Raw genomic sequence first — 44,192 nt, 5'->3', positions numbered from 1 at the left:
TCTAAATCTTGCGGAAAACTTTGAAAACACGGCCTAGCGTGGCCTATGGCCAAGGACTTTTATCCATACTTTCACTTATCATTAATCTATCAATATTAAATTCTCCCGGGTTTATTTTCATCTGACTGCTGTTCGCGTAGCGTGAGCTTTTAGCTCACCGCTGACCCCTGACTGCTTACCTAACTAATTACTAGGTTTTACAGCTTGTCTTTTGAAAATTTACCTGACCTAATATAAAATACCATGGGCAATTTAGCAAAGTCCATGGTAGAAACAACAATTGTCGATCGGATGAGCAAGACCTTATTAACTTACCTACCCAAAGAAATCCTACTAACCCCTCAGCAGTTAGCAGTATTTTCAGCACTTAGAACTATTTTAAAATTAGCATCAGCCAGTTTGCTAACTATCAGCTTACTTGGTAGTGGTTGTGGAATGGCTAGCCAAGACGATCTAGATTCTGAACAGACCCATGCTCAGCTCCATGGTCATAAAACCGAAACCAGTAATGAGCATAATAAAGAGATGGAGCATAATCACCATAATCACAAGGTCGGCAGCAGTAGTAACCATGGTGAAGGTATGGGTCATCATCATGGCACAATGGAAATTCCTTCTGGTCAACCTGTTCCAGATGTTGACATAGTGGTGTATCCAGATCCGATGACGGGATGGAATTTAGAAATAAAGGTTTCTAACTTCCAATTTTCTCCCAAGAATGCTAGCAAAGCCCATCAACCAGGAGAAGGACATGCCCATCTATTCATCAATGGCCAAAAAATTACCAGGATTTACAGCAATTGGTACTATATTGGCAAGCTTGAACCTGGTAGAAATGAAATCACGGTTACCTTAAATTCCAACAATCATCAGGATTTAGTTCATAATGGTGACATGATTTCAGATACTGAAATTATCGAGGTTATGTCGAATTAGAGGTTATTCCGTACTGGTTATGCTAGATCAAAAGTCTGGCACAGGGAGCAGGGAGCAGAGAGCATGGAAGGGGTAACACAAGATAAAAGAGGGATGCGTCGCTTCTGAGTAGTGTTTTCTTCCACTACTTTCCTCGATTCTTGTGATACCAGAAGCTACAAAACCTGAATTTACCGACAACTGCAGCGAAGTGTATGGTTTTGTGGCTATGTGTTGTGGCTATTTGTTGTGGCTACGAGAGTGGCTCGGAGTCCACGCCTATCGTAAGCATCCCTTATTGCTGCTACCTTCCGGTCCTGACAAGGTTTGGGCGTTGCGATCGCGTCGATCCGAACCACATATTATAATAGCATGAATTTTTCAAAATGGGAAGGAAGATCAATCCTCTTGATCTATTTCGCGAATATGCCCACCCCGTAATAGCATGAAGAGCTTACACAGTGGGGCATACCCACTTTAACCATAAATTTTCCACTGCCGCGAGGGGTAACTTGAACAATCGGATATTGACCATAGTCAGTATCATAGTCAACGGTTTGGCCATTGTTATCATACAGACCTAGGTCAATATCGAGACAAGCATCATCACAAAAACTTACTAAGGTATAAGATTTACCAGCTTCTAGATCCAGGGTAAATGCATAGACTTGGTTTCGGGAAAGTCTATTGACTACCGGTCGATGAGTTGGCATGTAATCCCGGTCTCTTAAATACTGTGCTGCTGCGATTAATTTATTTTCAACTTGCCCCTGACGAGGAGAGCTAGCCAAACCAGGACTGGGTGTGAATAATAAGCTACTAGCTAGGAGAGCTAGTCCATTCCGAACTATCTTAGTATTAATCATATACAATAGCAATAAGCGTTTGAATTAATGTTGACTATAGAGTGATTTTTAGTTATTCCAATTCTTAGCAATGCCTGCAAACAATAAATCTTACCTTTTGGTAATTGATAATAGGTTGCTTATGTTATGATTATCGAAGACTAATGTATGGGATAACGTATACGAATGTCTAACTTATGTATGATTACACTCAACGATGACCAATCTGGCAGGTAATTTAGGATTAGGTATGAGGTAAGCATTCAGCTATCAGCTATCAGCTATCAGCTATCAGCTGAATGCTTACCGATAAGTAGGATTAAACTGACGATACTTGCCAAAAAAAATACTCCGCTGGTGAGCGAAGTAAGTAAGGTTAAATGAGAAATTATCAGCTTTGCTGAACTAAGGAATGATATTAACTATAGTTGGGTAATTAGTAAATGGTTAAGTACCAATTAACCATTACTATCCATTACTATTATCCATGACCGATTAGCCTAAATCATGCCATTGATCAGCAATGTCAAATCCTTAGGTACACAATATTAAAGCTTGGTGCCGCACTCAGGACAAAAATTGTTACTTGCTACATTCTTGGCACCACAGTTACTGCAATAGATTAGCTCTGTAGCATTCTTGAGTAATGGTTTTTCTGGTAAACCGATCATTTGGGCATTACTCTTACCAGGGGCTACCATTGGGTAACAATTCTCGTCTTTGGTTACATGAACATCTAACAACACAGGACCATCGTAGGCTAGCATTTGTGCGATCGCATCCTGTAGTTGATCCCGACTAGTAACTATCATGCCCTTAACCCCGTAAGCCTGAGCCAGTTGCACAAAATCCGGCATCCCGACTTCCATATTTGAAGAGGAATAACGCTGCCCAAAGAACGCTTGTTGCCACTGACGCACCATTCCCTGCCAACCGTTGTTAATAATCACGGTCTTAACATTGATGCCATATTGGGCGAGGGTACCCAGTTCCTGAATATTCATCTGGATACTCGCATCACCAGCAATACAAATCACTTGCTGATCGGGTAATGCTACCTGGACTCCCATGGCTGCTGGCATGCCATAGCCCATAGTTCCCAATCCGCCACTGGAAATCCACTGGCGCGGTCCATTATTAAGAAATTGCGCTGCCCACATCTGATGTTGACCGACATCCGTGGTATAGTAAGCTTTAGGTGCTTGACGCCCTACCTCTACAATCACTTCTTGGGGAGATAAACTATCGGGGTATTGAGGCACCTGCAAGGGATAGTCCTCACGCCAACGGTTAATCCGTGCTAGCCACTCCTGGGTTTGATTAGGTTCTGCTGAGATATTCATTTCCTGGTAACGGCGCAACATATATTGCAAAACCCGGCGCACATCCCCTACAATCGGTACTTGTGGAGAGCGGTTTTTACCCACCTCAGCGGGATCAATGTCGATGTGAATCACTTGAGCATGACAGGCAAACTGATCCAGTTTCCCGGTCACCCGGTCATCAAACCGCGTCCCTACAGCAATCAGTAAGTCACACTCACTAACGGCAAAGTTAGCATAGGCAGTGCCATGCATCCCCAGCATTTTTACCGATAGGGGATGGGATTCATCAAATGCTCCCTTACCCATCAACGTGGTCGTTACCGGAATTTGGAAGATTTCTGCCAGTTGGCGCAGTTCATCATGGGCACCAGCAGCAATGGTTCCGCCACCAACGTAAAGCAGTGGTCGTCGTGCTTGCCGAATTAAATTTAGGGCTTGGTTAATTTGGCGGGGATTGCCCTTTACTGTTGGACGATAGCCCACCAACTTGAGTTGATTAGCTTCCACAGGTACGTAGTCACATTCCTCTAAACCCACGTCTTTGGGTACGTCAATCAGGACTGGTCCAGGACGTCCGGTGCTAGCGATGTGGAAAGCTTCGGCAACAATCCGCGCCATATCAGCAGGGTCACGCACCACATAAGAGTGTTTGACAACGGGCAAAGTAATCCCAAAGATATCGGTTTCCTGGAAGGCATCAGAACCAATGGCAGGACGGGCGACTTGACCGGTTACACAAATTAGAGGAATTGAGTCCATGTGAGCGGTAGCTATACCGGTAACTAGGTTAGTGGCTCCCGGACCAGATGTGGCAAAACACACACCGACTTTGCCAGTAGCACGGGCATAACCATCAGCAGCGTGGGATGCTCCTTGCTCGTGTCGGACTAGGATGTGCTGTATTTTACCAGCATCTTCCCAGTGATAGAGTTCGTCATATATCGGTAGAATTGCTCCACCGGGATAGCCGAAGATATGGGTCACACCGTGACGGTGGAGACTATCCATTAGAGCAAATGCTCCTGTGCGGCGAGTGGGGGTAGTTGATGAAGCTGGGGTTGTTGAGATTACTTGGGATTGCACGCTTATCACCTCTAGTGGTAGATCGGTTCCTTAGGTGGGCTTGACCTTGGCGAATTTAATTCGCCAAGGTCAAGCCCACCTATGCTGTTAAGGGTGTTAGATTGCTGATAATAGCTGAGCAGAATTTTAGAATAACTGTTAATTTTACTACAGTATGGGTTTTGTGTTTCAGTTTACACTCAATATATGGAACTGTCCAGACAACTTGGCAGGATTTTTCCGTTGAGCACTCTCGGTCTAGTTATCAGCTAGAAGCATCAAATAGATAAATCAGTCTACGATTGTATGCCAGTGGTAACTCTAACTAGTTATGCTTTAGGAAAAATTTATAATTTAATTTATCCTATTATTTTTTTAGTGCTAAATAAGTAAGGACTAATTTTAATGGTGAATAAAGTCCCCAATTAAACCAGTAGGATTTTAGATAGTTTTGCAAAATCTAATTATTTTTCGCACCTCAGGCTAGGGCTAAGTTATCGAGTTCAGTTTTTACATCTCGACTTAGACGTTGGATATGTTCGATCGAAAAAGATTGGGGGCCAAAGCGAGCTTGGCTCCGACAATATTCACAACATTCTTGAGCTCGTGATTCAACTGCTTGTCTATGTTTTGCTTTAATTGATTTATCAGACATTACCAGGGAGATGAATATCCAAATCTGCCATGAGGGTGCTTAAGGATATTTGACGTAAACGAGCTAATTCTGCCATGGCTTCGACACGTTTAGCTTCGATAGTTTCCACTTGATCACTTAAAGCCAAAAGTTCTTTATACTGCTCAGCTGTCAGCGTCTCCATTTTTCGTTTTTGAATCAGTTCATCGTAGCGGTTTTGAATGTCTGCTGGTACACCTTGATTAATAGTAATTAGCAACCTAGCCTGATCTGAAGAAAGGCTGGGGGCTTTGCGTTGTGCCTGAAGGGATATGATGTATGCTCCAACTTTCTCCAGTTCAGATAAACTCAGTTGTTCAACAGCTCTAAGTAACTGGTCGTAGGATAGCTGAGCTTCGACTTTAAGATTTTCCATTGGTTGTTAGTCGATTTGAATGCTTATTTAATTATAAAAAAAAAGGAGCGAAGCCTTGGGATAAAGCTAAACACTCCAAGGTAGATTTGTTGTTTAAATGTTTCGCGATAATTAGGATAAAAAACCCTTTGATAATCTAGTCCTTGATTAGGGTAGGAAAGTTGATCGACGCGCGACCTAAGGGTTCAAACGACCCTTAGGTAAACTAAAAAACTTAATCAGCAGTGACTGGTAATTGGTTGAACTCTCTACGTTTTGAAAAGCGTAGATTCTAAGCGGATGTCACTTTGCGGGTTGAAACCACGCTGAGTCCTTTGGACTCGCTTCGCGAACGTGACGCTTCACGATAGGATCTAGACAATGAGTCTAATCTATATCGTTGTGGCAGGTTCAAATCTGCTCTACCGACCTCGGCTAGGGATCTCCCTAGCTGTGTCGCTACTTTTCTTAAAATATTGCAAGCTCCGTTGCAATCTGCGTTAATCAATTCACCTTTTGCAGACCGATAAAGTCCACGCTTCACTCTCTTTCCGCTTGCTGCCCACCCCAAGCCCGAAGGGCACGCTTCGCGAACAGGTTTTGCGCCGAGCACAGGTAGGAAATCACGATCTAAAAAGCTAGCTTTACTGGTGTAACTTTCTTCAGTCTCAAGGAATTTGATACCATACTCAATACATAACTGTTCTATTCGAATTTTTAATTTAGCAGTAGGTATCTGAACAAACTGTTGATTGTTCTTTTTTCCAATATTGATGCTGTCTTTATTGCGCTTGTTCCAACCAAATACAACTGTACTAACGTCATTACTTAAGCACCAGTTAACTATAAATCTAGCAGCTTTATTAACGTTGTCTCGCATTTGTCTGTTGCGTTTCTCGGTCAAATAAGCTAGAGTCTCATCCCAGTAATCCTTGCTCTTCCCTTTTTTAATCGCAGCGACACGTTTGTTGTACCATTGATTTTGAGATTTGACCTTCCTTCCATCCAAGATAAATGATTTGCCTGTAGTAGACACACAGGTTAACCAATTATTCAAACCGGGGTCAATACCTAACACTTCGTCTGTTGATTGAACCTGTTCAGAAGCTGGTCGTTCATAGACAAACTCTAGATACAAACACCCATTCCTTGGAACAAAGCGGTACTCTTTTATTGACTTGAAATCAAGATTAGAAGGCATAGGGAGGATGAAATGGTCTATCCCAAACCAAGCTTTAACCTGTTTTCCTAATGTGAATTTGAGATGGCCTTTTATTAGCTTTACCCACCGAGCAGGATAACTAACTACAGCCAAACCCCCCTTCTTTCGGTAACTAGGAACTCTAGGCTTGATCGCTAGTTGACCTTTCTTGTATAACTTGCTTAAGGCTTTATAAGACTTAAAAGACTCAATAACTCCGTGCAGCGTTTGTTGCGCACAAGCTGACCTCATTGCCTTAAAATGAACATTTGTCTTCATTATCTTATCCAAATCGGCATTTGTAAGGTATTTACCGGCTTTGAACAATATTTGACGACAATAATAGATTCCGCAATTGGTTAGCTTGTTAGCTTCTGAGCAGATAAATTATATTATCGCTCTATTTTCAGCTGTCGTAGTTATAAAATGTTGTTGGCAACCATACATTTGCATCGACCTTTTTGCTATGTTTATTTAAAAAAATACTACCGTAATTAAAATGTCAAGCAAATGCCAGAAAAACCAAAAAGAAGAGTCGGCAGACCAAGCATATATAACGAAAGTAAAAAAACTTACAGTGTGAAGGTAACCAAGCTAGCCTGGGACAACCTAAAAGAACTGGCAAAATCTGCTGGGTTAAGTCTCTCTGAATATGTCGAATATCTAGGGAGAAACGGAAAGCTACCTTGAACACGAGCGCCGGGATTTATCCCGGCTCGCTCCACGCCCACCTAATGAATTAGGTGGCTAACTCTCGCTTGATATTTCTCTGTTTTTCCAGAAAGCAAGGCTTTGGTTGTTGATTCTCCTGCTTGTTGCAATTGTCGTCCTAGCTGTACGTTCAATAACGTTAGGGCTAGGGACTGACCAATGATGGCCAAGAAAACACTGCCATTAGCATAGGGCAAAATACCCCAATGAAATACCGAAAATAGCCATAAAGCAGCAGGAGTCTCATAGGGAGTCATCGACCCAATTGCAAACAGGATGGGGGGTAAGAGAATCAATCCTCCTACTGCTATTACTGCACCAGCAGCTCGCTTCTGTGTTTTCATCAACAGCATTAACTGAGCAACTGTGGCGTAAATCATGATCAGACTGCTATTGAGCAACAGTGCGAAAAGGGCAGGTATCTTGTACTCATTGGCAGGCCAAAGTAATATCCACGTCAGCAACATCGCAGATGCGATCGCACAATTTATTGCCACTGCTACCACAGCTGGACTTTTGTCACCCCAGATTAAGTCAGCTATCACCCCTCCTTTTTTGCGGAAAGTCCGATCCTGATGTCGGTAACGGGCCCAATCTTGTAAGGTTTGTCGATGGGGACTCAAGGCAGCAATCAGAGCTAAAAACAGCACCAGGTTGAAGACCAGCAGCATCTGTGAATTCTCTTCCAAGCCATGGGTATAACCACGCCAGTTTTTGACTTGAGGGTTGAGGGCAAATCCTAAAATCACTGCTTGCAAGCTAGCGGTCAGCCAGTAACTCTGTTGCTTGTTAATCAGGGTAGCTTTAGGGTTATGGAAACAACGATTTAGCCCTTGCCCAAGCCAGTAGGTCCCAACACCGTAGTTGAGGACAATAAAACCAGCCATAGTCCAGAAACTGGCACCGATATGGATACCAAACCAGCGCAAATCTTGGAAACTACGGTGATAAGTAGAAATCCTACTCCCATCAAAGGAATTAGAATCAATCAGGTACGGTAAGACAATGGTAGGATTAAACAACGTTAGCCAATCGGCTGGGTAATGGCTGACACCACTGTCATGAATCACCATGGTCGTGATCCACACAAAGATGAGTACAGCACCAGAACCTAACCAAGCTTGGAAACCTCCTAGAGATCTACTAACTAAGCCAAATAGTAGCGCCATACTATAGCAAAATAGGCAACTGGTACCGAGAACGGTGTAAAATCCTAAAAGCTCAAGCAAATGGATTTTACCAGCAATAGCTGCCCAAAAATGCAATGGTAGGGCAAAAGCAACTGCTAGATAAAGCAATGCTGGTACCCCCAGTAGTTTGCCACCTAGGATGCTCCGGCTTGACTGAGGTGTCAGGCGCAGAAAGTTGAGGGTGCCACGACTTTCTTCTTTGGAGAGGTCACTGATTAGCATATAGGTGCCAACCACCAACAAGCTGAAGATACCGATAAGACTCAGCCAGACAAATACATCTTGCCACCACAGAGACCAGTTAATCTCAAAACCTCCCAAGCCATTTGGTAGGCAAGTAAGGTTGGAATAGTCTTTGACACCAGTGCAATATCGGTTATAAATGGTACGATCACCATCAGCTACTGGTAGCTGACTTCCAAAACCGATCAGCATCACTAACTGACCAACCAAGGATATTGCCACTGTAATCAGGACATTGCGCTGTTTGAAACTCCCTTTGAGTTCTCGAAACACCTGGGGATTCAATTCCCCAAGTTGGTTAACTAAATTATTAAGTGCCATATCGCTATTAGTCTCCTTGTAGTCTCCTTGTTCAGAAACTTGTGCAACAAGATTTAACCTGCTCAAACCTGCACTTAGGTGCGCTTTCCAATGGCCGGGGAACCCGGCCTTGGGTCGCACCTCTAGTTATCATGCAGCTATGATCGAGCTATGATGCTTGCTGATGACCTAATTTAAGGAAAATTGTTTCTAAGTCTTCTTGAGAGCACTGGAATTCTGTCAAGGGAATCCCAGCCTTAACCAGCGATCGCAATAGCTGTGCACAATCCTCTTGACCTCCTGAAAAATGAATCCGCATCCGACCTGGTTCTGGTAATATCTCCCAGTCTTCTACAAGGGGATTATTTTTCAATTCCCCTTTAAGTACATCCAGCTGACCTAGGCTTGACAACAGAATTTGCTGGCGACCAAGACGCTGGTAAAACTCATCTAGGGGTGCGCTTTCTAGCAGATACCCTAGTTCCATGATGCCTACTGAGCTACACAGTTGGGCTAAATCACTCAAGACATGGGAGGAAATTAGAATGGTCATCCCCGCTTCTTGGAGAACCTTAATAATTTCCCGAAACTTCATTCTAGCAATGGGGTCAAGACCAGAGACTGGCTCATCCAGCAGCAGTAAAATCGGTTCATGAATAATAGTTCGAGCCAGGCTAAGGCGCTGTTTCATCCCCCGGGAGAGGGTAGAAATCAAACTATTACGCTTGTTGGTTAATTCAATCAGTTCCAGAACATCGTATAAGCGTTGTCGGCGTTTTGAGCCTCTTAATTTATATAGACGTGCGAAGTAGTCTAGGTAGTCCCAAACCGTCAAATCTTCATAGAGGGGAAAATCATCAGGTAGATAGCCTAAACGCTGTTTTAGCCTAGGATTGCTTTGATCTCTTAGCAAACGCTGACCATTGATGTAAATCTCACCAGTGGTAGGTTCTTCCGCTGCAGCTAACATCCGGATCAGGGTGGTTTTTCCAGCACCATTCGGTCCAATTAAGCCGTAAACTTCACCGCTTTCCACTTGCAAATCCACCTCATGCACAGCCACATGCCGGTCGAATTGCTTGGTTAGTCCACGGGTATCAATAGCCAGTTCTTTTACCATCAGAGTCTGGTTTTAGTTATTTCAATTACCTAAGACTAAGGTCTGTCTGGGCCAATAAAGGACAATACCAAAGCCTTCTATTGGTGGGCGTTCCCTAGCCCTGTGAAAAAGCGCGGGGTCGCACCGCAAGGGTAAATTCAGATGTTGGTTTTTTTTCCAGCCTAGCGCTTTATTCTTGATCTATCGGTTTAGATCTATCGGTTTCGATCTATCAGTTGACCTAGGGCGCTTGAGCTTGCCTAGATTTATTGGAATTATTGATCAATTATTTGAGTTATTGATTTGTATCAGTTATCCCTAGCTTAGGGATTCCTTCCGGACTTTTCTTTTGTGGCGAAGTCTGAGTCTATCAGTTACATCGGTGACATCCCTTAACCTATCCCTTGCCAACTCTGCTGATCAAAAAATTACCCTCATACACCGGCCAGATGCTATAGTATCGAGCGATGCAGCGCGGTCTTGGGGGTTTCCCCCATGAGCGACTGCATCAAGACAACGCTATAACTTATACCCACGACACCTCATACTTAAGCATCGACCAAAATACTATGACTTACTCCTACCGCATTACCCTGCTACCTGGTGACGGGATTGGCCCAGAAATCATGGCAGTAGCTGTAGATGTATTGAACCTCGTTGGCAAGCGATTCGATATTAATTTTAAATTTACCGAGGCCCTAATCGGTGGCGTAGCTATTGATGCTACTAATGAACCCCTACCTACTGATACACTAGAACTATGTCGCAATAGTGATGCGGTTTTACTCGCTGCCATTGGGGGTTACAAGTGGGATAATCTCCCCCGCCACCAACGACCAGAAACCGGATTGTTGGGATTAAGAGCAGGGTTAGGATTGTTTGCTAATCTCCGACCAGCGACAATATTCCCCCAACTGATTGATGCCTCGACCTTGAAACGAAATGTGGTTGAAGGGGTAGATATTATGGTGGTTAGAGAACTGACTGGTGGGATCTACTTTGGACAACCTAAAGGAATTTTTTCTCAGGAAACTGGGGAAAAACGGGGAGTCAATACTATGGCTTACACCGAAGCCGAAATTGACCGCATTGCTAGAGTAGGGTTTGAAACGGCTAAAAAACGTGGTGGTAAACTTTGTTCGGTGGATAAAGCTAATGTGTTGGATGTGTCCCAGTTGTGGCGCGATCGCATTACAACCCTAGCAGCAGAATATCCCGATGTGGAACTGTCTCACCTATACGTGGATAATGCTGCTATGCAATTGGTCAGAGCTCCCAAACAATTTGATACCATTGTTACCGGTAATATGTTCGGGGATATTTTATCGGATGCTGCTGCTATGCTTACCGGTAGTATCGGCATGTTACCCTCTGCCAGTTTAAGTGAATCTAGCCCTGGAGTCTTTGAACCTGTTCATGGCTCGGCTCCAGATATTGCCGGTCAAGATAAAGCTAATCCCTTAGCGATGGTACTCAGTGCTGCGATGATGTTACGTTACGGCTTGAACCAGCCCCAAGCAGCAGATTCCATTGAACAAGCAGTTGTAAAGGTTTTAGATAAAGGCGATCGCACAGGAGATATCATCTCAGAAGGCATGAATCTCTTAGGTTGTCGTGCTATGGGAGATTCTCTAATTCAGTGCCTAGAACAATCTTGATCTTATCCCTTGATATTATCCCTTGATTTGATCGGGTAAACCTGCTGTTACTTATAATAACTCAGGAAAATCTGTTGGTTTCCCCTGGTTAATCAGTGCCCTTTTGCGGAAATACCCCCTTGCTGTTAGGGCGTGATTGGATTACAGTCAAACTGAAATAATAGGGTAAAAAGTGTGGTGTATACATCACAACAAAGACAAGAAAACTACCAAACTCGGCTTGAGCTACCGAAGCTGATAGATCCTACGGTTTTGAGAGCAGCTAAGCACATCTACCGGGTTTACTACGAAGTTCATCCATACCAAGATGAACAGCCATCTGGTGTAGCCATTGACAGATATACCCTCAGAGGAAAGTTAATCTTTAGTGATAAACCTATCCTTCTACCAACTGAATGCTTTGTGCCTTTGAGTCAACTAGAAGGGGACTTTTATTAATAAATATTAAGTAAATCGGTCATTGGACTTAGTTTTATGGTAGTAACCGATAGAAATTAGCAAGTAGTGATACAGGATATGGTTGGAGTATCCGCTGCCTTGACAACGTTGATAGTTTGCGCAATAGTTTTCGCTAGTGGTGTATCTATTGGCAGTTTCCTCAATGTAGTCGTTTATCGACTACCTGCTGGTTTATCCATCCTTTGGCCCCCTTCGCGCTGTCCCAATTGTCTGCATAAGCTGGGAAAGCGAGAAAATGTTCCGGTAATGGGCTGGCTGTGGTTAAAAGGACGTTGCCGTCACTGTAGTACCAAGATTTCCAGCCGCTATCCCCTAGTAGAGGCCATAACAGGTTTACTGTTTTTACTAGTTTTCTGGATGTATGGTTGGGGTTGGCAAACCCTAGGATATTGGGCGTTTTTGAGCTGGCTGTTGACTCTGGCTCTGATTGATATCGATACTATGACCCTACCGAATTCCCTAACTCAGTCTGGATTAGTGGCTGGTTTAGTATTTCAAGGAACTACTGGTTTTTTGCAGGGGTCTCAACCCATAGCAATAATTCCTCAATTAATGACTGGGGTGGTAGGTGCAGTGCTAGGGATTTGGTTGTTTGACCTGATTGCCTTTGGGGGTTCGATTGCCTTTGGTCAATCTGCTATGGGGGGAGGAGATGCTAAACTAGCGGCGATGATGGGAGCTTGGTTAGGCTGGAAGTATTTGCTCTTGGCTAGTTTCATCGCTTGTGGTGTAGGTGCTTTTGCTGGTGGCGCAGCCATTGCCCTCGGTTGGATCAATCGCAAACAGCCCATGCCCTTTGGTCCTTTTCTAGGGTTGGGAGCAGGATTGACTCTACTGTGGGGTAAATTAATAGTGTCCACTTACCTAGAACTATTTTTCCCATTGAGCTAAAAGTTATATTAGGTTTCCTTGACCCATTAAGAATTAAATTCGCGCGATTGTCGCGCCTCCAAGGGCGAGTAAATCGCCCTTGGGTGGCACCTTTCGGCAAAGCAGACGCGGGGCGCGTTCGGGTCGCACCTGTTGAATAATGTTCCCTCACTCTCTAAATTTAGAGGTTGAAACCGATAAACTCAGACTTAGTATATAATAGGAAACCTATAAAAATTAACCTAGTCTAAAATTTTAGCTAATTGTCTACTAATCACAATAAGTATAACTAAGTATAACCTATAAATAAAACTACTATAGATGAAATAGCAATAACAAATTCAACGGCTCTGAAAACTATACTATTGGTGCTATTGGTATTGGCCTGTGTCTTGGATAACAATCAGAACTACCAATCTTCGCTGGGAAGCCGAGCTGATGCAGCAGGTGCTAGCTGCTCATGATATCCCAAGTCGGATTCTTGATATTGGGATCATGTCTTATTTAGGTGCAGGTAGTCCTGCGGCTTTACAAGTTCGCTCACCAGATCAATGGACAGCCTTACTGTTGTTGAGTTCCCCAGAGGAAGAGCAGGCAGGACAATCATAAAGATAAAATTATAGCTAAAAAAATTTAGATAATACGTTAACAGGATAATAAATTTTTATGTCTCTATTGGATTGGTTTGCAAATAGAAAACCTAAACCAAGCCCTAAACAACCTCAAGAACGGGAGATTGCTGATGGGCTATGGAAAAAGTGTGAAGCTTGCGGAGTGCTATCCTACGCCAGAGACCTGCAAGCTAATCAAATGGTTTGCACTGAATGTGAGCATCATATGCGAGTCCCTAGTGACGAGCGGATCCGCCAGCTGATTGACCCTCAGACCTGGATCTCACTGGATGAACACCTACATCCGACGGATCCCCTGAAGTTTTGCGATCGCAAAGCCTATAGTGATCGTTTGCGAGACAGCCAAGAAAAAACCAAGCTCACAGATGCGGTACAAACTGGCACCGGTAAGCTAGAGAATTTGCCTATTGCTTTGGGAGTGATGGACTTCCGGTTCATGGGCGGTAGTATGGGTTCGGTAGTTGGGGAAAAACTGACTCGTTTGATAGAAGAAGCAACCAAGCGACAGCTACCGGTTGTAATTGTTTGTGCATCTGGTGGAGCCAGAATGCAGGAAGGGATGTTAAGCCTGATGCAAATGGCCAAAATCTCTGGTGCCTTGGAACGCCATCGTCAAGCCAGACTACTCTACATTCCAGTTCTTACTCATCCTACCACTGGTGGGGTAACTGCCAGTTTTGCGATGTTAGGAGATATTATCATAGCGGAACCGAAGGCATTAATTGGATTTGCTGGACGACGAGTGATTGAGCAGACCCTAAGGGAAAAGCTACCCGATAATTTCCAGACCTCTGAATATCTGCTAGACCACGGCTTCGTTGATGCCATTGTACCTCGCACCCAGTTGAAAAAAACCCTAGCCCAACTGATTCGCCTCCATCAACCCCAGGCTACTATACCGGTAGCGGTTTCCTTGCCAGAAGTAGTAGGGACTTCGGAGCTGGGAGTAGGGAGTAGGGAGTAGGGAGTAGGGAGTCGGGAGTAGGGAGTCGGGAGTAGGGAATCGGGAGTCGGGAGTGTGGGAAGGGTGGGAGGTGTGGGGAGATGGGGAGATGGGGAGATGGGGAGATGGGGAGTTACATGGTTTCATAAATATTCCCTCTTGCCTTTTGCCTCTTGCCTCTTGCCTCTTGCCTCTTGCCTTTTGCCTCTTGCCTCTTGCCTCTTGCCTCTTGCCCCCACAATTCCCACACTTCCCAAACTGTTCCTTAGTTACTATTGCGCTTAATTATTATGGGCTTTGCAGACCTTTCAATTGTGGAAATTGCCGCCGAGTATGACCTTCGAGTAGAAGAGGTATTCGATCTATGCCAGCAGTTGGGCATTGCTTACAAAAATCAAGACACCCATCTGCCTCTAGAAGATGCCAAGGCTATTATACTAAAAATTTTGTCTGAAACAAAGGGTAATCAGTAATACCTGAGTTCGATAGCCGTGATTGGTTGACTCGGATCCCCCTCAGCGAGAGAATGTGCAGGGAATCAGTTAATGCTGTTTTGAAAAACTAATCCCATATGAGCCACATTTTTAGAGGAGAATCAACAATGAAGCGATTTATATTGCTGATCACGGCAACCCTATTCTTTGCCTTTCATATTGCAGTGGGCAGTTCAGCAGCCCTCGATCTGCTTGAAAAGGACCGCACCGTACCTTTAAATGAAGCAGGTGACATGGTGGTTCTGAGTAACGAAGAGGTCACTGAGGGCTTACGCTTGTTTAACGATAAGTGTTCTCAATGTCACAAAGGAGGTTACAGTAAAACTGACCCTAACGTTACTCTTGCTGCTGAAGACTTAAAGTACGCAACGCCACCCCGTGATAACCTGGAGGCTTTAGTAGACTACCTCAAGCATCCTACCTCCTACGACGGGGAAATTGATATTTCTATATTTCATCCAAGCACTGATAGTGCTGATATTTTTCGGTATATGAGGAATGTCACCACAGATGAACTCGTTGATATTGCTGGTTATATTCTCTATGAGGTCAACACTAAAAGCGAAACGTGGGGTTGTGGTAAGGTCTGTAACTAATTACGTTTGTTTGTAGAGAGGTTAAGAAGCACGAAGCGAAACGCTTTATGCTTAATTTAAGCAGCAAGGGCAGAGGCTTCTTCTGTTGGCAGTTAGGGGTTAGGGGTTAGGGGTTAGGGGTTAACCAAAATCAATAACCCTAGCTTCTTTAACTAGACCTGATTCGCTAATAGAAGAAGCGTCTGTCCTGTTGCTCAATCAGTACATATCACGTTAAATACTCAATAATACTCAATGCTCCGTAGATTATTAGACTTCTGTGAGAAGTCGGGAACAGGGAACAGGGAACAGCGATGCAGCGCGGTCTTGGGGAGGCAGCGCGGTCTTGGGGGTTCCCCCCATGAGCGACTGCCGTGGGTTTCCCCCACTCGCTATTGCATCAAGACGGGAACACTGGAGAACAATTCAGGGGAACAGTATCAAAACACTACTTTCGCAAGAGGTCTATTAGTATCAATCCGTTATTTGCTAGTGGTTCTGGTGTTCTGCCTAGGGACATGGACGGTTAGTTCACCAGCCCACGCTGCGGTTAACGACTACGTCAGGCACTACCTAGATGTGGCAGAACCTGTACCGATTGCTGTAGATGGCAAGGGAGAGACTAAGCTGTTTGACGGCGAAGACTTGTCCGTTGGTATAAAATTGTTTTCCCAAAATTGCCAGAGATGTCATGTGGGAGGAGCTAATCTCATTGATCCCACTGTTTCTCTATCTCTGGAGAAGCTAGCTGGGGCAAAACCACCTCGGGATAATCTCAATGGTTTAGTTGCTTTTATGAGGCAACCGATGACCTATGATGGTGAAGACGAAAGCTTCTGGTGCCGTGAAGTTCCAGAGAGTTGGCTATCACAGGAAAAAATCGAGAAGTTAGCGGCATTTGTGATCAGAGCTGCACAGAAAGGACCAGGATGGGGAACTGAGGATTTATTTTAAGTTAGGAAATTGGGAATCGGGAATCGGGAATCGGAACCCACCCCTAAAACTTAGTTAGTAATCACCTGCTCGAATCTCTTCATTAGCTGATTCTTGGGCTTTATTCATAGCACTTTCTAAGGATTGCTCACCCAGTAAGGCACTCAGAAATTGATTATCGAAATGGGTTTGAATGGTTGGCAAGGTTTCCCCAGCCTGCCAAATGGTTGCATAGGCGGCTCCTTTAATAAAAGGAGCATAGAGGGGATTTTTTTGATAGCCTAGTTCCGATAACACAGATAGCCGAGAAGGTAGTACTAGTCCGGCTTTTCCCCAAGCTTTCATTCCTTCTTTGCCGGTTAGATAGGAAATTAGTTGCCAAGCTGCTTCTTTATGTTGAGCTTGCTTGTTCATCACATAAGCAACGGTATAAGCCATTGTTCCTTTTTTACTACCTAAGGAGGGAACTTCAGCGGTGGCGAATTTAATTTTAGGAAATGTGTCTTTGAGATAAGGAATCGCCCAGCTACCTTCGATGACCATTGCGGTTTTACCCTGACCAAACATTTCGCTACCAGAACTAGCCCCAACGTCTGAAGGTAAGGCAGCAGACTGGTAGTTTCGGTATAGGTCAATGACAGTTTTAAGACTTTTAAAACTTTCAGGAGTGGCAAAGGTAGCGTAGCCGTTTTTGTCAACTAAGTTAGCTCCAAAAGCTTTAATGAAAAAATAGAGACGAGCCAGCTCCTGATTAATTCCCAAACCATAGCGTTCATTTCTGCCATCGCGATTCTTATCAACGGTGAGTTTTTGGGAATAATCCCGTAATTCTTCCCAAGTTTGGGGTGGTTGAGTTAAATTAGCTTGTTTGAATAATTGCTTATTGTAAAAAAGGGCAAGGGTGGAAAAATCTTTAGGCAATCCGTAGATTATTCCATTATATTGGAATGCTTTAAACAGAGAGGGTTCAAAGTCAGCTACATCAAAATTATCAGTGCGCTTAATGTAGTCATCCAAAGGCTCCAAAACATCATGAATCATTAGTAATGGGGCTTCATAGGCATCTAAATAAAAGATATCTGGAGCTGCATCACCAATTAATCGGGTTTTGATCACATCCATGTATTGACCAGTGATGACTTCAAGCTTAACCTTTACCTTGGGATGTTTAGCTTCAAATTCTTTTAGTACTTGCTCTAGTAATTGTTTTTCAGTAGGGCTGCTTTGCCAACCACCGAGAGTGACGGTGGTTACTCCATCTAGGTTACTGCTGCCACAGGCTATAATGCAGAGAATTATCAGCGGTAAGATTACCCATTTTGACAGGATTTTAGTCATTTGTTTAGGGTTGACGGGTAAATTTAAATTGATATAACCTACTAATTCTACTAGAGTGCAATACCGATTATGAGCAGACTGTCTGACCAATTCAAAAATCCTAAAACACTGATTAAGGTAACTGGTTGGCTACTGTTGCTACTGACTGGGCAAACAGTGATGGTGGATCTGAGGCCAGCTACTGCCCAAACTTCATCAGAACCGAGATTTTTTGGGGAGCCTCTACCAACTATGACCCCATCTTCTCTACCATCGGTTAACACTCCCCCTTTATTTTTGCCGACCGCCTCACCCAACCGGTCAAGCAATACTCTTAATCCACCTGAGTTAAAGGTCAACGACACTAATCGATCCATAACGAATAGATCAATACCCATCGCTAATCTCTATCGGGTTGATGTGGTGGGTGATAGTTATTTGTTGTTATCCCAAGTACAAGAAATTGAACCACAAGCGTTTGTGCGCGAGGGAGAGGGTGTGATTCAAGTAGGTACATTTATGGATCGCTACAATGCTCAGTCCCGTCTCCGGGCTTTGGAAGCTTTGGGAATTCCAGCCCGAATCACAACCATTGCACAACAAGCATTTGATGGTGGTGCTACAAACCTGAGCAACATACCAACTTTTTCATCCGATGGCTCGATCACCTATGGCTCCCGTTTGGTGTATCCAGAAACAGGATTAAATTTGGCGAACCGTCGTTCTGTGAGTTCTGGTTCTAATCCAGGGGATTCAGGAGAATCCAGGGGTAGGAGCTATTTTGTTGCTATTCCTGGAAATGCTCAGAGGTTACCAGAGATGGTAACGGAATTGGTTAAAATTGGGATTGCCCAGGATTTAGTCAGCCAACGAGATGCTCCAAGAGGTAAACATGTTGCTGTTGGTCCGTTTAAAAAGCGGGGGGAGGCAGAACGTTGGAGTAATCGTTTGCGCTCTGCTGGTTGGGATGCACGGGTGTATTTTGGTCGGTAGGGGCAGAATGTAGAATGCAGAATTAAGAATTAAGAATTAAGAAGGCAGAATTAAGAATTGATGCAGTCTCAGAATCGGCGAGAACTAATTGAACAAGTGGTGGTAACTGCTGAGCAGATGCGTGAGATTGAAGGGCGCATCTTTGAGGCGGGGATGCCTGTAGCAGCTTTGATGGAAAAGGTGGCAGGATTGATTACTCGCTCTATTCAAGGTCTTTATCCCTGTGCTGAGAATAGGCGAGTGGGTGTGTTAGTTGGTCCTGGTCATAATGGGGGCGATGGGTTAGTTGTTGCTCGTGAACTTTATTTACAGGGGTATGAGATCCACATTTACCGTCCTTTGTCGAAACTGAAGGAATTGACTGACTACCATGCTCGGTATGCGGTTAGCTTGGGGATTCCTTTTTATGACGAGATTGAAGCGCTGTATGAGTGTGACCTGATTATTGATGGTTTGTTCGGATTTGGACTGACGCGATCGCTTTCTGGTAGTATCGCTGAGGCGGTTGAGCTGTTGAATCAATGGTCACAACCGGTGGTGAGTATTGATTTGCCTTCGGGATTACACACTGATACTGGGGAAGTGTTGGGCATCGCGGTTCGGGCTACCCGGACATTATGCTTAGGGTTGTGGAAGTTGGGGTTTCTGCAAGACCAAGGGTTGGATTATATTGGTGAAGCTCAGTTAATTGATTTTGGTATTCCCCTCAAGGATATTTGGTCCATTTTAGGTGAGCCACCAGATTTGCTCCGAGTTACCGAAACTGTTGCGAAACAGTTTTTGCCTTTACCTCGCCCTAAGGTAACGCATAAGTACCAACAGGGCCATCTGTTGCTGATTTGTGGCTCTAAACAGTATTCAGGGGCAGCAATTTTGGCGGGATTAGGGGCTCGTGCTAGTGGGGTGGGGATGCTTTCAATGGCAGTGCCGGAGTCTATCAAACTGCTAGTGGTCAGTCACTTGCCAGAAGCTGTGGTAATTGGTTGCCCAGAAACGACGGCGGGTGCGATTGACCTAAGGTCACGCTACGCCAACGGATTTTTGCCTGAGTTAGTGTTAGAGAAGTTAAACCAACCCTCTGGTAGTGATTCTGGTAGCTATCATACTTATAATGCGATCGCATGTGGTCCTGGTTTAACAAAGGATGCTAAGGATATAGTGCAAGGGGTTTTAGCTGCCCAATGCCCAATTGTTTTGGATGCGGATGGTTTAAATATCCTGGCGGAACTGATCACTATTCCCACTTTGTTGAAGCGTCGAGGCCAGACAGTGTTAACCCCTCATGTTGGAGAGTTCCGACGTTTATTTCCCGATTCTGCAGAACTGTTACCGGATCGAGTCAAGGCTGTGCAGAAGGCATCCCAATTGAGTCGCTCTGTGGTGTTGTTAAAAGGAGCCAGGAGTGCGATCGCAAATCCCAGGGGCTCGGTGTGGCTGATTCCTGAAAGTACACCAGCTCTAGCCCGAGGGGGGAGTGGCGATGTGCTCACTGGACTAGTGGGAGGTTTGATGGCTCAGCCAGTTCTGTCTGAGCATCCTTTGGAGGCAATAGTGGCAACGGCAGCCTGGTGGCATGCCCAAGCTGGCATTTTAGCGGCTCAGGAGCGGAGTGAGTTGGGGGTCGATGGGGGGACCTTGGCAGAGTTTTTGATGGTAGTGGTGAGAGGGAATAGGGAGTAGGGAAGAGGGAATCGGGAATCGGGAGTAGGGAGTAGGCAAGAGGCAAGAGGCAAGAGGCAAGAGGCAAGAGGGTTAAGAGTGTTGTAAATGTGGTAAGTGTGGTAAGTGTGAGGAGAGGAAAGATTATAAAACCAAAGGCTAATTAATGATGCTTGTCACCCCCTTAGCCCACACCCTACTCCCTACTCCCTACTCCCTACTCCCTACTCCCTGCTCCCTGCTCCCTCTTGTTAACAAATTAAACCTAAAGCTTTCTGTTTAATTTTATCTTCGTCAATCTTTTCTTTGAGTTCACTATCTGTATATCTGCCTTCTAAGGCTTCTAATGCTGCTTTTTTTAGGGCTGTCTCAAAGGCATCGGTTAAAATTTCTAATAATTCCTCTTGATTGGCATAATATCCTCCTGATTTTCGCCGTTTGTTAACTCGTTTAATATTTTTGCTGGCATTATAAATAGAAAATTCCCAAGAGCGGGTCGTGCGTTTTTCTACTTCTTGCTTGATTAAATGTAATAGTAAAATTACTGCATAGCTATAAATTTTATTTAATTTATCCTCCTTTGACATTTCTTCTAGTTCATCAACAATTTCTAAGGCTTTATGATAGTTTCTTTCTTCAATGAGTTGACGTAATAAGGTTAATTCTTCCATGTCCTGAGTTGATGGGAGTAGGGAGTAGGGAATCGGGAATCGGGAGTCGGGAGTAGGAAGCTAGGAAGTTGGATCACCCCCCTTATAAATCATCGGGATTGATGCCAAGGGTACGCAATTTTTCTGCCAATCGCTCTGCCCGTTGGCGTTCTTGTTCTGCCCGTTGGTGTTCTTGTTCTGCCCGTTGGTTTTGCCGTTCTGCCCGTTCTGCTGAAGTCTCAATCCAATTACCAGCTTCATCATACCAACGCAGCCACAACCCTTGTGTTTCTTGATATTTTCCTTGCCATACCCCTAACCCTAATTCCAGTTCTGGAATCCAAAATTTGGGCTCAGAAAGCTCTGCTTCCTGATACTGAGTGACAATTAATTGAAACACCCGCAACTGGTTTTCATAACGGTCAAAGACCACATAGTAAGGAATGCGCATATACTGTTCATATGCTTGCCATTTGGTGGGTGGCTTGTTGGCAGACCTTAGGGTTTGTCCTAAATCTTCAGCTTCGGTACCTGGTGATAGGAGTTCGACTACCAAAAATGGCACTCTTCCTTCCTGCCAAACCACATAACTCCAGCGCAGATCTTGTTGTTGTTGAGCAGGAGTGACACCCAATACCAGAAACCAATCCGGTCGTTTGTGCCACAACAAATTATGACTATCGTAATATAAATTTAGGTCTGTACCAATGAACATCTCCTCCCTGGGATAGTTGGGAGGTTGGCAGGTTTCCCGCAATAGCTGGGGTTGGAAGTCATGAAATTCGTCAGGCAAACCAGGCTCCTCTGGGTCTTCACTAGGTAAGTCATACATAGTCGGCATAGTTTCGCTGGGAGAAAGCGGTGGGTCAGTTTGGTACATGATCTTCTGTTGAACCTGATAGTTTGAGGGTAGCACTTGGGTCAGTCACCTAGGGTCCCAGCAGTGGGTTTGTTGCTGTTTGCGTTCGCGAAGCGTGACCGAAGGTCAATCGCGAAAGCCATCTCCGAAGTATCAGCTACTGAGCCAATCGAGCCACAAAGTGTTGATGTGCCTCTGACTGTATCCCCTCCTGAAGCACTGCCAATACCCGTTGCATTTCCCCAGCTAGTAACGGCTCTACTGCCAACTGCAATCCTGGAAACACGTTACTGCTCAGCACCCCCAACTGATCTGGCTGCTGCTGGAGATACTCCCCTGCATCCAATTCATACCAGCGAAACTGTTGCTCTTGCACCAGCCAAACTAGATACTCCCTTACTCCATTGCGCCGGTAAGCCCGTAGCTTGTCATGTAGGTCGTAGGAAGCACTACTGGCCGCAATCTCGACAATCAACTCCGGTGCTCCTTCTACATAGTCATCGTCACTAATGCGGGACTGTCCACCCTTTTGTTGATCAATGCGCAGAATTGCATCCGGTTGGGGCTCATTATCAAAATCTAACTGCACCGTAGGATTGTCTCCCAACATGACACCAGGGGTAGCGGCTTCATAGACTCCTAGCCAGGTAATGATTTTTCCATGGGGATTGGCATGTTTAGTGATCCTGACGGGAGATGCCACGTAAACGACTCCTTCAATCAATTCCGCTTTCTTGGTATCAGGCATTGCCTGGTATCGTCGTTCAAATTCCACCCGAGTTAAGCGATCGCCGTTTTCCAGAATGGGAATTAGCATCGGTTGTGATGTTGATGTTGCCATAAGCTGTTACCCATTTAAACTCCCTTGTCTTGATGCAATAGCGAGTGGGGGAAACCCCCTGTTCCCTTGCTGCATCGCTTTATGAAATCAGGAAAAAAACCCTGAAACTCTTTTCCCTTCTGCCTTCTGCCTTCTGCCTTCTGCCTTGCTGTTTTGCAATTTAAATGCACAACAGCTTAGACCCCCCTTACAAATCATCGGGATTGATGCCAAGGGTACGCAATTTTTCTGCCAATCGTTCTGCCCGTTGGCGTTCCTGTTCTGCCCGTTGGGATTCCTGTTCTGCCCGTTGGGATTCCTGTTCTGCCCGTTGGGATTCCTGTTGAGCGTGTTCTTTTAAAGTCTCAATCCAATTACCAGCTTCATCATACCAACGCAGCCACAACCCTTCTGTTTCTTGATATTTCCCAAGCCAGACTCCTAACCCTAATTCCAGTTCTCGAATCCAAAATTTGGGTTCAGAAAGCTCTACTTCCTGATACTGGGCGGGCATTAATTGAAACACCCGCAACTGGTTTTGATAACGGTCAAAGACCACATAGTAAGGAATCCGCATATATTGTTCATATGCTTGCCATTTGGTGGGTGGCTTGTTGGCAGACCTTAGGGTTTGTCCTAAATCTTCAGCTTCCGTACCTGGTGATAGGAGTTCCACTACCAAAAATGGCGCTCTTCCTTCCTGCCAAACCACATAACTCCAGCGAAGGTCTTTTTGTTGTTGAGCGGGAGTCACACCCAGTACCAGAAACCAATCTGGTCGTTTGTGCCACAACAAATGATGACTATCGTAATATAAATTGAGGTCTGTACCAATAAACATTTCCTCCCTGGGATAGTTGGGAGGTTGGCAGGTTTCCCGCAATAGCTGGGGTTGGAAGTCATGAAATTCGTCAGGCAAACCAGGCTCCTCCGGGTCTTCACTAGGTAGGTCATACATAGTGGGCATGGTTTCCCACACTGGACGGGGATGAACAGTTGGATCTAATTCCTCTTCGTCTGGGTCTTCACTAGGTAGGTCATACATAGTGGGCATGGTTTCCCTGGGAGGACGGGGTGGGTCAGTTTGGTACATGATCCTCTGTTGAGCCTGATAGTTTGAGCTTAGCATCTTGGGTTTTAGGGAATCGGGAGGTGGGAATCGGGAGGTGGGAATCGGGAGGTGGGAATCGGCAAGAGGCAACATTCAACATTCAACCTGCCAACCTACCCTACAAGGGACGGCAAGGGCGAACAACCAACTAACCTAGCCTACAAGGGACGCCAAGGGCGAACAACCTTGGCCTTTCGGCCACGCTACGCGAACAACTTGACAACTTTCAACCTACCCTTCACCGAACGCCAAAGGCGAACAACTTTTCCAACCCCTACTCCCGGCCACCTCTAAGATTCTTCTTCGTCGATGTCGATCGCATTTTCCTACCACAGCCATCTGCGATCGCATTTTCCTACCACAGCCATCTGCGATCGCATTTTCCCACCACAGCCATCTGCGATCGCATTTTCCCACCACAGCCATCTGCGATCGCATTTTCCCACCACAGCCATCTGCGATCGCATTTTCCCACCACAACCGATTCCCGATTCCCGATTCCCACCTCCCGATTCCCGATTCCCAATTCTCAATTCTCAATTCTCAATTCTCAATTCTCAATTTCCTGTAGTATCCACTGTCTAGAGAGGTATTTTTCGCTTAGGATTGAAAATTGTTATGATCACGGGTTATTCAACAGAAAAACAAAGGAAGCTTTTGCCGAAATACCACCTGCAATTCCTGAAGCATACAATAGCGGTTATAAATTGAAGATCAGACAGCTTAATTGAGTATAACGGAAAAACAAACCAATAATTGTTCCATCTTTTTTCGGTTGCTCAATCGGTCTGGACTAGATCTATCGCAGTTCTCAATTGGTTGAGGTAGATTTTGGAGTTTAGGCAAAAGGCAAGAGGGAACAGGGAAAAAATCCTGTGTACTTCATAGGTATGAGGTAAGCATTCAGCCGTCAGCCGTCAGCCGTCAGCTTATTTTATTCACAAGTTGTTCGGTGTAGCGTGCGCTATGGGCATAAACTGTTTCGGTAGCGTGGCCAAAGGCCTTTAGCTGAATACTTACGATCTGAAAAACCCTATAACCACAGGATCGCTATCAAAAACGCGTTCGCGTAGCGTGACCAAAGGTCAATCGCGTGCATCTCATTAAAGTTTGACTCGGTGATGGGTTACTACCGACCGTTGATTAGCTGACGGCTGAGGGCTGATAGCTGAATGCTTACCTCCCTACTCCCTACTCCCTGCTCCCTACTCCCTAATTCCTACCCAATTGAAAACCTTGAATAGTCGCTTGTTAACCAAAACCTATTCACAACTTCAGCACAAATCATGAAAAACTCAGAAATACCAATCCCAAATCCCGCCCAAACCATGATGGCGGATGACCAATCCATGACCAATTCACCAGAAACTATGGACAATCAAGACCTAGGGATGGCAACCGCCCCATCCATGGAAAGCCCAAAAGAAGTGATCAACGTTGACGCCCAACATTCCTATCCTCCCTATCCTCCCTATAACCCACCATCCCTAACCCTTGACACAATTACTACTGTGACTATGCCAGTGCTGACTCCTGGTAACAATGGTGACGCCGTACGATTTTTGCAGCAGATCCTAATCAGCTTGGGCTACACCATTGTTAAATTTAACGCCAATTTTGACCGATATACCTACCTAGGTGTGACTCAATTCCAACGCAACAACCGTTTGAAAGTGGATGGAGTAGTTGGCTGGCATACCTGGCGTAAGTTGGGTGAAGCTAGTGTCTCCCGGCGTCGTTACTAGGGCATAGGGAGTAGGGAGTAGGGAGTAGGGAGTAGGGAGTAGGGAGTAGGGAGTAGGGGAGTCAGATCAGTTTTCCCTTTTGCCTCTTGCTTCTTGCCTATTCTGTATTCCCGATTCCCGATTCCCGATTCCCGATTCCCGATTCTAAATTCTAAATTCTAAATTCTAAATTCTAAATTCTAAATTCTAAATTCCCGATTCCCTGTTCCCTCCTGATTAATCATTCGCCCAGGAAAAATTGACACAAATATCCAATATACTGCTCGCTTTGTGTATGCTTTAATTACACAGATACCTCTCTAGCATTTTCATTGTTTCACATCTCAACTGAAAATGCTAGGGTTGATCAGATACTTTAGAAAAGTTAGCAATCAAAAAGACAACCGGATCAATCCGGTCATTTATTATCATCCCTCTACTTAACGTCGAGGACTTTCAACTGCAAGTTTTTTTGGTAGGCGCGGATTTCTCGATCCACAGTTGCCACTGTCAAACCTTTCTCCAAAGCCTGGCTGATCAGCATCCTATCAAAGGGATCGCGATGGAGCAGGGGCAATTTTGATAACTGAGTAACACTACCTTCATCAAGATCGAGACTAGCAATTTGGTGAAGTTCACGCTGCTTTGGCAAAAACTTCTCTGGTGGCTCTGGCAATGGTAGCTTACCCAGTTGATACTTGACTATTGCCTCCCAAACTGAAACAACACTCAAGTAGACTTCGTTATCTGGGTCGCGGATGATGTCTCGAACATCTGTTGATAGCCGAGTGTCGCCACTGATGAACCATAGGAAAATATGCGTATCTAACAGAATTTTCACTATTGCTCAAACCCGTCTAGAATCTCATCTGGCAACGGGGCATCAAAATCATCAGGGACTTTAAACTGGCCGAGACAGAGTCCAAATGGACGTAACTGCTTTTGAGGAGTAGTTTCAGACTGCTGCTGTCCATACTTGCCCAACAGAAAATCAATGAAGTCTAATACCTGCTGCTGGAATACAGGTGGTAGCGCTTGCCATTTAACAAACAGCTCTTCCCTAGTTGCAGTAGGAGCATCCATGATTTATTACCTTAAACTATAGTCCACTTTATTCTAGCTGGGAGTAGGGAGTAGGGAGTAGGGAGTAGGGAACAGGCAAGAGGCAAAAGGCAAGAGGCAAGAGGCAAGAGGGAACGCTGAGCTGACTCCCGATCTCCCCACACTTTCGACAGTTGAGAAAACCGTTGCACTGAGCACATAGTTCCGACACTCCCCCCCGAAGTCCCTTTTTAGATCAATTTTGATCAAAAAACCGTTGCACTGAGCGCACACTTGAAAAAACCGTTGCACTGGCCGCACACTTCCGACACTTGGGACACTCCCCTTGCTTGGAAGTTCCTTTTCCTATCAATAGTGATCAGAAAACCGTTGCACTGAACGCACACTTCAGAAAACCTTTGCACTGAGCGCACACTTCAGAAAACCATTGCACTGGCCGCACAGTTCCGACACTGTTGCCTATTGCTAGCATGCCTATTCCCGATTCCCTATTCCCTGCTCCCGATTCCCTATTCCCTGCTCCCTTCTAATTGCTATACTCAAAGCGTTGCCTCTGGAACCATCATCATGCACCAAATTCACTTGAAGGAAGCAGAGACTAAACTGGCGGAACTACTTGAAGCAGCAGCAGGGGAAGAGGTTGTCATCCTCGGTAGTGATGGGAAATCTTTTAGAATTGTGCCAATGATTGCAGTACAAGCAACCCCTAAGTTTGGCAGCGCTAAGGGGCTAGTCAAAATTTCAGATGATTTTGACTAACCGTTATAATATTTTATGGAATATAGCGGTTTTTCGCCTAATGAGGTACACAGAATTTTTGCCCTGTTTCCTATTCTCTCTTCCTTCCCTCTTCTCTCTTCCCTATTCCCTATTCCCTGTTCCCTGTTCCCTGTTCCCTAAAACCATTAAATCTGTACCTCACCAAATTGAAAACCGCTATAGTAGATCTATTGATTTTTGAATCATTATAAAAAGCAAATGTAGCAATGCCTGCTCAGGATATATTTCATGATGTTGTCAAAAAAGCGCTTGTCCAAGATAATTGGGTAATTACTCACGACCCGTTAACGTTAGATTTACGCGATCGCCAATTGCATATCGACTTAGGTGCCGAAAGGCTAATTGCTGCACAGAAGGAGAATCAGCAAATTGCCGTTGAAATTAAAAGCTTTATTTCATCTTCTAGTGTCTTTCAATTTCATTTAGCGTTAGGGCAGTTTTTGAATTACCGGATTGTACTACGCCTCAAACAACCACAACGAGTACTTTATTTGGCTGTTCCTTTATCGATTTACGACGATTTTTTTGGTGAAGAACTCCCTCAACTTAGTATTAAAGAGTATCAAGTTAACCTGTTAGTATTCGATCCTAACCAGGAGGTAATTGTGCAATGGATAAATTAAACCAGTATCGTGAAGCGATTAAGAAAATATTAACCGATTACAGTAAAATAAAACCTTCGTTTGGTGATATAGACCGCTATACTTCCTTTGATCTAGAAAACGACCACTATCAAATATTCAGTGTGGGTTGGGAAGAGCATCGTCGTGTCTATGGTTGCTTGATTCACATTGATATTATCAATGACAAGATTTGGATTCAATATGATGGGACGGAATATGGTGTAGCGAATGAGCTTACTGATTTGGGAATTCCTAAGTATGATATTGTATTAGCCTTTCACACTCCGTTTATGCGTCAGTATAGTGATTTTGCGGTGGGTTGAGTTGTGGGGAATAGGGAACTCAGAATTTAGAATGTAGAATGTAGAATGTAGAATGTAGAATGTAGAATTAAGAATTAAGAATTAAGAATTAAGAATTAAGAATTTAGGGTTTTTCAGTATCTTTGGCTCTTCCGTACTTCTTATGCTAAATAAACACTTTGGCAAAGGGAGCAGGGAATAGGGAGCTGAGGCCGTAGGCCACGCGGGGCGCGTTCGGAGCAGAATAACGTTAGGACGGTTCGCTTCTTCAAAATGACACTGAACAGCATCTCGAACCATCGCTGTCAGCTGATCCAAGGTGTCTGCTTGAGTAAAGATAGATTCTCCCAAAGCCCTGGCGGTATAGCCCTCGTCCGGATCTTCCTCAACCAAAAACACAACCTGGCTCATGTTAATCACATCATTATTTTCTATAGTCATTATGCCATGGGGAGATGAGGAGTCAGATTAGCCTTCCCGACTCCCGACTCCCGACTCCCGACTCCCGACTCCCGACTCCCGACTCCCGACTCCCAATTCTAAATTCTAAATTCTACATTCTACATTCCCTACCTCCCGTCGATACCGAGCACGTGCTGGTGTTCCCCAGCATACTTGCTGCTCTGGGATATTACTAAACACACTGCTGCGAGCACCAATGACGGCATTCGCTCCAATTTGGACACCGGGAGCAACGAAGCAATCGGTGGCAATCCAGGCTCCGTTACCAACATTTATCTCAGATGTGATTAAACCAAAGGCTGGGTCTTTGATATCGTGACTACCGGTACAGAGGTAACATTTTTGCGAAATAATGCAGTGACTACCAATGCGAATCCGATCGACGCTGTAGAAAACCACATCATCGCCAATCCAACTGTAGTCACCAATTTCTACTTTCCACGGGTAAGTAAAACGAGCAGTGGGTCGAATGACGACATTAGTACCAATCTTGGCTCCAAATAATTGGAGCAGCCATCGGCGGAAGCCGTTGAAGTTATGAAGACTTAAGGGAAAAGCGATCGCTTGCACCAACCACCAGATTAAGATTAACCAGCTGGGACGCCCTCGGTCAAATCGAGATGAGTCGTATTTGCGTAAATCAACTAAGGGGGCTAAATCTAAAGCTGGTAGTTTACTTAAGTCAGTAGTCATCTATTGATTTGGTTGAAGGTTGAAGGTTGGGTGGTTGAAGGTTGGGTGGTTGAAGGTTGGGTGGTTGAAGGTTGAAGGTTGGGTGGTTTAAGGTTGAAGGTTGTTCGCCTTTGGGGTTCGGTGAAGGGTAGCTTGTTCGCCTTTGGCGTTCCCGTAGGGTAGGTTGAATGTTGAAGGTTTTAAGCGTCAACCGGCCAACCTGCACCCGACTCCCGATTCCCGACTCCCGATTCCCGATTCCCGACTCCCGATTCCCGATTCCCGATTCCCGATTCCCGATTCCCGATTCCCGACTCCCGATTCCCGATTCCCGATTCCCTATTCCCCCCAAGTATCATGCTCTCAAATAATAATGAAGACTCGCTCCAGTATGACCAGTGATAATCCAAACCACTGAGCGCCCTACATCCCGTGCCACTCGCAGCCAGGATTCCTCAGGCCGCTGGGAAGGAATGGCCACAGGGGTGAAGGCAATACCGTGACTGCCGAAAACAAAGAAGGCGATCGCAATCGACCGACGCATGTGAAAGTCTGAGGTGATTAGATAGACATGGTGGATGTCATGGGTTTGGAAATCTTGAACTAGGGAGGTAAAGTTGGTGACCGTATCGATAGCACGCCGATCAATATGTACTTGCTGATCAGGAATACCTGCTTCCCGAAAGACCTTTTGGGCTTGTGGGGTGGGCTGTCCAGAAGAGACCCAAATATCAAGGTTAGGATGTTGCTGAGCAAACTCAGCTGTAAATTTTTCCCGTGTAATATCTCCACCGAGGGTCAGAATCACCTCAGGAGTGGGGGATTGGAGATGGGCGAGCCCTAAGCGAATGGGAATAAAACTAAGAGCAATCAATAGGATGGTAACGGTAAATACCACCCGCATTTTCCGTAGGGTTTTGCGAGGGTAGCCAAAACCAGGTTTATTGGTGAAACGTCCGCGTGACGATAAGTTTCGTTTCATGGGTCAATACAAGGATTTTCCCGTAGGGTTAGTTGTAGGGAGTAGGGAGTAGGGAGTAGGGAGCAGCACAGTCTTAGGGATCCAGTCCCGTCTTGAGGGTTCCCCCCATCTCCCCACACTTCCCACACTCCCGATTCCCGATTCCCGATTCCCGATTCCCGACTCCCGACTCCCGATTCCCGATTCCCGTTCCCCTCCTGGGAGGGGTTAGGGGTGGGTTCCGATTCCCGATTCCCTATTTGACAATTCTTAAAGTTTATATTTACTGCTTCTGTAATTTTTCAAATTCAATCAGCCTAATCGATAACAGAGTTTCCGCCAGCATCCGTTGAAATGCATAATACCAACCATGCCAACCATCGAAAATTCCGCCCTTAAGAATCAGACAGTAAAATAGGATAATAAAGGGAGCAATAATTTTTTGTTTGCGAATTATGTCACCTATACTAATTTCATTATCTGGGGTCTGGGTTAGTTTTTTGACTTCAATTATCATGTATCGGTCTTGGGCCCACAACCAACGAGTTAAGGGTTTGCGGTCATCGTGATGGATATAGGCAGAGAGTATTGCTGATTTGCCATTAACTTGCAAAAGCTGGGTGTGACCATCATCAATATATGTTGATTTGTCTTTGCGAAATAAAACTTGACGAGGGGGAAGTATCGTTCCTCTAAGGGGTTTGCCAAAAACACAATATTTGAATTTGGCAAAATAGCCATTTATTTCTGTATCCGTTTGTAAAGCTTTGATTTCAGCTATTAACTCATTGGTGACACTGTAATCAGCATCTAATGACAGTACCCATTCAGAGGTTACTTGTTCTAAACCGTAATTCCATTGTGTTGCGTGGGTGTCAAATTTTCGCTGAAATACTTGAACTTGAGGATATAATTTAAGAATTTCTAATGTTTCATCTGTGCTGTAACTATCAATTACAACAATTGTCTTTGCCCAGGTAAGCTGTTGAAGGGTACGTTGGATATTGGGCGCTTCGTTGTAGGTGAGAATGAGTGGGGTAGTTTTTTCTAGCATTTTATATACAGCAGTTCTCAGTTGGTTGAGGTACAAATTATTGGGTTTTAGGGAGCAGGGAGCAGGGAGCAGGTAAGAGATAAGAGGTAAAAAATACTGTGTACCTGATAGCTATGAAAAATGCTGTAACTTAATTAAGTTGATTCTAGCTGACTTAATCTGCTAGAACACAACATTGATTTCCAGAGATAGGGATATCTACCTGCAAATTTAAAATTGATATCTGTATAGTTTTCTGATTCGAGTAAAGTGGTTAAGGTTTTTACATAAAAGAATTTTATATGTCCGCAATCCCATAGAGCGGTGAAGTGTTTATCCATTTTTCCTGTGACGGCGAGCATGAGATTTTTGAGATAGCCATGATAAGGCGTGGTAATAATTAAACGTCCGTGTGGTTTGAGGACTTTTTTTGCTGCTCGCACCAATTCTTTGGGATAAAATAAATGTTCAATTACTTCCAAGGAAATAACAATATCAAACTTATCTGATAATTCTGCATAAGGGAGATTGTAGATACTTCCTTGAATAAATTGGCAATCAGTGAAATTATCGCTAGCTAATTTAATTCCTGATTCTGATTCTTCTACACCAACTACTTCATAGCCTTGTTGTGCAATAAAATTAGTGAGACTTCCGTTACCACAACCAATGTCTAAAATACGAGTTTTTTGTTGATTATGTGGGGGGGGACGGTTTCATTTATCATCTCCATCAGAGATTTTATTAAATAAGCATGATGATGTAAATGGTTACTATTTTTATAAAAATATTCTTATTTTTTTGTTTTTAATTTCATTGGATCAATCACTAATTATTGTAGTTATTTGAAATTAGATATAGCAATTATATATCCCATAAGGTACAAATTGATCCCCCTAAATCCCCCTTAATAAGGGGGACTTTGAGGTTGAGAAGCGTACCTCATAACTGCGAGAAACGCTATATAGGTTGATTATGGATGATAGCTGTATAAACTTGAATCAATTTTTTGGCTATGGAGTCCCAGGTGTATTGTTCAAAGATGAGTTGACGAGCGCGAGTTCCCATTTCTTTGGCTTGTTGGGGAAATTGCAAACACTGGGTTAAAGCATTGGCAATAGCCTCAGCATCAATATCAACTACATGGGCAACGTTTGCAGCAGCAGCTTCTGGAAAATTACAGCCTGTGGTAATAACACAAGGTAAACCTGAAGCCATACCTTCCAGCACAGACATACTAAACCCTTCAGAATAGGAAGGGGCAACATAAATACTAGCAGCAGCAAGGGCAGCATATTTGAGAGAGCCTGTTAGCATCCCTGTAAAGGTAACAGCATCCAGACAACCTGCATTGGCAAAGTAGTCTTTAGCTGTAGGTAGAAAGCCAATGTTATCAGGACCAGCAAGAATTAGGTGAGTGTCGGAAAATTTAGAGTGTATTTTACCAAAGGCTGTTGCTAGCAAGTCTAATCCTTTTTTGGGGTCGATACGTCCTAAGAAAATAATCAGAGTTTTGTTACGAGTAGCTGGAAACTGTTGATAAAAAAGTTCAGGATTAGGGAGTTGTTCAAAGTCTTGACGGTGGATGCCGTTAGGGGCAATAGTAATAGGAGTTTTGAGGTTGAGGGGTTTAATTTGTTCCGCTTCCGTAGAGGCTAGCATTTGCAGTGCGCTAGCGTTTTGGAGAGCAGGCTTTTCTAACAGAGTGTAGTAGATGCGCTTTTTTAAGGCTTTATAGGAAAGTGCCCAAGGGTCAAGCATCCCGTGTGGTATAATAACATAAGGGATATTATACCATTGACAAGCCCAGTAAGCAGCCAGGTTAGGAACTGAAAAAATCGCATTAGTTTGTACTAAGTCATAATCGCCGATGTGTTGGAATAGCCACTTACTCAGAGAAAAACTAAATTTGTAGTCTCCAATCCCTTTGTAAGGAAAAAACTGTAGGCGATAATTAGTTTTAGCCAACCAGGTTTTTACAGGGGCTTCTATAACCTCAGAACCATTAGCATTAGTGGCTACTAGGTCAACAGTAATGCCTAAGTTACCCAATGCTTGAGCTAGTTCCACTACGCATTTAGATGTACCCCCATAAACAGCCCCTAAAGCAGGAATAACAATCAGAAGTTTCATCAGTAATTATAGCGGTTTTAAATTAAATGAGGTACAAATTTTTGAGGTGCGACCCGTGGCGAATTTAATTCGCCAACGGAAAGCGCACCTAAGGTTTTAGGGAGCAGGGAGCAGGGAGTATGGAGCAGGGAGTAGGGAGCAGGGAAAAGAAATATGTCCTAAGCTTTGCTTCGACTGCTATACCTCATTAGGCGAGAAACCGCTTTAGTGATGTAAGCATTCAGCCTTCAGCTGTCAGCCGTAGCGCATTAGTTGATAGCTGATAGCTGGTAAGCATTCAGCCGTCAGCTGTCAGCCGTCAGCTATTCGCGTTCGCGCAGCGTGGCCATAGGCCAAGGCCAAGACTCACGCTGCTTGAGGTGCTTATTTTATTCAAAAGCACCTAAAGTAGCGCATTAGCTGATAGCTGATAGCTGATAGCTGATAGCTGATAGCTGAATGCTTACTTAGTGATTAGCTAAGGCGTATTCAACAGCTTTTATCAAACCTTGAGCAAAATAGTCCGGAGAGAATTTATGGATGTGTTCCAGGGCGGCTTGACTCATCGTTTCTAGGTCAATTTCCCCTGAACTTACCTTAACCATTAACTTAGTTAGCTGTTCCCTATCATAGGGATTAAAACCAAATCCATTGATCCCTTCAACTACTAAGTCTTCAAAACAGCCACAGCGATTAGACACTAGCACTGGCAAGCCAGCAGCCATAGCTTCGTTGACAACTAATCCCCATTGTTCGTGAGTACTAGCATGGATAAAGCAGCCAGCGTGAGCAAAATAAGGCAGAAGTTCTTGTTGTTGTAAAAAACCAGTTAGATGAATAAACTTAGTCAACCCTAAGTCTTTAATCTGTTGCTCAATTTGAGAGCGCATTGAACCATCCCCACACAGGACTAACTCCCAAGCCCTGTCTTTGGCTAGTTGGCGATAGGTAGCGTAGGCTGAAATTACAAAAGGAAGATTTTTCTTAGGGATAAAGCGATTGATAGCCAGGAAGTAGGGCTTGTTTAAAGGAGGTGCCAGAGATTTAATTTTGTCGGGATGGAAAGCATCATTACCTACGACATCATAGCCGCAAAAAATGGCTTCCTTAGGTAGTCCTAATTTGATCAAGTAACGTTTTTGTGGTTGCCCGCCCACTAAAGCCGATTTATACCGGTTAAGTAGCCAGCGCTTTATAGTTTCACGCCACCAGGCTCTAGTAAAATCTGTTTCTGTAGTCTCAGAAAGCAAAATTGGTAGTTTACTGTGCCATAAACTCCATACTAAAGTGGCAATCATGGCTGATTCAAAATAGCCAGCAATCACCACCACATCAGGCTGAACCTTCCTTAGGGTAGAGTAAAGTTTTGGGAGTAATTGATGAAACTTTACCTGCTCTCGCTGTCGATCGCTGACAACAGAAATAAGCGGAAATGGAAGATTTTGTAAATTAGCTTTCCAGGCATAGTCAGCTTCGGCTCTTGCCAATTCTATACCAACTACATTCCAGCCTATTTTATGACAATGCTCGTGTAAAGCACTGACACGGGAAATATGGTAGGGGCCATAGTTAGTAAACAATACTGCGATTTTGAGCACTTGAGTTAAGCTAAATTAGTTATGGATTAAAGCATAATTGGCTGTTACTTTTTGTCTTAGGTACCAAGCCATTCTTGTAGATTTAATTTTCTCAGTATGAAAATCGTCTGCATGGTGAGCATTAGGGATAGCAAAAATACGCCTAGATCTAGAACTATAGTTCCTGAGATGTTAAAGAAATTTGCTATATCCTGAAGACCCTCAACAAACAGAATATGGATCAGATAAATTCCATAAGAGTATTTACCAAAAGCAGCAATTTTATCTAGAACTATAAACTGCTCATTTTTAAAAGTAATAGCAAATATTAACAGACATATTCCTGCTAAATTTTACCATAAAAAGTTACGACCTTGGAGTAACATTAATATAGTTAAAACAATCGCTATAACTATACATTACAGGGGCAAAACTTTAAAATCCTTTTTTTCTCTTAGATTAAATAAATTATCCACAACGGCAACTGTAATACCCCATAGTGCTGCTGGTAGTGCCTGATAGGATAAAGAAACTGTATAGCCAAGTTGATTGATTAAGTTATAGTTAGGTTTGATTAAGACTACTATTCCAGTAATTAATGCTATTATTGCTAACCAAGATTTACTTTTAGGATGCTTATAAGCGAACTTTGCCAATAAAAATGTTACCAAAGATACTACTAATATAAAAGGTAGAAACCAAAGATGATGAGTAGTTCCTGTCCATAAAAACTCTAACTTAATATTAATACTTGTACACAAATTTGTAATCCAGCAATTTAAATATCTAATTAACAAATATAAAATCGACCAGATTAAGAAAGGAATATAAATTCTCTTGAATCGGCTAATGGTGTAGTCAGTAAAACTAACTGTTGGTTTTTGGATTACTTTAGTAAAAATAATAAAAACAGCTGTAGATGTAAAAAAAGGTACAGCAAACCTTCCTAGCACAGAGGTAAAGCCAAGTTGAGGCGAACTAACTGTGTGAAGCCAGACGATGGAAATAGCAGCAAATACCTTAACTGCATCTAATGTAATAAATCGTTGCTTCATTTTGGCAAAAAAAAATCTATTTATATGAATTTGGTTGATAATTAAATTTAGTTTTTAAAGCTTACGACGTAGACATAAATCTTCCCTTAGCTTTTTTGGATCCGTAGCGTTCTACCATAAGCACAAAAACATATCCAAACAAAGCAGGCCATAATACCAGTAGAGTAAATTCTCGACCTAAGTTAAACGTTAGCCCTAAACAAATCAGAAATAATCCTAACCGCAAGGTGGAATATTGCTGCTTCCAAAGCCTACTCATAAAACTCACCCAGCTAGCCATTAAAACCGCTGCACCCATTGGTCCCAAAATAGGACCAAAATTAAAAAAACCTTGTCCAATTAATCCAGTTGAAACCGTAGCAAATACCCCAATGTCATTATCAGCACCACCAAATCCCCGTAAGATAGCATAGTCAATTCCAATTAGAGGTTTATTAGGCCAGATTGCTCTAGGAATTATATTAGCTGCTTCTGCGAAATAGCGACCTCCGTAAGTTAATTTTAGGCTTCCTTCTTGGTAAAATTGATTGATATAACATAGTTCTTCTAGCATATTTAATCCCAAGTGCCCTTCTTCCTCTACTTCTTCTTGGAATTGCGGGGCAAAATCTGGATTAAATAATCCTATAAAACCAATGTTACGATAAGTAATAATTAACGTCATCAATTCATTAATAGCCCAAAAAGTAGCCATGCTAATTAATGCCTTTTTCCAAAGCGGATCTCGGGAAAATAACGCATAGCTAAAATAGCCTGGCATAATCACTGCTAGAAGCTGGTTACGGGCTCCCAGGAAAATAAAATAGGGCAGTGCAATCACGATAATTAAAATATTTAAAAATTTAAATATTTTTCGCATTGGGAGGGGCAAAAGTACACCAAAGAAGGCACAAACTAGGGTATAAACATAACCAGCAGAGGAAACAATAAATCCACCACCACCACCAGTAGCACTCCTGCCCCACATTTGTATTCCTCGACGAGCTAATACCGGAAATAAAGCAGCGGCAATGTTTCCGTTGACACGGCTAACTCCATATGCTAATAAAACTAGCCAAACGAAGGCTAAAACTATTAAAAGTTGTTCAGGATTAAAAGTAGTAAATTTAAAAACAGTATGATATTTATTGATAAATCGGCGAGAAAGGGAAGGGATGAATAGGCGAAAACTTATTAAAAAAATAATAATTTGCCAATAACATTTTTCGAGGATTAATGAATCAAACTGAAGAAAGTTCTCAGGCGTGTAAAATAGTTCTACAAAATACCAGGCTCCAATAGTGGCATACACACCCAGGGCGGGAATACTCCAAGCTCGTTTGTCTCTGACTAAAAACGCTTCAATGACTAAGATAAAAAGTATGCTTGAAGCCATGACATAAATAGGGACAAGGTCTTCGGGAAACCCGACAGAATCAGTCATTAATCAAAACTCTAGCAAAGGGAACAGGGAATAGGGAGTAGGGAATAGGGAGTAGGGAGTAGGGAGTAGGGAGTAGGGAGTAGGGAGTAGGCAAGAGGCAATAGGCATGCTAGCAATAGGCATGCTAGCAAGAGGTAAGAGGCAAGAGGTAAGAGGTAAGAGGTAAGAGGTAAGAGGCAATAGGCATGCTAGCAATAGGCATGCTAGCAAGAGGGAAAAAAGAATGTGTACCTCATAGCTATGAGAAACGCTATATAAATAGGTTATGAAGAATCTTGCTGTGTCTTGATGCAGTCGCTCATGGGGGGAACCCCCAAGACCGCGCTGCATCGCTTTCTCATAACACCAAAAAATCCTCTAAGCTCTTTCATAGTGCTCCCTGCTCACTGCTCCCTGCTCCCTTTTGCCATCAATCCTATGTTCACAACCCAGATACAAACCCTATATGTTGCAGTTTTTGTTGGAGTTGAAGCAAACTAAATTGAGAGAAATTTATTTGATGGTGGGAAAAGCGCTGCAATTGTTGGGGGTGACTAAGACACCATTGCAAGGTTTGAGAAATCGCTTCTCCTGAAACCTCTGGTAAGATCAAGCCATTCTCTTGATCTTTCACCACTTCTCCACAAAATCGGGACACTATCAGGGGTAATTTCCAAGCTTGAGCTTCCAGTTGAGTTAAACCAAAGCCATCGGAAAGGGTAGGGAAGAGAAATACATCCGCTTGTTGATAATACTGGCTGGTGCTACTGCGGGGAACGGAACCAATCCAGCGCACATTTGGCAAGTTTTGTTGGGCTGGGGTGAGGGTAATCCCTAGGGATCCTACAATCTGAAATTCAATGGGTTCCTGTTGTAATAATCTCGCTGCTTCCAGCAGGGGAAAGATACCTTTACGTAGGATAACTTGTCCGAGGAACAGCACTCGCAGGGGACGCTGAGGGGAAAAGTGTTCCGGATAGGTGCGCACAAAGCCTTGAGATGCGGTAGGTGCTTGGTAAGCTAAGGGAACTACGGCAATTTTCTGTGAGGGTACCCCAACTTGTTGTAGGGCTTGGCTAGACCAGGTGGAGTTAACTACAATCCGGTCTGCCAAGTGACATTCTTTTTGCCAGTTAGTCCAATAGTCCGGCGGTGCTGGTTGCCAGGTTGATTGATAATGGGGATATTGGCGGTGGGCTTGGGCAACAATTTTTTCTTCCACAATTCCTGGATCTATTTGTCCGAGGACAGTGCGCCACCCTTGAGCTTTGGCAAATTGTAATAGATCTAAGGCTGCGTAGCTGTAAGTAAAGAGGATGGGAGGTTGATTAAATTTTGGAGCAATTTTTGCCAGATAGTTGACAGCGTTTTGTTGAAACCAGTGATTACGGGCAATAATTTGTTCCCAGCCACGCACTTTTTGCAGACGTTGCTGGATTTCTAGCTGAATTAAGGAATTGGTAAAGGCGTGAGTGGATGCTTGAGCAAGATCTGGGTGGAAGCGATCGCGTAAACTGGTGAGCAGGTTTTTGGGTAGATAGTTGAGGGGAGATTGGGGAGTAATCCAGGCGTCTGTGATTAGGTGAGATAGGTTACCCTGTTGATGTAGGGATCTGGGGATTGCGTAATGTTCTCTTGCTCCGATTTGACAGCAGATCCACTGATGAGATTGTTTAAACACAATTATTGAGGGAAAAAGATTTGTACCTGCAAAGTTTATTGTGATAAATTATTGATAATTAGACTAGAATGATTTCAATTTTGAATTCCAAGCTTCAGCACCTCTTGGAGGAGTCCCAATCCGTTTAAAAGCCTCCATTTGTCTGTATCCCAATCTATTCACTATTTTCTTCAGAAAACTTTTCTGAGTATATTTTTCTAAAGAAAAGCTCCCTAGTAAATCAGAATAGTTAGTTTTGATAAATTTAATTAGCTTTCTGACATGGCTATCAGCACAATCATCAAACAGAATAATTCCGTCCTTTTCAAGTAAAAGTGTGGAATAATAAAAATCTATAAATACGTCTTCAAACAAATGGGATCCGTCAACATAAATCAGATAAAATTTTTCTTTTGATTTTACTAGTTGAGGCAAGCTTAAATAAGAAAAATCTTCAATAAACCTAAATTGTTGACTTAGATTTTCTGCTTTTAACACAGTCAGGGCACTATTTTTCCAAGATTTTTTCTGAAAAGGGTCTATGGCTGTATGCAGAAAGTTGTTATCTTTGTGAATTTCTTGAAGACTTGCCAGAATAGCTAGTGCACTTCCTCCATAAGCTAAGCCGATTTCTAGCGTTTTATGGGGACGTTTAGCGAGAATAATTTCTCGCAGCACCTTGATATTGTTAATACTTGATAAACCTGACACAGGGATAGTGTTGTTATTTTCATCAATACTTTTCCCCGTTGCGATAATGTTATTGAGACTTGGGCAAAATTCTAAATATGATAATTCCATTTTTTTTGATAGTAATTTTAATCTTTCTAGAGCATCTGATTCTGGATTTTTTGTGCCCAAATCTCGTAGGCTTGATCAGTTAGATGTGTACCATCTGTTGTCATTTCTTTTTTTAGTAAACCTTCATCATCAATAAAATCTGACCAAGAATCAATAATTTTAATATTAGATTATTGAGCAACACGAATCATTTTTCCACGCAGTTTCATAATAATATCGTTTACTTCAGGTCTTCTTGTGGGAGGTGGAAGAGTCAAAATTATAGAAGATTGAGTTGAATTGATTAGTTTGCTAAGATCTAATATTGAATCTTCAATAGTTTGACGTTCATCGAGTATAGAAAATGCATCATTTGTACCTGCTGAAACAATAATATATTTGGGTTGGTATATATTGGCTTTTTTAACTTGTGAAATAGTTTGTCGAATGGTGTATCCATTCCCAGCCAGATTCCGGGTTGTAAAATACCCAATGCCAATTTTTGGACCCCAATGTCCCCCTCCAGCTGCTAGTGAGTCACCACAAAATACAGCAGTAGCATTGCGTTGTTCAGAGACCCAATGTGACCATGTTTCTAGGATGGCATTGCGTGAATATTTGTTAATTGCTAAAGTACCTAAAATTGGTGAAAATAAAATAATTACGAGCCAAGTAAATAAAACAAGACCATAGCCGAAAGATTTTTTGGTATTTTTTACACGAGCCATGGTTGGTAGTATAAGTGATAGTCTAACTCGGGATTTCGCTTCCTAATCAATCTAGCGGGATTACCTGCCACAATCGTGTATGGTTCCACATCTTTAGTAACTACTGATCCTGCACCAATTACCGCACCTTCTCCTATTTTTACTGAAGGTAAAATAATAGCTCGATAGGCAATCCAAACCCGATCGCCAATAATGACATCTCCACCTCGATCCCCAAAACTAGGGGATTGGGGGTCATGCCCTAAGGTTAAAATGGTTGCCTCTGGACCAATAGAAACATCGTTACCAATGTGAATGTGATAATGGCGACCATCCAATAAACAGCCAAAGTTAATTACGTTGCGATCGCCCAAATAGACTTTACGCCCATTAAGAAAGCGACAGCCCATTTGAACCGATGTTTCCTTTCCTAGCCTGGCTAAATATGCCTTGAGGTAAGCAATGCGGATTTTACGGGAGGGACAGTTACTCAGCCAATGGTTGTAGTGATAGTTGAGAATACTACCTGCAATAATTTTAGGATTCACTGATTAGGACTTATACGCAGAAATAACAGTACAAGAAACCTCTGGATCTTCACCACCTTGAATAGTGTAGCCATGTTCTTTTAACAGAAGTAGCAAAGATTGTCCTTTTGTATCAAATTCGTGAATTTCCATACTAATCCAATCAGGAAATTGACTAGCTTTAAATAAAGCCGGAATTACTTCATATTCAGCACCTTCAACATCTAATTTAAGCCAACATTCTGAGCCTATTTCAGGTAAAATACACGAGATAGGAATGCCTGGAGGTTGTTCATCAATATAACCAGTTTGTGAAGATTGACTATGGTAATAAAGAGTTATATTCTTTGACCAAAGACCCAGTTTATGAACATTTGCTTCACAGGAATTTAAGGATAAATTTGCATGGAGTTGCTTAAAATTATGGTCATCAGGTTCGTAGCAAATTAGTTTAGCTTTAGGAAAATAATTAAAAGCCTGAATAGCAAAAGCACCAATATTTGCACCTCCATCCACAATAGTCTTTGGTTCAAAAGAAGGTAAACAATAACCACCCCTAACTATTTCCCCTACCATTAGGTAATCTGCTTCATTTCCTTGACGCATGGAAAACTGAGTCAATTTACTATTCTGATAAAACTGGAAATTAACAAAACCTTTTTTTCCAAAACTGTCAATTTGGTCAATAAACCATCTGATCATATCAGCACGATGGTGTCCCATAATTCCTAATCCTCCGAGAAGAAATGCCAAGTATTTGTGGCGATATGATTTTCCATGTCTTGCATGTGCTACAAGTTTTATTAGAGTTATTAATGTTGACATTTTTTTTTAAATAAAAATCATTTTTGAAACATATTCATGACAATTTTGGCATTTTCCTGCCAAGAATTATCCCTAAAATACTCTTCCCAGCAAGGTTTGATTGTTGTTCCCAACCATGAATTTAAGCCCTCGACAATCGCAGTTACACTATCAGGATCAACCCACAATCCCAGTTGATATTTTTGCACCATCTCTTTCAAAGGTCCTTCTCCACTGGAAGCTAAGCAAAGTTTACGATGGTGTGTGGCAACGCTTAAAACACCGCTAGCAGAGTGGAATGTCTGATCATAAGTCAATAAAACTAAATCACTCATGTCAAACAAATTGGGAATTTCCCCTGGGGGAATAAAGCCAATCTGCCACCGACAGCGATCTGCTACACCTAATTCCTTAGCTAATTCTTGATAACGACGAGCAAGTTGCTGACTAGAAGACTGTTCTTTTCCCGCGACTACTAAATATACATCAGGGACACGAGCCATTGCCTCAATTACCAGGTCAAGGTTTTTGTTCGGACGAATATGCCCAAAGGACAACATCACCTTAGCTTCTGGAGGTAAGTTGAGGGAGTTGCGCATTTTTTCCCTGGATTGAGTTGCTTTGGATAATTCATAAATACCGTGGGGAATTACAGTTGTGCGCAATTGAGGCATAGGGCTAACTGTATCTAGATCAATGGCTTCATGAACAAATGCCTCCCGCAGAAACGAATAGCCTGCTGCAATAGAGCAACGATGCCACCATTGAGGCCCCAGGACAAAATCTCGCACGGGATCATGGACTACTGCACCGAATACCACTCCCCGATTAGCTAATCGCCTCAGGTGATTGGCCCACAAGGGCGCAAGGTATTCCAGGTAAGAACCCATTAAGACGTGAGAAAACCGATTTTCTTCAATAAAACGGGTTAATCTAGCAATATTGCTGAGCAGATTATAGGAAAGATAGCCTGCTTTAAGAACCTTGGGCATTCGTGTATGCACCCCAGGACTTGCCGTGGTATCATCCAAAATAGGTACAATCTCATAGGCTTCTCCCCTACCTACGGGATAGTTGGGCGTAGTCAGTAACGTTACCTGTGCGCCAGCAGATACAAGGGCATTAGCTTGATAGTGGGCATAGTCAGCTAGTCCTCCATAGCTAGCAGGAGAATAGTAAAGTAACTTCATTCTTTAGGTCTATATTTTGGCGACAAAAGTTGCTGACATAAATTTTCTGGTGAGAAGTATTGTTGAGCTTTTGCCCTTTTCCTGAAAGCAAGTTGAGCATACTCATTAAAGTTTTTCCACATAGTTATAACTGCTTGAGTTAATTCTTCTGTGCTCTCATCTTGAATACCAATCCCTACACCAAATTCCCCGATCACCTCTTCTAACCAACCTCCTTGGGTATAAATAAGGGGAATTCCTAAACATACCGCCTCAATGGCTACCCGGGAAACACGACCATGATAAGAACTATTGCGGTAGGGTAAAATCATGCAGTCGGTCTTGCTCAGTAAAGTCTGATAGTCATGGGATTGGAGAGGGCGATCAATTATTGTCACCTGGGGATGTTGGCGCAGTAGGGAACCAGGCTCACAGATACTGCCATCAGGTAAGCTAAAAGGTTCAACCCATTGAATACAGAATTGAACCGGAATGTCTTGCTGTTTAGTCAAGAGTTGCTCAAGGGCTGTTTTGAACATATCAGAACCCTTCTCATATCTCGCAAAACCGTAGCAAGCAAAGGTGGGGGCACTAGATAACTCTTGGCTTGATGATAATCTAAGTGATGGTGGGCTAGATTCTATTAACTGAGGTACAGGATGGGGAAAAAGCTGGAACGGTAAATTAGTTAGTTCCTCAAACTCTCGTTTTGCTCCCTTAGTTTCCACAGCCAAGGTAACTGTTCCTTGTGCCACTAGCTTCTGAAAACGGCGGAGTAGGAAGCCTTGAATTCCCAGGAGAGGAGATGATGGTAAGATTGACTTCTGAGTATTACGATCCCAAATCCCTGGATTGGCCACAAAGAATAGGGTTAAATGCTGAGGTCTT

Annotated in this window: 52 protein-coding genes, 1 other RNA gene and 3 pseudogenes (1 of these 56 only partly in view); 19 read left to right on the top strand and 37 right to left on the bottom strand. The window is 43.3% G+C overall.

From position 1 onward, the window contains the following. Window positions 1-243: 243 nt before the first annotated feature. Complete coding sequence (locus LYNGBM3L_RS35065; protein ID WP_009149962.1) at window positions 244-936, top strand: hypothetical protein; 693 nt, start codon at window positions 244-246, stop codon at window positions 934-936. Between the two features lie 239 nt (window positions 937-1,175). On the opposite strand, the gene ffs is transcribed toward LYNGBM3L_RS35065, so the two are convergent. From ffs to LYNGBM3L_RS24115, 6 genes and pseudogenes are all read right to left on the bottom strand, one after another. Continuing rightward, window positions 1,176-1,272, bottom strand: an RNA gene (gene ffs / locus LYNGBM3L_RS35500) — signal recognition particle sRNA small type. A gap of 56 nt (window positions 1,273-1,328) precedes the next feature. After that, complete coding sequence (locus LYNGBM3L_RS35060) at window positions 1,329-1,781, bottom strand: hypothetical protein (RefSeq protein WP_009149960.1); 453 nt, start codon at window positions 1,779-1,781, stop codon at window positions 1,329-1,331. 527 nt (window positions 1,782-2,308) lie between these two features. Beyond that, complete coding sequence (ilvB, locus tag LYNGBM3L_RS24130; RefSeq protein ID WP_009149959.1) at window positions 2,309-4,168, bottom strand: biosynthetic-type acetolactate synthase large subunit; 1,860 nt, start codon at window positions 4,166-4,168, stop codon at window positions 2,309-2,311. A gap of 457 nt (window positions 4,169-4,625) precedes the next feature. Beyond that, window positions 4,626-4,802 carry an HNH endonuclease gene (locus LYNGBM3L_RS38850; RefSeq protein ID WP_009149955.1) on the bottom strand — a complete coding sequence of 59 codons (177 nt, stop codon included), beginning with the start codon at window positions 4,800-4,802 and terminating at the stop codon, window positions 4,626-4,628. Next, window positions 4,795-5,196, bottom strand: a complete 402-nt coding sequence (locus LYNGBM3L_RS24120) for a hypothetical protein (RefSeq protein ID WP_009149953.1) — start codon at window positions 5,194-5,196, stop codon at window positions 4,795-4,797. Before LYNGBM3L_RS24120 ends, LYNGBM3L_RS38850 begins: the two co-directional genes overlap by 8 nt. Before the next feature lie 271 nt (window positions 5,197-5,467). Then, window positions 5,468-6,823, bottom strand: a pseudogene (locus LYNGBM3L_RS24115) (RNA-guided endonuclease InsQ/TnpB family protein). Between the two features lie 63 nt (window positions 6,824-6,886). Between LYNGBM3L_RS24115 and LYNGBM3L_RS38845 the strand changes: the two are divergent. Beyond that, entirely contained in the window at window positions 6,887-7,066 is a 180-nt protein-coding gene (locus tag LYNGBM3L_RS38845) for a hypothetical protein (protein ID WP_009149948.1), read from the top strand. A gap of 41 nt (window positions 7,067-7,107) precedes the next feature. Here the strand turns inward: LYNGBM3L_RS38845 and LYNGBM3L_RS24110 are convergent, their stop codons facing one another. Both LYNGBM3L_RS24110 and LYNGBM3L_RS24105 read right to left on the bottom strand, forming a co-directional pair. Continuing rightward, window positions 7,108-8,841 carry an ABC transporter permease gene (locus LYNGBM3L_RS24110; protein ID WP_044494542.1) on the bottom strand — a complete coding sequence of 578 codons (1,734 nt, stop codon included), beginning with the start codon at window positions 8,839-8,841 and terminating at the stop codon, window positions 7,108-7,110. A gap of 148 nt (window positions 8,842-8,989) precedes the next feature. Then, window positions 8,990-9,940, bottom strand: a complete 951-nt coding sequence (locus tag LYNGBM3L_RS24105; RefSeq protein WP_009149944.1) for an ABC transporter ATP-binding protein — start codon at window positions 9,938-9,940, stop codon at window positions 8,990-8,992. A gap of 548 nt (window positions 9,941-10,488) precedes the next feature. On the opposite strand from LYNGBM3L_RS24105, the gene leuB reads away from it, so the two are divergent. From leuB to accD, 5 genes are all read left to right on the top strand, one after another. Beyond that, entirely contained in the window at window positions 10,489-11,577 is a 1,089-nt protein-coding gene (leuB, locus tag LYNGBM3L_RS24100; RefSeq protein WP_044494583.1) for a 3-isopropylmalate dehydrogenase, read from the top strand. Window positions 11,578-11,754: 177 nt separating this feature from the next. After that, window positions 11,755-12,015 (top strand): hypothetical protein, encoded by a 261-nt coding sequence (locus LYNGBM3L_RS24095; protein ID WP_009149937.1) that lies wholly within the window; start codon window positions 11,755-11,757, stop codon window positions 12,013-12,015. Between the two features lie 78 nt (window positions 12,016-12,093). Further along, complete coding sequence (locus LYNGBM3L_RS24090; RefSeq protein ID WP_009149935.1) at window positions 12,094-12,927, top strand: prepilin peptidase; 834 nt, start codon at window positions 12,094-12,096, stop codon at window positions 12,925-12,927. A 366-nt stretch (window positions 12,928-13,293) separates the two neighbouring features. Then, complete coding sequence (locus tag LYNGBM3L_RS24085) at window positions 13,294-13,515, top strand: hypothetical protein (RefSeq protein ID WP_009149933.1); 222 nt, start codon at window positions 13,294-13,296, stop codon at window positions 13,513-13,515. A gap of 57 nt (window positions 13,516-13,572) precedes the next feature. Beyond that, window positions 13,573-14,502 (top strand): acetyl-CoA carboxylase, carboxyltransferase subunit beta, encoded by a 930-nt coding sequence (accD, locus tag LYNGBM3L_RS24080; protein ID WP_009149931.1) that lies wholly within the window; start codon window positions 13,573-13,575, stop codon window positions 14,500-14,502. Here the strand turns inward: accD and LYNGBM3L_RS44235 are convergent. Beyond that, window positions 14,395-14,628, bottom strand: a complete 234-nt coding sequence (locus LYNGBM3L_RS44235) for a hypothetical protein (RefSeq protein WP_154659905.1) — start codon at window positions 14,626-14,628, stop codon at window positions 14,395-14,397. The two genes, accD and LYNGBM3L_RS44235, sit on opposite strands and share 108 nt — an antisense overlap. A gap of 143 nt (window positions 14,629-14,771) precedes the next feature. Here LYNGBM3L_RS44235 and LYNGBM3L_RS24075 point away from each other — a divergent pair, with 143 nt between their 5' ends. From LYNGBM3L_RS24075 to psbV2, 3 genes are all read left to right on the top strand, one after another. After that, window positions 14,772-14,954 (top strand): hypothetical protein, encoded by a 183-nt coding sequence (locus LYNGBM3L_RS24075; RefSeq protein ID WP_009149928.1) that lies wholly within the window; start codon window positions 14,772-14,774, stop codon window positions 14,952-14,954. A 128-nt stretch (window positions 14,955-15,082) separates the two neighbouring features. Then, window positions 15,083-15,571, top strand: coding sequence for a photosystem II cytochrome c-550 (gene psbV / locus LYNGBM3L_RS24070; protein ID WP_009149926.1), 489 nt, complete (start codon window positions 15,083-15,085; stop codon window positions 15,569-15,571). Between the two features lie 234 nt (window positions 15,572-15,805). Then, window positions 15,806-16,504 (top strand): photosystem II cytochrome PsbV2, encoded by a 699-nt coding sequence (psbV2, locus tag LYNGBM3L_RS24065; RefSeq protein WP_009149924.1) that lies wholly within the window; start codon window positions 15,806-15,808, stop codon window positions 16,502-16,504. A 54-nt stretch (window positions 16,505-16,558) separates the two neighbouring features. On the opposite strand, the gene LYNGBM3L_RS24060 is transcribed toward psbV2, so the two are convergent. Then, window positions 16,559-17,821: an ABC transporter substrate-binding protein gene (locus tag LYNGBM3L_RS24060; RefSeq protein ID WP_009149922.1), complete on the bottom strand. Its 1,263-nt coding sequence runs from the start codon at window positions 17,819-17,821 to the stop codon at window positions 16,559-16,561. A 69-nt stretch (window positions 17,822-17,890) separates the two neighbouring features. Between LYNGBM3L_RS24060 and LYNGBM3L_RS24055 the strand changes: the two genes are divergently transcribed. Continuing rightward, window positions 17,891-18,793 carry a hypothetical protein gene (locus LYNGBM3L_RS24055; RefSeq protein ID WP_044494537.1) on the top strand — a complete coding sequence of 301 codons (903 nt, stop codon included), beginning with the start codon at window positions 17,891-17,893 and terminating at the stop codon, window positions 18,791-18,793. A 60-nt stretch (window positions 18,794-18,853) separates the two neighbouring features. After that, entirely contained in the window at window positions 18,854-20,473 is a 1,620-nt protein-coding gene (locus LYNGBM3L_RS24050; RefSeq protein WP_009149916.1) for a bifunctional ADP-dependent NAD(P)H-hydrate dehydratase/NAD(P)H-hydrate epimerase, read from the top strand. A gap of 230 nt (window positions 20,474-20,703) precedes the next feature. On the opposite strand, the gene LYNGBM3L_RS24045 is transcribed toward LYNGBM3L_RS24050, so the two are convergent. From LYNGBM3L_RS24045 to LYNGBM3L_RS47815, 5 genes are all read right to left on the bottom strand, one after another. Continuing rightward, a complete protein-coding gene (locus LYNGBM3L_RS24045; RefSeq protein WP_009149914.1) occupies window positions 20,704-21,123 on the bottom strand; it encodes a DUF29 family protein in 420 nt (139 codons plus the stop codon). 82 nt (window positions 21,124-21,205) lie between these two features. Continuing rightward, complete coding sequence (locus tag LYNGBM3L_RS24040; RefSeq protein WP_071986932.1) at window positions 21,206-21,982, bottom strand: Uma2 family endonuclease; 777 nt, start codon at window positions 21,980-21,982, stop codon at window positions 21,206-21,208. A 136-nt stretch (window positions 21,983-22,118) separates the two neighbouring features. Then, window positions 22,119-22,802: a Uma2 family endonuclease gene (locus tag LYNGBM3L_RS24035; RefSeq protein WP_131827254.1), complete on the bottom strand. Its 684-nt coding sequence runs from the start codon at window positions 22,800-22,802 to the stop codon at window positions 22,119-22,121. A gap of 187 nt (window positions 22,803-22,989) precedes the next feature. Beyond that, the gene (locus LYNGBM3L_RS24030) at window positions 22,990-23,874 is read right to left on the bottom strand and encodes a Uma2 family endonuclease (protein WP_044494578.1); all 885 of its coding nucleotides are present in this window, start codon (window positions 23,872-23,874) and stop codon (window positions 22,990-22,992) included. A gap of 249 nt (window positions 23,875-24,123) precedes the next feature. Next, a complete protein-coding gene (locus LYNGBM3L_RS47815; protein WP_009149905.1) occupies window positions 24,124-24,432 on the bottom strand; it encodes a hypothetical protein in 309 nt (102 codons plus the stop codon). 746 nt (window positions 24,433-25,178) lie between these two features. Here LYNGBM3L_RS47815 and LYNGBM3L_RS38840 point away from each other — a divergent pair. Beyond that, the gene (locus LYNGBM3L_RS38840) at window positions 25,179-25,637 is read left to right on the top strand and encodes a peptidoglycan-binding domain-containing protein (RefSeq protein WP_009149902.1); all 459 of its coding nucleotides are present in this window, start codon (window positions 25,179-25,181) and stop codon (window positions 25,635-25,637) included. Between the two features lie 415 nt (window positions 25,638-26,052). Here LYNGBM3L_RS38840 and LYNGBM3L_RS24015 read toward each other — a convergent pair whose 3' ends face one another. The 3 genes from LYNGBM3L_RS24015 to LYNGBM3L_RS44225 are packed head-to-tail and all read right to left on the bottom strand — an operon-like array spanning window position 26,053 to window position 26,878. Further along, window positions 26,053-26,457, bottom strand: a complete 405-nt coding sequence (locus LYNGBM3L_RS24015; protein ID WP_009149899.1) for a type II toxin-antitoxin system VapC family toxin — start codon at window positions 26,455-26,457, stop codon at window positions 26,053-26,055. Next, window positions 26,457-26,699, bottom strand: a complete 243-nt coding sequence (vapB, locus tag LYNGBM3L_RS24010; protein ID WP_009149896.1) for a type II toxin-antitoxin system VapB family antitoxin — start codon at window positions 26,697-26,699, stop codon at window positions 26,457-26,459. The genes LYNGBM3L_RS24015 and vapB overlap by 1 nt, the downstream gene beginning before the upstream one ends. Window positions 26,700-26,710: 11 nt before the next feature. After that, the gene (locus LYNGBM3L_RS44225) at window positions 26,711-26,878 is read right to left on the bottom strand and encodes a hypothetical protein (RefSeq protein ID WP_154659903.1); all 168 of its coding nucleotides are present in this window, start codon (window positions 26,876-26,878) and stop codon (window positions 26,711-26,713) included. A 262-nt stretch (window positions 26,879-27,140) separates the two neighbouring features. Between LYNGBM3L_RS44225 and LYNGBM3L_RS47810 the strand changes: the two genes are divergently transcribed. Genes LYNGBM3L_RS47810 through LYNGBM3L_RS23995 form a run of 4 tightly spaced genes read left to right on the top strand, consistent with a single transcriptional unit; the run spans window position 27,141 to window position 28,404 of the window. Further along, window positions 27,141-27,437, top strand: coding sequence for a type II toxin-antitoxin system Phd/YefM family antitoxin (locus LYNGBM3L_RS47810; protein WP_009149893.1), 297 nt, complete (start codon window positions 27,141-27,143; stop codon window positions 27,435-27,437). Between the two features lie 40 nt (window positions 27,438-27,477). Continuing rightward, a complete protein-coding gene (locus LYNGBM3L_RS44220; protein ID WP_154659902.1) occupies window positions 27,478-27,639 on the top strand; it encodes a hypothetical protein in 162 nt (53 codons plus the stop codon). A 25-nt stretch (window positions 27,640-27,664) separates the two neighbouring features. Beyond that, the gene (locus LYNGBM3L_RS24000) at window positions 27,665-28,081 is read left to right on the top strand and encodes an element excision factor XisH family protein (RefSeq protein ID WP_009149891.1); all 417 of its coding nucleotides are present in this window, start codon (window positions 27,665-27,667) and stop codon (window positions 28,079-28,081) included. Beyond that, complete coding sequence (locus LYNGBM3L_RS23995; RefSeq protein WP_009149888.1) at window positions 28,069-28,404, top strand: XisI protein; 336 nt, start codon at window positions 28,069-28,071, stop codon at window positions 28,402-28,404. Before LYNGBM3L_RS24000 ends, LYNGBM3L_RS23995 begins: the two co-directional genes overlap by 13 nt. 216 nt (window positions 28,405-28,620) lie before the next feature. Here the strand turns inward: LYNGBM3L_RS23995 and LYNGBM3L_RS50575 are convergent. The 3 genes and pseudogenes from LYNGBM3L_RS50575 to LYNGBM3L_RS23980 form a co-directional block, all read right to left on the bottom strand. Then, window positions 28,621-28,794, bottom strand: a pseudogene (locus tag LYNGBM3L_RS50575) (type II toxin-antitoxin system HicB family antitoxin); the annotation flags it as partial. Window positions 28,795-28,929: 135 nt separating this feature from the next. After that, the gene (hpsU, locus tag LYNGBM3L_RS23985) at window positions 28,930-29,538 is read right to left on the bottom strand and encodes a hormogonium polysaccharide biosynthesis acetyltransferase HpsU (protein WP_009149883.1); all 609 of its coding nucleotides are present in this window, start codon (window positions 29,536-29,538) and stop codon (window positions 28,930-28,932) included. Next, window positions 29,528-29,728 (bottom strand): hypothetical protein, encoded by a 201-nt coding sequence (locus LYNGBM3L_RS23980; RefSeq protein WP_044494532.1) that lies wholly within the window; start codon window positions 29,726-29,728, stop codon window positions 29,528-29,530. Before LYNGBM3L_RS23980 ends, hpsU begins: the two co-directional genes overlap by 11 nt. Between LYNGBM3L_RS23980 and LYNGBM3L_RS44215 the strand changes: the two genes are divergently transcribed. Next, complete coding sequence (locus LYNGBM3L_RS44215; RefSeq protein WP_154659901.1) at window positions 29,706-29,888, top strand: hypothetical protein; 183 nt, start codon at window positions 29,706-29,708, stop codon at window positions 29,886-29,888. The genes LYNGBM3L_RS23980 and LYNGBM3L_RS44215 overlap by 23 nt on opposite strands. Here LYNGBM3L_RS44215 and LYNGBM3L_RS23975 read toward each other — a convergent pair. Continuing rightward, on the bottom strand, window positions 29,873-30,499 hold the full coding sequence (locus LYNGBM3L_RS23975; RefSeq protein WP_009149877.1) for a YdcF family protein: 627 nt from the start codon (window positions 30,497-30,499) through the stop codon (window positions 29,873-29,875). The genes LYNGBM3L_RS44215 and LYNGBM3L_RS23975 overlap by 16 nt on opposite strands. A 92-nt stretch (window positions 30,500-30,591) precedes the next feature. Here LYNGBM3L_RS23975 and LYNGBM3L_RS41650 point away from each other — a divergent pair, with 92 nt between their 5' ends. Next, window positions 30,592-30,831 (top strand): hypothetical protein, encoded by a 240-nt coding sequence (locus LYNGBM3L_RS41650; protein WP_131827256.1) that lies wholly within the window; start codon window positions 30,592-30,594, stop codon window positions 30,829-30,831. Here the strand turns inward: LYNGBM3L_RS41650 and LYNGBM3L_RS23970 are convergent. From LYNGBM3L_RS23970 to LYNGBM3L_RS23910, 15 genes and pseudogenes are all read right to left on the bottom strand, one after another. Continuing rightward, the gene (locus LYNGBM3L_RS23970; protein ID WP_009149875.1) at window positions 30,762-31,532 is read right to left on the bottom strand and encodes a glycosyltransferase family 2 protein; all 771 of its coding nucleotides are present in this window, start codon (window positions 31,530-31,532) and stop codon (window positions 30,762-30,764) included. The two genes, LYNGBM3L_RS41650 and LYNGBM3L_RS23970, sit on opposite strands and share 70 nt — an antisense overlap. Before the next feature lie 134 nt (window positions 31,533-31,666). Continuing rightward, a pseudogene (locus LYNGBM3L_RS23965) lies at window positions 31,667-32,244 on the bottom strand (class I SAM-dependent methyltransferase). 227 nt (window positions 32,245-32,471) lie between these two features. Further along, window positions 32,472-33,644, bottom strand: a complete 1,173-nt coding sequence (locus tag LYNGBM3L_RS23960; RefSeq protein ID WP_009149870.1) for a glycosyltransferase — start codon at window positions 33,642-33,644, stop codon at window positions 32,472-32,474. Window positions 33,645-34,090: 446 nt separating this feature from the next. Further along, a complete protein-coding gene (locus LYNGBM3L_RS23955; RefSeq protein WP_009149868.1) occupies window positions 34,091-35,221 on the bottom strand; it encodes a glycosyltransferase family 4 protein in 1,131 nt (376 codons plus the stop codon). 56 nt (window positions 35,222-35,277) lie between these two features. After that, window positions 35,278-35,529, bottom strand: a complete 252-nt coding sequence (locus LYNGBM3L_RS49970; RefSeq protein ID WP_353814536.1) for a hypothetical protein — start codon at window positions 35,527-35,529, stop codon at window positions 35,278-35,280. A gap of 90 nt (window positions 35,530-35,619) precedes the next feature. Further along, entirely contained in the window at window positions 35,620-36,255 is a 636-nt protein-coding gene (locus tag LYNGBM3L_RS23950) for an acyltransferase family protein (RefSeq protein WP_009149866.1), read from the bottom strand. A 61-nt stretch (window positions 36,256-36,316) separates the two neighbouring features. Next, window positions 36,317-37,678, bottom strand: coding sequence for a hypothetical protein (locus LYNGBM3L_RS23945; protein WP_009149863.1), 1,362 nt, complete (start codon window positions 37,676-37,678; stop codon window positions 36,317-36,319). Between the two features lie 3 nt (window positions 37,679-37,681). Then, window positions 37,682-38,008, bottom strand: coding sequence for a hypothetical protein (locus LYNGBM3L_RS46065; RefSeq protein ID WP_131827257.1), 327 nt, complete (start codon window positions 38,006-38,008; stop codon window positions 37,682-37,684). A gap of 91 nt (window positions 38,009-38,099) precedes the next feature. Continuing rightward, a complete protein-coding gene (locus LYNGBM3L_RS23940; RefSeq protein WP_009149861.1) occupies window positions 38,100-39,338 on the bottom strand; it encodes a glycosyltransferase family 4 protein in 1,239 nt (412 codons plus the stop codon). A 63-nt stretch (window positions 39,339-39,401) separates the two neighbouring features. Continuing rightward, entirely contained in the window at window positions 39,402-40,178 is a 777-nt protein-coding gene (locus LYNGBM3L_RS23935; protein WP_009149857.1) for a class I SAM-dependent methyltransferase, read from the bottom strand. Between the two features lie 110 nt (window positions 40,179-40,288). Continuing rightward, complete coding sequence (locus LYNGBM3L_RS23930) at window positions 40,289-40,825, bottom strand: SGNH/GDSL hydrolase family protein (protein ID WP_009149854.1); 537 nt, start codon at window positions 40,823-40,825, stop codon at window positions 40,289-40,291. Next, window positions 40,813-41,352, bottom strand: a complete 540-nt coding sequence (locus LYNGBM3L_RS23925) for an acyltransferase (RefSeq protein WP_009149851.1) — start codon at window positions 41,350-41,352, stop codon at window positions 40,813-40,815. The genes LYNGBM3L_RS23930 and LYNGBM3L_RS23925 overlap by 13 nt, the downstream gene beginning before the upstream one ends. A 3-nt stretch (window positions 41,353-41,355) precedes the next feature. After that, window positions 41,356-42,156: an FkbM family methyltransferase gene (locus tag LYNGBM3L_RS23920; RefSeq protein WP_081431947.1), complete on the bottom strand. Its 801-nt coding sequence runs from the start codon at window positions 42,154-42,156 to the stop codon at window positions 41,356-41,358. A 17-nt stretch (window positions 42,157-42,173) separates the two neighbouring features. After that, window positions 42,174-43,325, bottom strand: coding sequence for a glycosyltransferase family 4 protein (locus LYNGBM3L_RS23915; protein ID WP_009149847.1), 1,152 nt, complete (start codon window positions 43,323-43,325; stop codon window positions 42,174-42,176). Continuing rightward, window positions 43,322-44,192, bottom strand: the 3' portion of a protein-coding gene (locus LYNGBM3L_RS23910) for a glycosyltransferase (protein ID WP_009149845.1). The gene runs 377 nt beyond the window's last position; 871 of the gene's 1,248 nt are visible here — the last part of the coding sequence; its start codon lies off the right edge, out of view — the gene reads right to left on this strand; its stop codon occupies window positions 43,322-43,324. Before LYNGBM3L_RS23910 ends, LYNGBM3L_RS23915 begins: the two co-directional genes overlap by 4 nt.

The sequence above is a fragment of the Moorena producens 3L genome (assembly GCF_000211815.1).
Classification (GTDB): Bacteria; Cyanobacteriota; Cyanobacteriia; order Cyanobacteriales; family Coleofasciculaceae; genus Moorena; species Moorena producens.
Note: the sequence above shows the minus strand (reverse complement) of the source record. Positions and strands in the feature narration are given on the sequence as shown.

What these genes read in the sequence shown, in the direction of transcription:
- LYNGBM3L_RS35065 (WP_009149962.1), top strand. Translation starts at nt 244, where the DNA reads ATGGGCAATTTAGCAAAGTCCATGGTAGAAACAACAATTGTCGATCGG.
- LYNGBM3L_RS35060 (WP_009149960.1), bottom strand. Translation starts at nt 1,781, where the DNA reads ATGATTAATACTAAGATAGTTCGGAATGGACTAGCTCTCCTAGCTAGT.
- LYNGBM3L_RS38850 (WP_009149955.1), bottom strand. Translation starts at nt 4,802, where the DNA reads ATGTCTGATAAATCAATTAAAGCAAAACATAGACAAGCAGTTGAATCA.
- LYNGBM3L_RS24120 (WP_009149953.1), bottom strand. Translation starts at nt 5,196, where the DNA reads ATGGAAAATCTTAAAGTCGAAGCTCAGCTATCCTACGACCAGTTACTT.
- LYNGBM3L_RS38845 (WP_009149948.1), top strand. Translation starts at nt 6,887, where the DNA reads ATGCCAGAAAAACCAAAAAGAAGAGTCGGCAGACCAAGCATATATAAC.
- LYNGBM3L_RS24110 (WP_044494542.1), bottom strand. Translation starts at nt 8,841, where the DNA reads ATGGCACTTAATAATTTAGTTAACCAACTTGGGGAATTGAATCCCCAG.
- LYNGBM3L_RS24105 (WP_009149944.1), bottom strand. Translation starts at nt 9,940, where the DNA reads ATGGTAAAAGAACTGGCTATTGATACCCGTGGACTAACCAAGCAATTC.
- leuB (WP_044494583.1), top strand. Translation starts at nt 10,489, where the DNA reads ATGACTTACTCCTACCGCATTACCCTGCTACCTGGTGACGGGATTGGC.
- LYNGBM3L_RS24090 (WP_009149935.1), top strand. Translation starts at nt 12,094, where the DNA reads ATGGTTGGAGTATCCGCTGCCTTGACAACGTTGATAGTTTGCGCAATA.
- accD (WP_009149931.1), top strand. Translation starts at nt 13,573, where the DNA reads ATGTCTCTATTGGATTGGTTTGCAAATAGAAAACCTAAACCAAGCCCT.
- LYNGBM3L_RS44235 (WP_154659905.1), bottom strand. Translation starts at nt 14,628, where the DNA reads ATGAAACCATGTAACTCCCCATCTCCCCATCTCCCCATCTCCCCATCT.
- LYNGBM3L_RS24075 (WP_009149928.1), top strand. Translation starts at nt 14,772, where the DNA reads ATGGGCTTTGCAGACCTTTCAATTGTGGAAATTGCCGCCGAGTATGAC.
- psbV (WP_009149926.1), top strand. Translation starts at nt 15,083, where the DNA reads ATGAAGCGATTTATATTGCTGATCACGGCAACCCTATTCTTTGCCTTT.
- psbV2 (WP_009149924.1), top strand. Translation starts at nt 15,806, where the DNA reads ATGCTCCGTAGATTATTAGACTTCTGTGAGAAGTCGGGAACAGGGAAC.
- LYNGBM3L_RS24060 (WP_009149922.1), bottom strand. Translation starts at nt 17,821, where the DNA reads ATGACTAAAATCCTGTCAAAATGGGTAATCTTACCGCTGATAATTCTC.
- LYNGBM3L_RS24055 (WP_044494537.1), top strand. Translation starts at nt 17,891, where the DNA reads ATGAGCAGACTGTCTGACCAATTCAAAAATCCTAAAACACTGATTAAG.
- LYNGBM3L_RS24050 (WP_009149916.1), top strand. Translation starts at nt 18,854, where the DNA reads ATGCAGTCTCAGAATCGGCGAGAACTAATTGAACAAGTGGTGGTAACT.
- LYNGBM3L_RS24045 (WP_009149914.1), bottom strand. Translation starts at nt 21,123, where the DNA reads ATGGAAGAATTAACCTTATTACGTCAACTCATTGAAGAAAGAAACTAT.
- LYNGBM3L_RS24040 (WP_071986932.1), bottom strand. Translation starts at nt 21,982, where the DNA reads ATGTACCAAACTGACCCACCGCTTTCTCCCAGCGAAACTATGCCGACT.
- LYNGBM3L_RS24035 (WP_131827254.1), bottom strand. Translation starts at nt 22,802, where the DNA reads ATGGCAACATCAACATCACAACCGATGCTAATTCCCATTCTGGAAAAC.
- LYNGBM3L_RS24030 (WP_044494578.1), bottom strand. Translation starts at nt 23,874, where the DNA reads ATGTACCAAACTGACCCACCCCGTCCTCCCAGGGAAACCATGCCCACT.
- LYNGBM3L_RS38840 (WP_009149902.1), top strand. Translation starts at nt 25,179, where the DNA reads ATGAAAAACTCAGAAATACCAATCCCAAATCCCGCCCAAACCATGATG.
- vapB (WP_009149896.1), bottom strand. Translation starts at nt 26,699, where the DNA reads ATGGATGCTCCTACTGCAACTAGGGAAGAGCTGTTTGTTAAATGGCAA.
- LYNGBM3L_RS44225 (WP_154659903.1), bottom strand. Translation starts at nt 26,878, where the DNA reads ATGTGCTCAGTGCAACGGTTTTCTCAACTGTCGAAAGTGTGGGGAGAT.
- LYNGBM3L_RS44220 (WP_154659902.1), top strand. Translation starts at nt 27,478, where the DNA reads ATGAGGTACACAGAATTTTTGCCCTGTTTCCTATTCTCTCTTCCTTCC.
- LYNGBM3L_RS24000 (WP_009149891.1), top strand. Translation starts at nt 27,665, where the DNA reads ATGCCTGCTCAGGATATATTTCATGATGTTGTCAAAAAAGCGCTTGTC.
- LYNGBM3L_RS23995 (WP_009149888.1), top strand. Translation starts at nt 28,069, where the DNA reads ATGGATAAATTAAACCAGTATCGTGAAGCGATTAAGAAAATATTAACC.
- hpsU (WP_009149883.1), bottom strand. Translation starts at nt 29,538, where the DNA reads ATGACTACTGACTTAAGTAAACTACCAGCTTTAGATTTAGCCCCCTTA.
- LYNGBM3L_RS44215 (WP_154659901.1), top strand. Translation starts at nt 29,706, where the DNA reads ATGTTGAAGGTTTTAAGCGTCAACCGGCCAACCTGCACCCGACTCCCG.
- LYNGBM3L_RS23975 (WP_009149877.1), bottom strand. Translation starts at nt 30,499, where the DNA reads ATGAAACGAAACTTATCGTCACGCGGACGTTTCACCAATAAACCTGGT.
- LYNGBM3L_RS23970 (WP_009149875.1), bottom strand. Translation starts at nt 31,532, where the DNA reads ATGCTAGAAAAAACTACCCCACTCATTCTCACCTACAACGAAGCGCCC.
- LYNGBM3L_RS23960 (WP_009149870.1), bottom strand. Translation starts at nt 33,644, where the DNA reads ATGAAACTTCTGATTGTTATTCCTGCTTTAGGGGCTGTTTATGGGGGT.
- LYNGBM3L_RS23950 (WP_009149866.1), bottom strand. Translation starts at nt 36,255, where the DNA reads ATGAAGCAACGATTTATTACATTAGATGCAGTTAAGGTATTTGCTGCT.
- LYNGBM3L_RS23945 (WP_009149863.1), bottom strand. Translation starts at nt 37,678, where the DNA reads ATGACTGATTCTGTCGGGTTTCCCGAAGACCTTGTCCCTATTTATGTC.
- LYNGBM3L_RS46065 (WP_131827257.1), bottom strand. Translation starts at nt 38,008, where the DNA reads ATGCAGCGCGGTCTTGGGGGTTCCCCCCATGAGCGACTGCATCAAGAC.
- LYNGBM3L_RS23930 (WP_009149854.1), bottom strand. Translation starts at nt 40,825, where the DNA reads ATGGCTCGTGTAAAAAATACCAAAAAATCTTTCGGCTATGGTCTTGTT.
- LYNGBM3L_RS23920 (WP_081431947.1), bottom strand. Translation starts at nt 42,156, where the DNA reads ATGTCAACATTAATAACTCTAATAAAACTTGTAGCACATGCAAGACAT.
- LYNGBM3L_RS23915 (WP_009149847.1), bottom strand. Translation starts at nt 43,325, where the DNA reads ATGAAGTTACTTTACTATTCTCCTGCTAGCTATGGAGGACTAGCTGAC.